Source organism: Thalassotalea sp. Sam97 (assembly GCF_041379765.1).
Lineage (GTDB): Bacteria > Pseudomonadota > Gammaproteobacteria > Enterobacterales > Alteromonadaceae > Thalassotalea_A > Thalassotalea_A maritima.
Window position 1 is genome coordinate 3,113,506 of sequence record NZ_CP166919.1, and the last position, 57,671, is coordinate 3,171,176.

General features: G+C 43.3%; 46 protein-coding genes, 3 tRNA genes and 6 rRNA genes (2 of these 55 only partly in view). 21 read left to right on the forward strand and 34 right to left on the reverse strand.

Annotation, left to right across the window (positions count from 1 at the left end; translation table 11 throughout):
• The 8 genes from prsT to panC all read left to right on the forward strand — a co-directional run.
• Window positions 1–478, forward strand: the final stretch of a protein-coding gene (gene prsT / locus ACAX20_RS13910; RefSeq protein WP_371187146.1) for an XrtA/PEP-CTERM system TPR-repeat protein PrsT. 2,252 nt of this gene lie to the left of the window's left edge; only the last 478 of its 2,730 coding nucleotides appear in the window; its start codon lies off the left edge, out of view; it ends in the stop codon at window positions 476–478.
• Window positions 479–707: 229 nt separating this feature from the next.
• Window positions 708–1,445 (forward strand): DNA/RNA nuclease SfsA, encoded by a 738-nt coding sequence (gene sfsA, locus ACAX20_RS13915; RefSeq protein ID WP_371187148.1) that lies wholly within the window; start codon window positions 708–710, stop codon window positions 1,443–1,445.
• 315 nt (window positions 1,446–1,760) lie between these two features.
• A complete protein-coding gene (gene dksA / locus ACAX20_RS13920; RefSeq protein ID WP_371187150.1) occupies window positions 1,761–2,207 on the forward strand; it encodes an RNA polymerase-binding protein DksA in 447 nt (148 codons plus the stop codon).
• Window positions 2,208–2,209: 2 nt separating this feature from the next.
• A complete protein-coding gene (gene gluQRS, locus ACAX20_RS13925; protein WP_371187152.1) occupies window positions 2,210–3,121 on the forward strand; it encodes a tRNA glutamyl-Q(34) synthetase GluQRS in 912 nt (303 codons plus the stop codon).
• Between the two features lie 198 nt (window positions 3,122–3,319).
• Window positions 3,320–4,651: a polynucleotide adenylyltransferase PcnB gene (gene pcnB, locus ACAX20_RS13930; RefSeq protein ID WP_371187153.1), complete on the forward strand. Its 1,332-nt coding sequence runs from the start codon at window positions 3,320–3,322 to the stop codon at window positions 4,649–4,651.
• Window positions 4,651–5,151 carry a 2-amino-4-hydroxy-6-hydroxymethyldihydropteridine diphosphokinase gene (gene folK, locus ACAX20_RS13935; RefSeq protein ID WP_371187155.1) on the forward strand — a complete coding sequence of 167 codons (501 nt, stop codon included), beginning with the start codon at window positions 4,651–4,653 and terminating at the stop codon, window positions 5,149–5,151. The genes pcnB and folK overlap by 1 nt, the downstream gene beginning before the upstream one ends.
• Window positions 5,152–5,219: 68 nt before the next feature.
• On the forward strand, window positions 5,220–6,014 hold the full coding sequence (gene panB / locus ACAX20_RS13940; protein ID WP_371187157.1) for a 3-methyl-2-oxobutanoate hydroxymethyltransferase: 795 nt from the start codon (window positions 5,220–5,222) through the stop codon (window positions 6,012–6,014).
• Window positions 6,015–6,036: 22 nt separating this feature from the next.
• Entirely contained in the window at window positions 6,037–6,885 is an 849-nt protein-coding gene (gene panC / locus ACAX20_RS13945) for a pantoate--beta-alanine ligase (protein WP_371187159.1), read from the forward strand.
• Between the two features lie 80 nt (window positions 6,886–6,965).
• On the opposite strand, the gene panP is transcribed toward panC, so the two are convergent.
• From panP to ACAX20_RS13965, 4 genes are all read right to left on the reverse strand, one after another.
• Window positions 6,966–8,597 carry a pyridoxal-dependent aspartate 1-decarboxylase PanP gene (panP, locus tag ACAX20_RS13950; RefSeq protein ID WP_371187161.1) on the reverse strand — a complete coding sequence of 544 codons (1,632 nt, stop codon included), beginning with the start codon at window positions 8,595–8,597 and terminating at the stop codon, window positions 6,966–6,968.
• Between the two features lie 116 nt (window positions 8,598–8,713).
• Complete coding sequence (locus ACAX20_RS13955) at window positions 8,714–9,388, reverse strand: tRNA (guanosine(46)-N(7))-methyltransferase TrmB (RefSeq protein WP_371187162.1); 675 nt, start codon at window positions 9,386–9,388, stop codon at window positions 8,714–8,716.
• Window positions 9,388–10,161, reverse strand: a complete 774-nt coding sequence (locus ACAX20_RS13960) for an ABC transporter permease (RefSeq protein WP_371187164.1) — start codon at window positions 10,159–10,161, stop codon at window positions 9,388–9,390. Before ACAX20_RS13960 ends, ACAX20_RS13955 begins: the two co-directional genes overlap by 1 nt.
• A gap of 1 nt (window position 10,162) precedes the next feature.
• Complete coding sequence (locus ACAX20_RS13965) at window positions 10,163–11,086, reverse strand: ABC transporter ATP-binding protein (RefSeq protein WP_371187166.1); 924 nt, start codon at window positions 11,084–11,086, stop codon at window positions 10,163–10,165.
• A gap of 71 nt (window positions 11,087–11,157) precedes the next feature.
• On the opposite strand from ACAX20_RS13965, the gene ACAX20_RS13970 reads away from it, so the two are divergent.
• Window positions 11,158–11,646, forward strand: coding sequence for a hypothetical protein (locus ACAX20_RS13970; RefSeq protein WP_371187168.1), 489 nt, complete (start codon window positions 11,158–11,160; stop codon window positions 11,644–11,646).
• Between the two features lie 33 nt (window positions 11,647–11,679).
• On the opposite strand, the gene ACAX20_RS13975 is transcribed toward ACAX20_RS13970, so the two are convergent.
• Both ACAX20_RS13975 and ACAX20_RS13980 read right to left on the reverse strand, forming a co-directional pair.
• A complete protein-coding gene (locus ACAX20_RS13975; protein ID WP_371187170.1) occupies window positions 11,680–13,041 on the reverse strand; it encodes an MFS transporter in 1,362 nt (453 codons plus the stop codon).
• Window positions 13,042–13,123: 82 nt separating this feature from the next.
• Window positions 13,124–13,516 carry an acyl-CoA thioesterase gene (locus tag ACAX20_RS13980; protein ID WP_371187172.1) on the reverse strand — a complete coding sequence of 131 codons (393 nt, stop codon included), beginning with the start codon at window positions 13,514–13,516 and terminating at the stop codon, window positions 13,124–13,126.
• An 82-nt stretch (window positions 13,517–13,598) separates the two neighbouring features.
• Here ACAX20_RS13980 and ACAX20_RS13985 point away from each other — a divergent pair, with 82 nt between their 5' ends.
• Window positions 13,599–14,294 carry a 2OG-Fe(II) oxygenase gene (locus ACAX20_RS13985; RefSeq protein ID WP_371187174.1) on the forward strand — a complete coding sequence of 232 codons (696 nt, stop codon included), beginning with the start codon at window positions 13,599–13,601 and terminating at the stop codon, window positions 14,292–14,294.
• A 79-nt stretch (window positions 14,295–14,373) separates the two neighbouring features.
• Here the strand turns inward: ACAX20_RS13985 and pssA are convergent, their stop codons facing one another.
• The 5 genes from pssA to ACAX20_RS14010 all read right to left on the reverse strand — a co-directional run bounded on the left by pssA (window position 14,374) and on the right by ACAX20_RS14010 (window position 24,325).
• A complete protein-coding gene (pssA, locus tag ACAX20_RS13990) occupies window positions 14,374–15,693 on the reverse strand; it encodes a CDP-diacylglycerol--serine O-phosphatidyltransferase (protein WP_371187176.1) in 1,320 nt (439 codons plus the stop codon).
• A 391-nt stretch (window positions 15,694–16,084) separates the two neighbouring features.
• Window positions 16,085–16,199, reverse strand: a 5S ribosomal RNA gene (gene rrf, locus ACAX20_RS13995).
• Window positions 16,200–16,314: 115 nt separating this feature from the next.
• A 23S ribosomal RNA gene (locus tag ACAX20_RS14000) occupies window positions 16,315–19,196 on the reverse strand.
• A 312-nt stretch (window positions 19,197–19,508) separates the two neighbouring features.
• Window positions 19,509–21,048 (reverse strand): 16S ribosomal RNA (locus ACAX20_RS14005).
• The 16S, 23S and 5S rRNA genes sit together here, the layout of an rRNA operon.
• Before the next feature lie 1,042 nt (window positions 21,049–22,090).
• Window positions 22,091–24,325, reverse strand: a complete 2,235-nt coding sequence (locus ACAX20_RS14010) for a winged helix-turn-helix domain-containing protein (RefSeq protein WP_371187178.1) — start codon at window positions 24,323–24,325, stop codon at window positions 22,091–22,093.
• 235 nt (window positions 24,326–24,560) lie between these two features.
• Here ACAX20_RS14010 and ACAX20_RS14015 point away from each other — a divergent pair, with 235 nt between their 5' ends.
• Both ACAX20_RS14015 and ACAX20_RS14020 read left to right on the forward strand, forming a co-directional pair.
• Window positions 24,561–26,420 carry a serine hydrolase domain-containing protein gene (locus ACAX20_RS14015; protein WP_371187180.1) on the forward strand — a complete coding sequence of 620 codons (1,860 nt, stop codon included), beginning with the start codon at window positions 24,561–24,563 and terminating at the stop codon, window positions 26,418–26,420.
• Window positions 26,421–26,590: 170 nt separating this feature from the next.
• On the forward strand, window positions 26,591–27,349 hold the full coding sequence (locus ACAX20_RS14020) for a tetratricopeptide repeat protein (RefSeq protein ID WP_371187182.1): 759 nt from the start codon (window positions 26,591–26,593) through the stop codon (window positions 27,347–27,349).
• Window positions 27,350–27,647: 298 nt separating this feature from the next.
• Here the strand turns inward: ACAX20_RS14020 and ACAX20_RS14025 are convergent.
• The 6 genes from ACAX20_RS14025 to ACAX20_RS14050 all read right to left on the reverse strand — a co-directional run bounded on the left by ACAX20_RS14025 (window position 27,648) and on the right by ACAX20_RS14050 (window position 32,936).
• Window positions 27,648–27,732: transfer RNA gene (locus tag ACAX20_RS14025), tRNA-Tyr, on the reverse strand.
• An 11-nt stretch (window positions 27,733–27,743) separates the two neighbouring features.
• Window positions 27,744–27,858 (reverse strand): 5S ribosomal RNA (gene rrf / locus ACAX20_RS14030).
• Window positions 27,859–27,962: 104 nt separating this feature from the next.
• Window positions 27,963–30,844, reverse strand: a 23S ribosomal RNA gene (locus ACAX20_RS14035).
• Window positions 30,845–31,132: 288 nt separating this feature from the next.
• Window positions 31,133–31,209 (reverse strand) — tRNA-Ile (locus ACAX20_RS14040).
• A 34-nt stretch (window positions 31,210–31,243) separates the two neighbouring features.
• Window positions 31,244–31,319: transfer RNA gene (locus tag ACAX20_RS14045), tRNA-Ala, on the reverse strand.
• A 77-nt stretch (window positions 31,320–31,396) separates the two neighbouring features.
• Window positions 31,397–32,936 (reverse strand): 16S ribosomal RNA (locus ACAX20_RS14050).
• Between the two features lie 672 nt (window positions 32,937–33,608).
• Between ACAX20_RS14050 and ACAX20_RS14055 the strand changes: the two genes are divergently transcribed.
• Window positions 33,609–34,070 carry an RNA recognition motif domain-containing protein gene (locus tag ACAX20_RS14055; protein ID WP_371187184.1) on the forward strand — a complete coding sequence of 154 codons (462 nt, stop codon included), beginning with the start codon at window positions 33,609–33,611 and terminating at the stop codon, window positions 34,068–34,070.
• 109 nt (window positions 34,071–34,179) lie between these two features.
• On the opposite strand, the gene purD is transcribed toward ACAX20_RS14055, so the two are convergent.
• The 6 genes from purD to prmA all read right to left on the reverse strand — a co-directional run bounded on the left by purD (window position 34,180) and on the right by prmA (window position 40,806).
• On the reverse strand, window positions 34,180–35,463 hold the full coding sequence (purD, locus tag ACAX20_RS14060; RefSeq protein ID WP_371187186.1) for a phosphoribosylamine--glycine ligase: 1,284 nt from the start codon (window positions 35,461–35,463) through the stop codon (window positions 34,180–34,182).
• A gap of 25 nt (window positions 35,464–35,488) precedes the next feature.
• Entirely contained in the window at window positions 35,489–36,316 is an 828-nt protein-coding gene (locus tag ACAX20_RS14065; RefSeq protein ID WP_371187188.1) for a class I SAM-dependent methyltransferase, read from the reverse strand.
• A 229-nt stretch (window positions 36,317–36,545) separates the two neighbouring features.
• Window positions 36,546–38,132 (reverse strand): bifunctional phosphoribosylaminoimidazolecarboxamide formyltransferase/IMP cyclohydrolase, encoded by a 1,587-nt coding sequence (purH, locus tag ACAX20_RS14070; protein WP_371187190.1) that lies wholly within the window; start codon window positions 38,130–38,132, stop codon window positions 36,546–36,548.
• A gap of 301 nt (window positions 38,133–38,433) precedes the next feature.
• Entirely contained in the window at window positions 38,434–38,721 is a 288-nt protein-coding gene (gene fis, locus ACAX20_RS14075; RefSeq protein WP_135438976.1) for a DNA-binding transcriptional regulator Fis, read from the reverse strand.
• A 16-nt stretch (window positions 38,722–38,737) separates the two neighbouring features.
• The gene (dusB, locus tag ACAX20_RS14080) at window positions 38,738–39,706 is read right to left on the reverse strand and encodes a tRNA dihydrouridine synthase DusB (protein WP_371187192.1); all 969 of its coding nucleotides are present in this window, start codon (window positions 39,704–39,706) and stop codon (window positions 38,738–38,740) included.
• Between the two features lie 215 nt (window positions 39,707–39,921).
• Window positions 39,922–40,806, reverse strand: a complete 885-nt coding sequence (gene prmA, locus ACAX20_RS14085) for a 50S ribosomal protein L11 methyltransferase (protein WP_371187194.1) — start codon at window positions 40,804–40,806, stop codon at window positions 39,922–39,924.
• Between the two features lie 161 nt (window positions 40,807–40,967).
• Here prmA and ACAX20_RS14090 point away from each other — a divergent pair, with 161 nt between their 5' ends.
• A complete protein-coding gene (locus ACAX20_RS14090; protein WP_371187196.1) occupies window positions 40,968–41,927 on the forward strand; it encodes a bifunctional precorrin-2 dehydrogenase/sirohydrochlorin ferrochelatase in 960 nt (319 codons plus the stop codon).
• A 147-nt stretch (window positions 41,928–42,074) separates the two neighbouring features.
• Here the strand turns inward: ACAX20_RS14090 and ACAX20_RS14095 are convergent, their stop codons facing one another.
• Window positions 42,075–43,628: an AbgT family transporter gene (locus tag ACAX20_RS14095; protein WP_371187198.1), complete on the reverse strand. Its 1,554-nt coding sequence runs from the start codon at window positions 43,626–43,628 to the stop codon at window positions 42,075–42,077.
• 142 nt (window positions 43,629–43,770) lie between these two features.
• On the opposite strand from ACAX20_RS14095, the gene ACAX20_RS14100 reads away from it, so the two are divergent.
• Window positions 43,771–44,310 carry a hypothetical protein gene (locus ACAX20_RS14100; protein WP_371187200.1) on the forward strand — a complete coding sequence of 180 codons (540 nt, stop codon included), beginning with the start codon at window positions 43,771–43,773 and terminating at the stop codon, window positions 44,308–44,310.
• 62 nt (window positions 44,311–44,372) lie between these two features.
• Here the strand turns inward: ACAX20_RS14100 and ACAX20_RS14105 are convergent, their stop codons facing one another.
• Window positions 44,373–44,870: a lactoylglutathione lyase family protein gene (locus ACAX20_RS14105; RefSeq protein WP_371187202.1), complete on the reverse strand. Its 498-nt coding sequence runs from the start codon at window positions 44,868–44,870 to the stop codon at window positions 44,373–44,375.
• 182 nt (window positions 44,871–45,052) lie between these two features.
• Here ACAX20_RS14105 and ACAX20_RS14110 point away from each other — a divergent pair, with 182 nt between their 5' ends.
• The gene (locus ACAX20_RS14110) at window positions 45,053–46,627 is read left to right on the forward strand and encodes an ammonia-forming cytochrome c nitrite reductase subunit c552 (protein ID WP_371187204.1); all 1,575 of its coding nucleotides are present in this window, start codon (window positions 45,053–45,055) and stop codon (window positions 46,625–46,627) included.
• 33 nt (window positions 46,628–46,660) lie between these two features.
• Window positions 46,661–47,191, forward strand: coding sequence for a cytochrome b (locus ACAX20_RS14115; RefSeq protein ID WP_371187206.1), 531 nt, complete (start codon window positions 46,661–46,663; stop codon window positions 47,189–47,191).
• A gap of 18 nt (window positions 47,192–47,209) precedes the next feature.
• On the opposite strand, the gene ACAX20_RS14120 is transcribed toward ACAX20_RS14115, so the two are convergent.
• The 3 genes from ACAX20_RS14120 to ACAX20_RS14130 form a co-directional block, all read right to left on the reverse strand.
• Complete coding sequence (locus ACAX20_RS14120; RefSeq protein ID WP_371189664.1) at window positions 47,210–47,590, reverse strand: MmcQ/YjbR family DNA-binding protein; 381 nt, start codon at window positions 47,588–47,590, stop codon at window positions 47,210–47,212.
• Window positions 47,591–47,685: 95 nt separating this feature from the next.
• Complete coding sequence (locus ACAX20_RS14125; protein ID WP_371187208.1) at window positions 47,686–48,096, reverse strand: hypothetical protein; 411 nt, start codon at window positions 48,094–48,096, stop codon at window positions 47,686–47,688.
• A gap of 5 nt (window positions 48,097–48,101) precedes the next feature.
• On the reverse strand, window positions 48,102–48,500 hold the full coding sequence (locus ACAX20_RS14130; protein ID WP_371187210.1) for a hypothetical protein: 399 nt from the start codon (window positions 48,498–48,500) through the stop codon (window positions 48,102–48,104).
• Window positions 48,501–48,829: 329 nt separating this feature from the next.
• Between ACAX20_RS14130 and ACAX20_RS14135 the strand changes: the two genes are divergently transcribed.
• Together ACAX20_RS14135 and ACAX20_RS14140 are read left to right on the forward strand one after the other, a co-directional pair.
• Window positions 48,830–50,083 (forward strand): serine protease, encoded by a 1,254-nt coding sequence (locus ACAX20_RS14135; RefSeq protein WP_371187212.1) that lies wholly within the window; start codon window positions 48,830–48,832, stop codon window positions 50,081–50,083.
• Window positions 50,074–51,057, forward strand: a complete 984-nt coding sequence (locus ACAX20_RS14140) for an FHA domain-containing protein (RefSeq protein ID WP_371187214.1) — start codon at window positions 50,074–50,076, stop codon at window positions 51,055–51,057. The genes ACAX20_RS14135 and ACAX20_RS14140 overlap by 10 nt, the downstream gene beginning before the upstream one ends.
• 112 nt (window positions 51,058–51,169) lie before the next feature.
• On the opposite strand, the gene trpS is transcribed toward ACAX20_RS14140, so the two are convergent.
• Together trpS and rpe are read right to left on the reverse strand one after the other, a co-directional pair.
• On the reverse strand, window positions 51,170–52,174 hold the full coding sequence (trpS, locus tag ACAX20_RS14145) for a tryptophan--tRNA ligase (protein WP_371187216.1): 1,005 nt from the start codon (window positions 52,172–52,174) through the stop codon (window positions 51,170–51,172).
• Between the two features lie 8 nt (window positions 52,175–52,182).
• Window positions 52,183–52,881 carry a ribulose-phosphate 3-epimerase gene (rpe, locus tag ACAX20_RS14150; protein WP_371187218.1) on the reverse strand — a complete coding sequence of 233 codons (699 nt, stop codon included), beginning with the start codon at window positions 52,879–52,881 and terminating at the stop codon, window positions 52,183–52,185.
• A gap of 321 nt (window positions 52,882–53,202) precedes the next feature.
• Here rpe and ACAX20_RS14155 point away from each other — a divergent pair, with 321 nt between their 5' ends.
• Window positions 53,203–53,856: a TorF family putative porin gene (locus tag ACAX20_RS14155; RefSeq protein ID WP_371187220.1), complete on the forward strand. Its 654-nt coding sequence runs from the start codon at window positions 53,203–53,205 to the stop codon at window positions 53,854–53,856.
• Between the two features lie 202 nt (window positions 53,857–54,058).
• Window positions 54,059–54,271 carry a DUF2970 domain-containing protein gene (locus ACAX20_RS14160; RefSeq protein WP_371187222.1) on the forward strand — a complete coding sequence of 71 codons (213 nt, stop codon included), beginning with the start codon at window positions 54,059–54,061 and terminating at the stop codon, window positions 54,269–54,271.
• A 6-nt stretch (window positions 54,272–54,277) separates the two neighbouring features.
• On the opposite strand, the gene ACAX20_RS14165 is transcribed toward ACAX20_RS14160, so the two are convergent.
• The 4 genes from ACAX20_RS14165 to ACAX20_RS14180 all read right to left on the reverse strand — a co-directional run.
• Window positions 54,278–55,099, reverse strand: coding sequence for a Dam family site-specific DNA-(adenine-N6)-methyltransferase (locus tag ACAX20_RS14165; protein ID WP_371187224.1), 822 nt, complete (start codon window positions 55,097–55,099; stop codon window positions 54,278–54,280).
• A 44-nt stretch (window positions 55,100–55,143) separates the two neighbouring features.
• Window positions 55,144–56,214: a 3-dehydroquinate synthase gene (gene aroB, locus ACAX20_RS14170; RefSeq protein WP_371187226.1), complete on the reverse strand. Its 1,071-nt coding sequence runs from the start codon at window positions 56,212–56,214 to the stop codon at window positions 55,144–55,146.
• A 5-nt stretch (window positions 56,215–56,219) separates the two neighbouring features.
• Entirely contained in the window at window positions 56,220–56,738 is a 519-nt protein-coding gene (gene aroK / locus ACAX20_RS14175) for a shikimate kinase AroK (protein WP_371187228.1), read from the reverse strand.
• 195 nt (window positions 56,739–56,933) lie between these two features.
• Window positions 56,934–57,671, reverse strand: partial view of a type IV pilus secretin PilQ gene (locus ACAX20_RS14180; RefSeq protein WP_371187230.1) — the end only. Its footprint extends 1,332 nt past the window's final position; the window shows 738 of its 2,070 coding nt (coding positions 1,333–2,070); its start codon lies beyond the right edge, outside the window; it ends in the stop codon at window positions 56,934–56,936.

Below are 57,671 nucleotides of genomic sequence, written 5' to 3' on the forward strand. Positions count from 1 at the left end.
CATCCTCAGCAAAGCAATAGAACAATATCCCGATAATAAAAAATTAAAATTATTGCTAGCCGAGCTCACGATGAATAAAGAGCCAAGTACAGCGTTCAAAATATATCAAGAACTGGTTAGCAAGATGCCTGATAATGTTTTGATTCATAACAATATGGCTTGGACTGCAATCAACTTAGAAAAATATGATGTTGCCCTTGAAAACGCACAAAAAGCAGCGGATATATCGAATAACGCACCCGAGGTTTTAGATACATTAGGTTTAGCCTATATGCGCCGTGGCGACTATCAACTTGCAGAGTCGCACTTTATTAAAGCCATGGAAGCTTTACCCGATCACCCTGGTATTATATTACACTACGCTGAATTGCTGATTTATTTAAATCGTCCTGACGAATCTCGTCAAGTGATCGCCAAGCTTGATAGCAGTGAAAAAAAGCAAAGAATCGAAGCCATGCTAGAAGATTCTCCAAAATAACCTGATAAGCATTAGCTTCGCTGATCAGACGAGACAATAACTGTACAAGTAAATGTCTCAACAACAGATGTTGTTGAGACATTTTTGTGTTTGTTAGCGTAGCCTTCAAGATTATCAGAAAATGCGAGAGAACTAGGAACATTGGCTCCGCCAAAGCCATAAAGGTTTAACTAGTTTAACTATGTTAGGATAACAACCTAGAATCTAAGCCGATTATTAAAAACAAGTCATGAAGTTTAATCCTAGCCTCAAACCTGCCACCTTAGTTAAACGCTACAAACGATTTTTAGCCGATGTGATCATAGCCAACGGCAGTGAAACTACCATTCATATTGCAAACACAGGTGCTATGACTGGGTGTGCCGAGCCAGGTAATACGGTGTGGTATAGCACGTCAAATAACCCCAAACGCAAATATCCGTTTAGTTGGGAGTTAACTGAAAACAGAGAAAATCATTTAATCTGTGTCAACACGATACGCGCTAACCAATTAGCTGAAGAAGCTATTAACACCGGCGTCATCAAAGAACTTAGCGGATATAACAATTTAACGCGAGAAGTAAAATACGGCAACGAAAATAGCAAAATTGATTTGCTGTTATCTGCAAGCGACCTACCTGATGCATATATTGAAGTAAAAAGTGTTACTTTACTGGACGGTAAGCAGGGCTATTTTCCTGATGCCATAACGACACGAGGGCAAAAACACTTGCGAGAGTTAATCGATATTGCAAGCTCTGGTAAACGTGCTGTATTACTGTTTGCGGTATTGCATACCGGAATCGATTGTGTGCAACCCGCCGCTCATATAGACCCTCAATATAGTAAGTTACTAGCTGACGCCGAACAAGCAGGGGTTGAGATTTTAGCTTACAAGGCGTCAATTTCGCCACAGGAAATCAAGCTCACATCAAGAATTGCGGTTGAAGTCAAAGATAAATTACAGCGCCCCCTCGGCAAAATATGAAATGAACCTTCACAGCAACTGCCTGTCAAAGATTTAAGCTAGCAAAACAGCTATAAAATGAAGGTTTAACGTGATGAATTGGCTGACGTGAGCATAAATCGTCGATATTTACAAAAAATCGCTGTTTATTTCACCTTAAACCTTGATATTGAATTTTTTAGCCTTATATTTCGTGTTTGACAGAATTAACTGTATCTGTAACAAGCTGGCAATAACATAGTCACAAATCCTTTGCCAGTACCCACACATTCTGTTATAGATATTCCATTATTTATTAGCGCTATCAAGAATTGAGTAGTAACTAGGAGAATCGGCATGCCAACTAACAAAACACAAGCGATCGGCATTCTGGCATTGGCTGGCGTTGAACCATACATTGAAAAAGCAGGCGAAGAATACATGAACCCTGCTCAGGAAGAGCACTTCAAGAAAATTCTAGAAGCATGGCGAGCTCAATTACGTGCAGAAGTTGATCGTACCGTAACGCATATGAAAGACGAAGCGGCGAACTTCCCTGATCCGGTAGACCGTGCTGCGCAAGAGGAAGAGTTCAGCCTTGAATTACGTACCCGCGACCGTGAACGTAAGCTTATCAAGAAAATTGAGAAGACCTTGCAACTTATTGAAGAGCGTGATTTCGGTTTCTGTGATTCATGTGGTATCGAAATCGGCATCAAGCGCTTAGAAGCACGCCCGACCGCTGATTTATGTATCGAGTGTAAAACTCTAGCTGAAATTAAAGAGCGTCAGTTAGCAGGTTAGTCTTGTTTGACCCTAGCATTATTTGCAAAAACACTTCACGGCCACGATCACCCTATCGTGGCCGTTTTGCACCATCTCCATCCGGTTTATTACACTTTGGCTCACTGGTCGCTGCGCTTGGCAGTTATTTACAAGCTAAAAGCCTGCAAGGTACATGGCTAGTTCGTATTGAAGACATTGATAAACCAAGAGAGATGCCCGGTGCCGACAAGCATATCTTAAACACGCTAGAAGCCTATGGTCTGCACTGGGATGAATCAGTGTTATACCAAAGTCAACAGCATGCATTATATGACCGAGTTCTCGCTGAATTAAAACAGCAACAACTTAGTTACTTTTGTCAATGCTCGCGAGCGCAAATCAAAAAGCAAGGTGGTATTTATCAAGGACATTGCCGTCACTTAGATTTACCAGCAAAAAACAGTGCGATGCGCCTAGTAAATCAACACCCGATAGAAAGCTTTATTGACGGTTTGCAAGGACATGTGACGGTTCAAAGTAATCTCAGCCATGAAGACTTTATCATTCATCGCCGGGATGGCCTATATGCCTACCAACTTGCTGTGGTTATTGATGATATTTACCAAGGGATAAGCGAAGTGGTACGGGGATGTGACTTACTCGAGCCTACCGCTCGACAATTAACCTTGTTCAAAACCCTCAATTGCCCTGCGCCAGCTTATGTTCACCTGCCACTGGCGGTAACAGAGCAAGGTTATAAGTTAAGTAAACAAAACGCTGCACCCGCCATCGACAATGACTGCCCACAACCAGCGCTGGTTGCCGCATTAGAGTTTTTAGGGCAACAACCTGATCCACAGCTTGAACAGGCAAGTGTCGACGACATCATTGCTTGGGGCATAGAGCACTGGCAACTCGACAAAGTCGCGAAAGTTCGAGAAATCTCACTATAATAGCAATAGCTAGCCGAACTGAATAAAGTGACAACGAGCTAACTAAACAACTGTTTTATCATAAAATTAGCACTAAAACGTTGTCTTTTCGTTCTCTTTTTAAGCAACTTAGAGTATGATCTCGCCTTATTTTAAATATACAGATGTACACAAACACAGATGAAGGTAATCAGTTCATTCATCGGGCTTTTAAAATCCATGACAGGAAAACGGGCAATTAACGAACCACAATACCCTATCGTTCTCGATCGAGACGAACATAATGTTTCCCGCAAAGAGTTAAGCGAGAATGCGCTAAAAGTGCTTTATCGCCTCAATAAAGGCGGCTACGACGCCTACTTAGTCGGTGGCGGCGTACGCGACATATTACTCGGCGAACATCCTAAAGATTTTGATATCGTTACCAATGCAACGCCAGAGCAAATTAAGCAGTTATTTAGAAACTGTCGCCTTATCGGTCGTCGCTTTCGTTTAGCGCATATCGTATTTGGCCGCGATATCATAGAAGTTGCCACTTTTCGTGGTCATCACAAAGAACAAGTAAGCAGCACAGATAAACATGCCAAGCAATCAGAGCATGGCATGCTATTGCGCGACAATATTTACGGCACCATAGACGAAGATGCGGAGCGTCGTGACTTTACCATTAACGCCCTGTATTACAGCATCAATGACTTTAAAGTATATGACTTTGCTAACGGTGTTAAGGACATTAAAAATCGTATTGTTCGCTTAATTGGCGATCCTGAGACGCGTTATCGCGAAGATCCGGTACGCATGTTACGAGCGATTCGCTTTGCAACCAAACTCGATATGACAATCGATGCTGCAACCAAAGCGCCAATAAAAACACTCGCCCCCCTGATGGCAAATATTCCGCCAGCACGCATGTTTGAAGAATATATTAAGCTATTCTTGGGTGGTAAGGCGCATGCAAATGCTCATATGCTAGCTCAATACCAGTTATTAGAGTATTTTTTCCCACACTTTGCAGAAGATCTGCGGAATAAACCCGACGGCACTGCCGTGCAGTTTATTGACAAAGTGCTACACAACACCGATAGCCGAATCAACGATGGCAAACGAGTAACACCTGCATTTTTATTGGCCGCTGTGATTTGGCACCGTATCGAAGCACAAGTTAACGTCTTAGTTAAGCAGCAGATGTCTCATCAAGACGCCTTCTTTAGTGCTATGCACGAAGTGTTTGGTGAACAACAACGTTGTATTGCAATTCCAAAGCGCCTGCAACTGCCGATGAAAGATATTTGGTTTTTACAACAAAAACTTACTCAGCGAGAAGCGAAAAAAGTATATAAGACTTTAGAGCATCCAAGATTCAGAGCTGGCTACGACTTCTTGTTATTACGTGCTGAAGTTGAGGGTGGCGAATTGCAGGAGCTAGCTGATTGGTGGACGCATTTTCAAGCGGCCGCTCCAGATACTCAACAACAAATGCTAAAAAGCTTTCGTCCTTCAAGGCAAAAACGCCGTCGCAGTCCACGAAAACGCAACAAGGTATCTGACTAATGACTGCTCATACGGTTTATATTGGCTTAGGCAGTAATCTTGCAGGGCCCGATCAACAAATAGAACAAGCCCTTGAGGCGATAAAGAACATTGCGAAGACGCAACTCACTCGTGTCTCGTCGCTTTATACAAGCAAGCCTATGGGGCCGCAAGATCAGCCTGATTACATGAATGCGGTCGCCGAGCTTGCGACACAGTTATCGCCTCTGGAGTTACTGGACCAATTGCAAGCGATAGAGTTGAGTTTTGGTCGTGTGCGCAAAGACGAGCGCTGGGGTGCTCGCGTACTTGACTTAGACATACTATTATTTGCCAATAATGTGATTGATAGCGAGCGCCTAACTGTCCCTCACTACGGGATGAAAGTACGCGAATTTGTTATTTATCCATTAGCAGAAATTGCTCCTGAGCTACACTTACCAGACGGAACCAGTGTTGCAAGTTTACAAAAGCAACTTGATGCCAACGGCTTATTTATCGTTCGCCCATTGCACATTTAACATTTCTGTGACACTGTTATCGGCACTTAATTTGGTGCTATTGCACTGTAATATTGTAAAGAAATCATATGAGTAGAATTACCGTAAGTACCCTGCAAAAAATGAAGCAGGAAGGTCAAAAAATTTCCACCATTACTGCTTATGATGCAAGCTTCAGCCATTTATTTGATGAAGCCGGCATTCACGCCATGTTAATTGGTGACTCACTTGGTATGGTGTTACAAGGTCAATCTGACACATTACCTGTTACCATTGACGATATCGCCTACCATACCCGTTGCGTGCGCGCCGGTGCTACCAAAGCGCTGATTATCGGCGATATGCCTTTTATGAGTTACGCCAGCCCTGAGCAAGCCTTCGATAACGCGGCAAAGCTAATGCGTGCTGGTGCTAACATGGTTAAGCTTGAAGGTGGAGAATGGCTAGAAGAGACCATTAAAGGCTTAGTTGATCGCAGTGTACCTGTTTGTGGTCACTTAGGCTTAACGCCACAGTCTGTTAATGTTTTTGGTGGTTTTAAAGTTCAAGGCCGCGACAATGAAAAAGCACTAAAAATGATTGCCGATGCGAAAAAGCTTGAGGCTGCTGGTATCCAATTATTAGTACTTGAGTGTATTCCAACTGAGCTAGCTAAAGCCATCACCGACGCAGTATCTATCCCTGTGATTGGTATTGGCGCGGGTAACGTCACCGATGGTCAAATACTGGTAATGCATGATGCGTTTGGTATTTCGGTAGGCAAGATCCCTAAGTTTTCACGCAACTTCTTAGCCGACGCAGGTGACATTAGAGCTGCGGTTGCGCTGTATAAATCAGAAGTTGAGTCAGGGAATTTTCCCGGCGCAGAGCACAGCTTTAGCTAATGGCTGCTAATTAGGAATCGTAATGAACACCGTTGATAATATTGAGCAGTTGCGCCAACAAATTAGCGAGTGGCGTCAACAAGGGTTAACCGTTGGCTTTGTACCAACCATGGGCAACTTACATGCGGGGCACATTTCCTTAGTTGATGAAGCCCACAAACACGCAGATAAAATTGTCGCCAGTATTTTTGTTAACCCAATGCAGTTTGGCGCTAACGAAGATATTGATAATTACCCTCGTACCTTAGTCGATGATCAGCAAAAGTTGATTGTTGCAGGTTGTGATTTACTGTTTACCCCAACACCAGCAATTATGTACCCCAAAGGTCTCGAAAATCAGACCTTTGTCGAAGTCCCTGATGTCTCGACAGGTTATTGTGGGGAATCACGACCTGGACATTTTCGTGGCGTTGCTACCGTTGTTTGCAAGCTGTTTAATTTAGTGCAACCCGATGTCGCTTGCTTTGGTTTGAAAGACTATCAGCAAGTGCAAGTTATTCAGACCATGGTAGAAGACCTATCAATGCCGGTAAACATTATTCCGGTTGCAACAATGCGCGAACCTTCCGGTTTAGCCATGAGCTCCCGCAATGGTTATTTAACGGATGCTGAACGAGCAATTGCGCCGGCGCTACATCAAACCTTAAATTGGTTAGCAGAACAACTGCCTGATAATGCCGATTATACCGCTTTATGTGATGCTGCTAGAGCACGCATTGATGCGACAGGTATGAAAACCGATTATATTCACATAGCTCATGCTAGAACGCTTAATGTAGCAACTCGTGATGATAAAGAGTTAGTTATTTTAGCGGCGGCTCATTGTGGTAAGGCGCGTCTGATCGACAACCTACAAGTGTCATTAGCTTAATCGTCATTCGTTGTTACAGATAAAAAAGGCTTTGCATCTGCAAAGCCTTTTTTTTTTCAATATCTCAGGATAAAGTATATTTAGCCTATTTTGGCAAATACTTTCGGAAGGAAGTTTAAACTTTGCGCAGCGATTTGCTGCTGCTCTTCTAATATGTCAGCCAAGATTTGCTCGGTAGTAAGAGGGTTAGCTAGTACAACTCTAAACACTAACGTCTTGCGGCCATGGTATTTTGCTACTTCGATTTTGGTTCGAGATACAAATGACTTACCATCTTCACGCTGACGCTTTTGAATAAATTTGGTTAATCTATCGAGCAGACGATTAATCTCTTCGCTTTGTTGCTCTGTTGCCTGTTGTAAAAATGTTTGAACCGCCTGCGGTACATAACGATAGGTTAATAAGCATAACTCTGGCTTAGAAATAAGCTCAAAATCGGGATGCTGTTCTATCAAATCAGCAAAGTACTTGGCCTTTTCAATGCTCTGGTTAATCAGCAATTCATAACCTGGACGTGAGATAATATGCAAGCTGGCGTAAACCATCATCGCCATGCCTGGACGCGAGCCTTCTAAGGTATGTGAGCCTAAATCTTTTGAGCCCTTACGCAAGATATACTCTGCATGATGCTCAATAGATGCCACAGACGCTGGGTTTTTAAATACCACCAAGCCCGCCCCCATTGGCACATACATTTGTTTATGGGCATCAATGGTAACAGAGTCGGCCAACTCAACACCTTCAAGTAAATGGCGATATTTGTTTGATAATAAGGTTGCACCGCCCCATGCAGCGTCAACATGAAAGTGACAGTTAAACTGCTTGGCAACGGCTGCCATATCAACCAATGGATCGACGTTACCTGTTTCGGTGGTTCCTGCAACGCCGACAATACTCATCACCTTGATATTATCATCTTCAAGCTGCTGGCATGTCGCTTTAAGTTGTTCGATGTCCATGCGGTTATTGGCATCGGTTGGTATCGATATTACCGATTCACGACCAATACCTAAGATATCAGCTGCCTTTTTCAAGCTGTAGTGACCACGCGCCGACACTAAAATCGCAACGCTTTCATAACCATAATGTTTTAATGCTTTATGCAAGCCCTGCTGAGCGATACCTTTAAAATCACCATCTGCTTTAAGTAAGTTATTGCGTGCCACCCATAACGCAGTAATGTTGGCTACTGTGCCACCAGAGCAAAATGCACCAAGAGAATGATCAGCGCTGTGCATATACTCTTGGTAAAATGGACTCTGTTGCTGATATACCAGACGGTGTAACATACCCAGCACTTGTCGCTCCAATGGCGTAAATGCTTTCGATGTCTCAATTTTAACCAAGTTCTGATTCAAGCCGGTCATCAATTTTGATAATGGCAACAAGAAATAAGGTAATGCTGAGGTCATATGACCGATAAAGCTCGGTGATGATGTATGTACAGACTGGGCAATAAGTTTATCGAGCAAATGATGAGTATGATCCGAGACATATTGCGGCTGCTCAGGTATCGCAGAATCGGCAAAATCTTTCTCTATTTCACTCAACGCTTTTTCGGTAGCAACAATATGATTCGACAAAAAGCCATTCAAGTTTTGCGATATTTCTCGCTCAATCTTGCTTAGCGTCGAATCTGGCGCCTCAGGTATGGTAAATATCTGATGTAAGGTTTCAGGTGTCGCCTCTGCAACACGTTTTTTGCTTGTCATAACGTTTCGAGCAACCTATGTTGCCATTAATTATAATTTTTATAGCGGTGGACTGTAATAAAAATTAAGCTAAATGTCTTCTATCTTTTGCGAAAAATCACTAACAACCAACTTTGTTAGTTGCTTTCAGCATGCAAATTTATATCTAATCGCCAGCACTTTTGACCACTAGCTTGATACTTTGCCTCAAACGGCGTTAGTGGTTCGCTATCGTTCACATCGGCAATTAAGCCTTGAAAACCAGCAATTTGGGCTGCAAATAAAAACTCTTGCAAATACAACTGCCAATTACTGCGTAAATGCAATGATTTACCAACTTTTAGTATATATGGAAAAACCGCACTGCCATGCCAACGACGACCAATATGTTTTGCTTTTGGCCAAGGGTTGGGATACAAAATATAATGCTGTTCGACTGGCCAGTTGGCTTCCACCACCAAACGATAAAAATCATTGAGATCAGCTCTAAGCAACACAAAGTTGTCCGCTTGCCAATGATCTACTACATTACGATTAATGCGATTATCCGATTTATCGACGCCTATCACCAGCGCCTCAGGGTTGCGCTTGGCTAGAATCCGCGTACTTTGCCCAACACCGCAGCAGGCATCGAGAATAACCGGCCCTTGGTGCTGTTTGACTAACAAATCAACCTGCTCAAATGCTTCTAGCGTATGAGCGGAAATCGGCTTTTTAAACGTGCTCGATAAATGCTTATTGACGATGTCAGCCAAGTTTTCATGAATTCCAGGCTGATTACTTACAATTGCTTTTGAATCACCAAATGACATTAGCTACGAAGTCCTATGCCTTTAGAAATTAATAACATGGCGGCGGTAAATAGCACCACTAAAAAGCCAGTGATGATGGTAAATGACATCATTAAGCTAACATCACTCACGCCTAAGAAACCGTAACGAAACGCATTTACCATGTATACGATTGGGTTGAGTTGTGATACACCCTGCCAAAAATCAGGTAATAAACTAATAGAATAGAACACACCACCAAGATAGGTTAATGGTGTTAACACAAATGTCGGGATTATCGATATATCATCAAAACTACCGGCAAACACCGCATTAATTAAGCCACCTAGCGCAAATACCGCTGAGGTTAGCATGACGGTTATGATGACCACACCAAGGTTATGTATTTGTAAGTCGACAAATAATAATGCGATACAAGTAACAATAAGGCCGACAAGGATACCTCGACACATACCGCCGCCCACGTAACCTGCGACGATAACCCAATTGGGGACCGGTGCTACCAGCATTTCTTCCACATTACGTTGGAACTTAGCACTAAAAAATGAGGATGCAACATTAGAATACGAATTGGTGATCACCGACATCATAATCAAGCCCGGTACGATAAACGACATATAATCAAAACCGCCCATTTCACCAATACGCGAACCGATAAGTGAACCAAAGATAACAAAATATAAGCTAATGGTAATCGCTGGAGGTACTAGAGTTTGTATCCAAATACGCATAAAGCGATGCACTTCTTTATGTAAAATACTGCTTAGTGCAATGCGATAATTAAACTTCACCATATTATTTGCTCTCCGGCTTATTCTTCACTAAATTCACAAACAATTCTTCTAAACGATTAGATTTGTTGCGCATACTTTTCACTTCTATGGCTAAGTCCGACAACTGCGCAAAGACATCGTTTATCGACTGAGATTTATCAACATCAATTTCTAATGTGGTTTCATCAACGAGGTGACAATTATAGCCCTGCAGCGTTGGCGCTTGTGTAACAGGCTCGATATCGAACACAAAGGTTTCCATATGTAAGGTCGCCAATAAACGTTTCATACTGGTATTTTCAACAATACGTCCAGAATCAATAATGGCGATATTACGGCACAGCATTTCCGCTTCTTCAAGATAATGTGTGGTCAGAATTATGGTGATACCTTGCTGATTAAGCTCACGCAGGTAATCCCACATATGACGGCGTAGTTCAATATCAACCCCCGCCGTTGGTTCATCAAGAATTAAAACTTTAGGCTCATGCATCAATGCTCTGGCTATCATTAAGCGACGCTTCATGCCGCCCGACAAATTGCGCGACGGGTTATCTCGTTTATCCCATAGATCGAGCTGCTTTAAATACTTTTCGGCACGCTCAAAGGCAACCTTGCGTGGTACACCGTAATAACCTGCTTGATTGACAAGGATCTTAATTGGTGCTTCAAATTGGTTAAAGTTAAACTCCTGCGGAACTAAACCTAGATAACTTTTTGCTGCATCGAGGTCATGATCAATATCATGGCCAAATACCGAAACTTTGCCGGCAGTCTTATTCACAAGTGAAGTGATTACACCGATAGTTGTCGATTTACCCGCACCATTTGGTCCTAGTAGAGCAAAAAAATCGCCTTCCATAACTTCCAGATCTAGCCCTTTTACCGCCTCGAAGCCGCCTTTATAGACTTTTCGTAAACCGGTAATCTGCAACGCTGGTTTCATATTTTTATCCTCTTTTTATCATCTCTTGCTACTATAGGCGAAAGCCATTCGCTAAATATTTCATAGGGCCCATGCTGAACGACAAAACCATCATTCTTGACGCCATCATTGAGCAACTGCACTCCGAGCTAAACACCGCCATCAGCAGTGCTGATTCCGCTCGACTAGCAGCTACTGATGAGCAAAGTGTCGCTGAAACTCAATACGATACGTTAGGCATCGAAGCATCGTACCTTGCTCACGGTCAAAGTGAACGAGCGGCCGCGTTAATCAATGACATCAATCTCTACAAAAAGCTCAAGTCACGTTGCCAGCAACCACTGACTGAAATTACCATCGGCGCCCTAGTTGAGATAACAGGCGAACAAGCAAATCAGCAAAGGCACTATTTTATTGGACCAAGCAGTGGTGGCATAAAAGTCTGTGTCGACTCATTGACGATCACCGTGATCAGCAGTGAGGCACCACTTGCTCAAGAACTGTTACAACGCCAACTCGATGACGAAATTGTCTGGCCACCAAAGTCAAATAGCTATTGGCTCATTAGCCAAATAAGCTAAATGTTCAATAATGACCAGCTCACCCTAATAGAGTTAACTCAGCAGCGCTTTAACCTTATTCATGTCGACCAGCTTATCATCAACCTTTAAGTAGGCAACCGAGTCACTGTAGACGATGGTAGACTCAAGAACACCCGGTAAATTAGCGAGTTTTTCAGCAAGCAACTGAGCATGGCTCTCATCGTTAAACTCAACTTTGTAACTTAAGCTTTTAGAACGAGCAATTGGCATCATGCCAAGTGCCAATAAATACCATAGTGCTAACATCCCTGCGCTCATCAAGAAAACATTAGCATCGCCATAACGTGATGAAATAAATCCACCTAGCGCACCACCAGCAAACGCACCTAAAAACTGACAAGTGGAAAATATCCCCATCGCCGAGCCCTTTTGCCCAGCAGGAGCGATACGCGATAAGTTGGCTGGCATGGTCGCTTCGAGAAAATTAAAGGCAACAAAAAACAATACGACCATCGCTACGATTAGTGTGAAACTGTCATGTTGCTGCCACAACGTTAATAACGTCAGCATCATTAACAAGATCGCACCACAAAAAACTAACTTTTCTTTGCCAGCCTTAATCGACCAAATCATTACCGGCACCATTAATACAAACGATACAAGCAATGCAGGTAAGTATAATTGCCAATGATCAGCAATGACAAAACCACTTGCCACTAACTTTAATGGCAAAATAACAAACATTGCTGTTAATGCCATATGCAGTACAAACACACCGATGTTAAGACGTAATAGCTGCTTATCGGCCAACATCTGCCCTAACGATGTAGGACTAGCCAGCAAGTCACCTTTAGGTGCGGTGGTTAACGCTTTCGGAACAACGAACAGCACCAGTAACATACCAACAATTGCAAACAATGCCGTTAAATAAAACACCCCAGATAAGCCATAGGAGTCGGCAACTATCGGCCCTAACACCATAGCTAACGCAAATGACATACCGATAAACATCCCGATAGTAGCCATCACCTTAGGGCGCTGCTCTTCACGTGACAAATCGGCAGCTAAAGCTAGCGTAGCACTGGCAATCGCGCCCATGCCTTGCAACGCGCGACCAATAACCACACCGTAAATTGTGTCTGATTGTGCAGCGACGATACTACCAAGACAAAATACCACGAGGCCAGCGACTATAACCGGTTTACGGCCGAACTTATCCGACAACATCCCCATAGGGATCTGCAATAACGCTTGAGTAAACCCGTAAGCACCAATAGCAAGACCTATCCACAACGGACTATAGCCTTGCAACTCAACTCCATAAATGGCAAAAATTGGCAAAATCATAAACAAGCCAATCATGCGCATACCAAACACAGTAGCCAGTGACAGCGATGCTTTCTTTTCAATGCTATTTAAAGCGGTATCATTCATTACAGCAATTCGTTATTGATAAAAACTTAAGAGCTAAAATTTTACCATATCCATTAATACAAAATAAGATAGGCTGGGACCATTAAGTTAATAAGTGTTGCTCTAGTTGCTGTTTTATGACTTCAGGGATAGGACAACTTTTCTGGGTGTGGTAATCAAAATTCACCATCACCGCGGTGCCTTCGGCGCAGAGCGTATCACGCTGCCATGCTTGATGATGGACAACAAAGGAGGAGCGACCTATCGATGCTATCGCCGTCTTTATCTCGATATGATGACCATAGTAGAGCTGAGCTAAAAAATTAACTTCAATCTTTGCGAGTATCAAAGGCCAGTTCAGTAAATCTAAATCAGGTGTAAAAATACGGAAAATGGGTTCACGGGCGTTTTCAAACCAAACAGGTAATTTACTGTTATTAATATGCCCTAAGGCATCGGTATCGTTAAAGCCTGGGGTCAAAGAATAATGGAACATAGAAACACTACCAATTTGTAAAAAAAATGCTTAATCTAGGTGCCAATTTATTCATTTACCCCGAGATTAGCAAATAATAATAATGACAGATTTTATCGAAGTTTATGAAAATGCCCTCAGCCCCGAGTTTTGTCAGGACTTAATCAAGCAAATAAATGCCAGCCCACACAAAGTAGCGGGCACTACTGGCGGTGGCGTCGACCGTAATAAGAAAATCAGCGACGACATTTATTTAAATGAGCATAAAGAATTCCACCCGGCATTACGCACTGTCTGGAACGCAACCAGTGAAGCCATTGCCGATTATGTAAGCAAATATTACTTTAGCCTGATAAGTGGTATTAGCCTGACCTTAAAGCATCCTGTTACGGGTGAACCAACGTTATTAACCGCGGAAAATTTTGATGAGGTTGGCCGCCCTAACGCCAAACACTTATTACATTATTTATACCGCATTGCACCACTCAACGCGCAAAAATATGACAAAGGCATAGGCAACTACAGTTACTGGCACTCTGAGATTTACCCGCAACTAAACGGTAATGAGCCATTACATCGCGTGTTACTGTTTCTCATTTACCTTAATGATGTTGAAGAAGGTGGCGAAACCGACTTTTACTACCAACAAAAAAGCATTAAACCCAAAGCGGGTAGCATTGTTGTAGCGCCATGTGGATTTACCCATACCCACCGTGGCAATGTGCCTAAATCAAACGATAAGTACGTACTCACTTCGTGGGTCATGTTTAATCGAGCTGAACAAATTTATACCGGCTAACTGCCACCGTTTAACATAATGTATAAATAATAAAGGCCAACATATGTTGGCCTTTATTAATTGATGGTTTTGGAAGCATCTACAAGAATCGCTTTAATATACGATCAAATTGCGTGAATTTAATCTTACGCAATAATTCTTTTGGCTTAGTTGGATAATCCGCTAATCGTTCTAATTGATCAACCGACTCGAGTCGTGTGGTATTAGCTAAGATAAGGTCTCGTTCTTTATGCCATTGCGGTATTAACTGTTGCTTTTCATCACTAACCAACAAGCCATTTTCTAGATCTAGACTCCATGCTCTAGGGTTTAAGTTACTGCCTGTAATCAGGTGGAACTTATCGTCAGCAACAACACCTTTAAGGTGATAGCTATTATCGCCATCTTTCCACAGGTGAACATTCAATAAACCTCTATCTATATAGCCCTTATACTTCTTAACAAAGCTACGCAATAGCCTCTCATAGATATAAGGTACTATGCCTATAGTCGAAAATTGCTCTGGTTCAGCAATATAGAAGTCATTGGCCGTCTTGTCGCCAACCACTATAGTGACCTTAACGCCACGACGTAACGCTTTACGCAAATCAGATAGCAACGCTTTAGGTAAGTTAAAGTAAGGCGTAAAGATCAGTAGATCTTCGCTTGCGGCACGAAACACACTGCGAGCGGTAGCATTTAGCTTATTGGCTCGAGGACCTAAACCGACAAGCGGGGTAACACTCAAATCCGTATCAATAGTACTTGTCGTACTGACTTTATAATTAGCTCGCCCTAAGGACACCTTGAGCTTCTTAACCAAGCTTTTAAGCGACTTCTTGCCTGGTACATTAGCAACATTCAACTGAGGTGCCAACTCACTATCGATAAATTGCTGACGCATAAAGTTTACAAAACTGTCCGCAAGCTCAGTACTGCGAAATACGTGGTATCGATCACAGCGATATTTATCACTATAGTGTAAATAAACATTGTTGATACTCGCACCGGTAAACAGCAAAGTATCGTCAATAACAAAACCTTTTAAATGCAATACACCTAAAAATTCACGTTGCTTTACCGGCACGCCATAGATGTTGATGTCGTGTTCGTATTTCGCCGCCATATCGAGATAAAGCTGACGATTGCCCAATGATTCAGCTTCACCAATTAGGCCCCGCTGAGCACGATGAAAATCGACAAAGATATTTACATCTAAGTCAGGGTTTTGCTGCTTTGCCTCATAAATCGCCTGTAAAACCATTCGTCCTGCTTCATCATCTTGTACGTACAAAGCAGTAATATAAATGCGCGACTTGGCTTTGCTTATGAGCTCAAGCAAGGTAGAGAAATATTGTTTGGCCGAGTATAAATATTCAACCTGTTCTAAATGCAAAGGTATTGTATCTTTAACTGACACGCCTTTGTGCTGCGAAAATATCATGTAGATATATAGGTTACTATTTGTTTTTCATGATTATAAACCTATTTAACTTGAATTAAATAGTTAATCAAGGGAATAAACCAATATTGTATAAGAGACAGTGTAGAAGCAAGCGATTAAGAGTGAAGATCACCGCCTAAAACAGATTGGGGTGACATAGTTATTTGCTTTTAATACTGCGCAGAAAGTTAAAAACCTTAGCTAACGCTAAGGGCTTTTCGGAATTGAAAGCCTAGCGATAAGTCACATGGATGTGGTGAATATCGAAAATGCATAGATGCGATCTTTCGATAACTACGACGTAGGCCGAGCCAATACCTTAAACGAAAAAAGCCCGTTCAAAGGAACGGGCTTTTCAGAATTGGAAGCCTGGCGATGACCTACTCTCACATGGGAACTCCCACACTACCATCGGCGCTACTTCGTTTCACTTCTGAGTTCGGCATGGGTTCAGGTGGTTCCAAAGTGCTATTGTCGCCAGACAAAAAACTTTTATAAATTCGGAAATCTGATATTTAACTTTTTTCTTTCAATATGAATGCTTGAACTTTTTTATGTCAGACCATATACACCTGAGGAAAACCTCTTGGGTGTTGTATGGTTAAGCCTCACGGGCAATTAGTACAGGTTAGCTCAACGCCTCACAACGCTTACACACCCTGCCTATCAACGTCGTAGTCTCCGACGACCCTTTAGGGAGCTTAAAGCTCCAGTGAGAACTCATCTCAAAGCCTGCTTCCCGCTTAGATGCTTTCAGCGGTTATCAGTTCCGAACATAGCTACCCGGCAATGCCACTGGCGTGACAACCGGAACACCAGAGGTTCGTCCACTCCGGTCCTCTCGTACTAGGAGCAGCCCTCTTCAATTCTCAAACGCCCACGGCAGATAGGGACCGAACTGTCTCACGACGTTCTAAACCCAGCTCGCGTACCACTTTAAATGGCGAACAGCCATACCCTTGGGACCGACTTCAGCCCCAGGATGTGATGAGCCGACATCGAGGTGCCAAACACCGCCGTCGATATGAACTCTTGGGCGGTATCAGCCTGTTATCCCCGGAGTACCTTTTATCCGTTGAGCGATGGCCCTTCCATACAGAACCACCGGATCACTATGACCTACTTTCGTACCTGCTCGACGTGTCTGTCTCGCAGTTAAGCTGGCTTATGCCATTGCACTAACCGTACGATGTCCGACCGTACTTAGCCAACCTTCGTGCTCCTCCGTTACGCTTTGGGAGGAGACCGCCCCAGTCAAACTACCCACCAGACAGTGTCCCCAGCCAAGATAATTGGCCCAGGTTAGAACATCACGCATACAAGGGTGGTATTTCAAGATTGGCTCCACGAATACTGGCGTACTCGCTTCAAAGCCTCCCACCTATCCTACACATGTAGGAGCAATGTTCACTGTCAAGCTATAGTAAAGGTTCACGGGGTCTTTCCGTCTAGCCGCGGGTATACGGCATCTTAACCGCAAATTCAATTTCACTGAGTCTCGGGTGGAGACAGTGTGGCCATGATTACGCCATTCGTGCAGGTCGGAACTTACCCGACAAGGAATTTCGCTACCTTAGGACCGTTATAGTTACGGCCGCCGTTTACCGGGGCTTCGATCATGAGCTTCGCTTGCGCTAACCCAATCAATTAACCTTCCGGCACCGGGCAGGCGTCACACCGTATACGTCATCTTTCGATTTTGCACAGTGCTGTGTTTTTAATAAACAGTTCCAGCCACCTGGTTACTTCGACCGACCGGTGCTTACTCCGCAAGGGATTCACACTAGCCGGCGTACCTTCTCCCGAAGTTACGGTACTATTTTGCCTAGTTCCTTCACCCGAGTTCTCTCAAGCGCCTTAGTATTCTCTACCTAACCACCTGTGTCGGTTTGGGGTACGGTTCCTTATAATCTGATGCTTAGAAGCTTTTCCTGGAAGTATGGCATCAACAACTTCAACTCCGTAGAGTCTCGTCTCGTATCTCAGTCTTAGGAGTCCGGATTTGCCTAAACTCCCAACCTACATACTTTCACATGGACTACCAACGCCATGCTTGCCTAGCCTGCTCCGTCCCTCCTTCGCAATTATAAGAAGTACAGAAATATTAATCTGTTTCCCATCGACTACGCGTTTCCGCCTCGCCTTAGGGGCCGACTTACCCTGCCCTGATTAACATGGGACAGGAAACCTTGGTCTTTCGGCGTGGGGGTTTTTCACCCCCATTATCGTTACTCATGTCAGCATTCGCACTTCTGATACCTCCAGCATGCTTTACAACACACCTTCAACGGCTTACAGAACGCTCCCCTACCACTTGAACCTAAGTTCAAATCCGCAGCTTCGGTGCTATGTTTAGCCCCGTTACATCTTCCGCGCAGACCGACTCGACTAGTGAGCTATTACGCTTTCTTTAAAGGATGGCTGCTTCTAAGCCAACCTCCTAGCTGTCTGGGCCTTTCCACATCGTTTCCCACTTAACATAGACTTTGGGACCTTAGCTGGCGGTCTGGGTTGTTTCCCTTTCCACGACGGACGTTAGCACCCGCCGTGTGTCTCCCGGATATCACTCACTGGTATTCGGAGTTTGCAAAGGGTTGGTAAGTCGGGATGACCCCCTAGCCTTAACAGTGCTCTACCCCCAGTGGTGTTCGTCCGAGGCTCTACCTAAATAGATTTCGGGGAGAACCAGCTATCTCCCGGCTTGATTAGCCTTTCACTCCGACCCACAGGTCATCACCGCATTTTTCAACATACGTGTGTTCGGTCCTCCAGTTGATGTTACTCAACCTTCAACCTGCCCATGGGTAGATCGCCGGGTTTCGGGTCTACACCTTGCAACTAAACGCGCAGTTAACACTCGCTTTCGCTACGGCTCCCCTAATCGGTTAACCTTGCTACAAAATGTAAGTCGCTGACCCATTATACAAAAGGTACGCAGTCACCCGAAGGCTTCCACTGCTTGTACGTATGCGGTTTCAGGTTCTATTTCACTCCCCTCACAGGGGTTCTTTTCGCCTTTCCCTCACGGTACTGGTTCACTATCGGTCAGTTAGGAGTATTTAGCCTTGGAGGATGGTCCCCCCATATTCAAACAGAATTTCACGTGTTCCGTCCTACTCGATTTCACGGTAAGGTCATTTTCGTGTACGGGACTATCACCCTGTATCGTCAAGCTTTCCAGCTTATTCCACTAATTCACAAACCGCTTAAGGGCTAATTCCCGTTCGCTCGCCGCTACTAAGGAAATCTCGGTTGATTTCTTTTCCTCGGGGTACTTAGATGTTTCAGTTCTCCCGGTTCGCCTCGTTAAGCTATGTATTCACTTAACGATACCTGCCTTATGACAGGTGGGTTTCCCCATTCGGAAATCTGTGCTTATAACGCCTTTTATCGGCTCAACACAGCTTATCGCAGATTAACACGTCCTTCATCGCCTCTAACTGCCAAGGCATCCACCACATACGCTTAGTCACTTAACCATACAACCCCAAAAAGTTTCGAGTGCCTTGGTGACAAAACCAAGACCAAATGTATGTCTGACATGTTCACGCATTCATAAGAATGACTTGAAAGAAATTGATTTATAAAAATCAATTTTTGAAGAATTTCTTCTTCGTTTTGGTATTTCACATTTAATGAAGAACTACGCGACATAGTCTTCTATGAAATACCGGGTTTAATATCAGCTTTCCAAATTTTTAAAGAGCATCATGTCTAAATCTATGACTTAGGCATGCGAATGTTATCATTCAATTTGTGTGAACACTCAACAAGGAATGTTTTACTTAAGGTAAGGAGGTGATCCAACCCCAGGTTCCCCTAGGGTTACCTTGTTACGACTTCACCCCAGTCATGAATCACAAAGTGGTAACCGTCCTCCCGAAGGTTAAACTAGCTACTTCTTTTGCAACCCACTCCCATGGTGTGACGGGCGGTGTGTACAAGGCCCGGGAACGTATTCACCGTGGCATTCTGATCCACGATTACTAGCGATTCCGACTTCATGGAGTCGAGTTGCAGACTCCAATCCGGACTACGACGGACTTTCTGGGATTCGCTCCACCTCGCGGTCTTGCTGCCCTCTGTATCCGCCATTGTAGCACGTGTGTAGCCCATCCCGTAAGGGCCATGATGACTTGACGTCGTCCCCACCTTCCTCCGGTTTATCACCGGCAGTCTCCTTAGAGTTCCCGCCCGAAGCGCTGGCAAATAAGGATAGGGGTTGCGCTCGTTGCGGGACTTAACCCAACATTTCACAACACGAGCTGACGACAGCCATGCAGCACCTGTCTCAGAGTTCCCGAAGGCACCAAACTATCTCTAGTAAGTTCTCTGGATGTCAAGGGATGGTAAGGTTCTTCGCGTTGCATCGAATTAAACCACATGCTCCACCGCTTGTGCGGGCCCCCGTCAATTCATTTGAGTTTTAACCTTGCGGCCGTACTCCCCAGGCGGTCAACTTAGCGCGTTAGCTACGCTACCCACGGATCAAGTCCACAGACAGCTAGTTGACATCGTTTACGGCGTGGACTACCAGGGTATCTAATCCTGTTTGCTCCCCACGCTTTCGTGCCTCAGCGTCAGTATTTGTCCAGGTGGCCGCCTTCGCCACTGATGTTCCTTCCAATCTCTACGCATTTCACCGCTACACTGGAAATTCCACCACCCTCTACAATACTCTAGACAGCCAGTTCGAAATGCAGTTCCAAGGTTGAGCCCTGGGCTTTCACATCTCGCTTAACAATCCGCCTACGCACGCTTTACGCCCAGTAATTCCGATTAACGCTCGCACCCTCCGTATTACCGCGGCTGCTGGCACGGAGTTAGCCGGTGCTTCTTCTGTAGGTAACGTCACAGATAGCCGATATTAGCGACTACCCTTTCCTCCCTACTGAAAGTGCTTTACAACCCGAAGGCCTTCTTCACACACGCGGCATGGCTGCATCAGGCTTTCGCCCATTGTGCAATATTCCCCACTGCTGCCTCCCGTAGGAGTCTGGGCCGTGTCTCAGTCCCAGTGTGGCTGATCATCCTCTCAAACCAGCTAGAGATCGTCGCCATGGTAGGCCATTACCCCACCATCTAGCTAATCTCACTTGGGCTAATCTAAAGGCGAAAGGTCCGAAGATCCCCTCCTTTGGTCCGTAGACATTATGCGGTATTAGCAGTCGTTTCCAACTGTTGTCCCCCACCTAAAGGCATATTCCCAAGCATTACTCACCCGTCCGCCGCTCGACGCCTTCTAGTAAACTAGAATCGTTTCCGCTCGACTTGCATGTGTTAAGCCTGCCGCCAGCGTTCAATCTGAGCCATGATCAAACTCTTCAATTAAAAATTAAATCGTGATTCCGAAGAATCGACTCAATGAATTACGCTTGTTGGTATTGCTACCAACTTGACATATGTCGTTTTGCGTGTCACTCATCAAGTTATGTCTTAAAGACAATATGGTAAAACCATTTTCTTGTGAGTGCTCACACAAATTGCATGATAACTATTTGTTAAAGAATTAAGCAATAATCGCATTCGTTATTACTTGAACTTCATCGGCGCTTGCCGTTGAAGTGGATGCGCATTTTACGCATCTCAGTTTCGATGTCAACCGTTAATTTTGAATTTTTTCAATTTAACGTGTTTTCTAAAACTCCGTACTGAACCCAGTATTAATAAGCCCTAGAGACATAAAACTAACTTCCTGTGAAACCGTGTTTCGCCGTGGAAGTGGATGTGCATTTTAAGGATCCTTGAGATAAGATCAACCCCTTTTTTTAAATATGTGGGATCTTTTGGTTTGATCGCTCAGATAACATACAAATTGGATGTGGTTTGACTGTTCTTTAGTGGTTAAGGAGCCTAATAACGGTGAATTTTCCAATAACCGAATGGAGAAAATTAAACACCTAAAGATAATCGGCAGACAAAAGAACTGAATTTTTTGTATTTAAAGCTTTGTTTTGACCAAAGACTCGAAAATGTAATTTTTAATATCCGTTGTGCCTAACGGATTTAGGCTTTGCATAAGCTTGATTGTATAAACTAAGCTTTTAAACAATGAGTTGTGAGAATAAATCTAATCCCGATATCAATGTTCAATAATATTACTTTGAGTGAAATTCTTTTTCTTGCTGTTTACATTGCCACAATAAGATCCGATTACCTTTTCAGAAAAATAGCTTTGTCTTCTATTAGGCTTTCAAATGGGATCCTTTGATATGTTCCCAATTGAGTCTGTACCGCTCTTGCTTGCCACAACAAACTGTCAGGTTTGCCCTTAACTGCATCTTGACGCTTCTCCACTGAATTTCTCCAGCCAGCAGTGCGCTTTGTCACAGGTGTCAACAACTGCTAACTGTGCTTCAGTGGTCGATACAAACTAGTTTATTCCCCATTTGACTTTCACCAAATCGCTTTCGGCGCTTAATGACTCTACTAACAGCATTTTATTTTTTGTAGGATGCAGATCAAAACTGAGCCTAAATCTGTTATTGCCAATAGTCGAACTGCTAATATTTTGAAAATCCTCTGTCAAATCATAATTTATTTCATCAAACGGCAGGAATTTTAAAATAGCCTGCCGGCCCAACCTGGAAGTGAAATATAATCCATGATTGTTAATCGCCCAGCGGTGTGAATTATCAGATTCAAATTGAGCTAATTTAACATTCTCTTGAGTACTTGCTCCCTGTTCTTTAATTAGCCACGTAATAAGATCATTGTCTACGGCAATGGCATTAAAACCTTGAATACCATCAAAAGGCCGATAAGCAACATAGTGTTCACTTATCTTGCTCCTGTGATTACGTTTAACATTAAGCTTCACTACTACTGGCGTGTTATTTTCAAACACAGTAAGAAAAAGGGAGTTGTTATCTGCATGCCAGTAAGGATTGGACACTTTTTCCAGGGCAGAGGTTATAAAATTCGGCTGGTTGACAGCAACCTTATACGTCGATGTATCGGAATCTGATTGCTGAAAACATTGGTCATTATTTATCGCTTGAACGATAAGCCTGTTATCGGCAACAGCAGCTAAATATGTTTCATTTTCATTAATACGAAGTGATTCCAGTTTGGTTGTTGGTGGCCAGCAGGCCAATATTTGTTTTTCTTCGCCTATTACTATTCTCTCGATTAAGAGCGCCTCATCAATATATGTTGCAAAATATATCGACTTAGCGTTTTTACTATATGTTGGCAAATATTGTGCGCCAGGTAATGCCAGAAATTCACTGGCGATGAGGTTAGGTACCTTATCCTGATTATCAACACTAGCTTCCTGAGAAAATGGATTAGGTTGCTCCTGAATATCCTGGTAATTACCATTATGCTGTCTCATGAAATAGCACTGGTCGCCACATTCTGCGAAGATATCATTGGTATAGGGAGGAAGCTTAGGTATTCGAGATAATGTATTTTTTTCTATATCCAACTTAATCGCTTCGCCCTCAAATGAGCTAATAGTTAACCCTGTATTATCATTATGCCAAATCAGTCGATTAGGAATTATCGGTAATACCCTGTTAGCCAACAAAGAACCCGATTGTATATTTATGACCAATAAAGAAAACTCGCGTTTAGCAACTTCTCTTACAATCGCAAGGTTTTGTCCATTTATCGACTCTGCAACTAAAAAATCCCCCGAACCATTGACCTTGGGAGAAGTAACTTTAGACAGTTGCCCAGTCGGCAAGTGAACTTTGTAAATACTTCTATTTGAATTTGAGTAGCCTTGTTGAGCAAGATACAGCACGTTATCACCAGACCAGCCAACAACATACTTGTCATCGAACATACTGCCGTTTAGTTCACTCTGGCCAAGGATATTTCCTTTTTCGCCAACATCTACGATGATATTTTTAACGTTACCGGCGATCATTCGAGTAAATGCCAATCGCCCACCGTTTTTGGACCAATGAACATCCGTGTAATGAGCCTCATCCCAACTAAGTTTATGAAGTTGATTGTTTTGCAGATTTTTTATGAATATTTGTTGAGGGGCATTACTTTCACCGCGATGAGAGAAGGCTATCTTTGACGTTTTTGGATGATAACTTGCGTATATTTCAGAGCCTGCAAGTTCCGTTAATTTGGTTATTTCAAAATCGGCCGGAACAGCATTATTACCTTTTGCTACGAATGCCTGCTGCCACCACATAAATCCAGCTAACAATGCACAAACACTGATTAAATAAATGATGTTGTGAAAATACTGCGATAAAAACGGCTTATGGGTTGGCGGATTCTCATGTTGAATAGTATTTGTATCACTATTTAGCCAATTAGTCTGGGAAACTAATTTATAGCCTTGCTTAGGAATGGTTTTGATATAATGAGGACTACGTGCGTTATCACCAAGCACAGCGCGAAGTTTTTTAAAGGCCGAGCGAACAGCTTCGTCACTTACATGTCGTCCTGCCCATACCTTATCTTGTATCTCTTCCCGGGTAATTATCTGTGAAGGTCGTGAAATCAATAACGCTAAGCAAGCAAACAATTGAGGTTCGACTTTTATTTCTTCACCATTTTTATAAAGGCGTTCGCTCGATAAATTTAAGAGAAATTCACCGAATGCAACGCACTTATCAATGCTCGATTCCCTGCCATCCATGCTTTAAACCTTGTTGTTATTTTTTATTGTGACTTTTTGTGACCTAATCATTATTGCACAACGTCATGAAAGAAAACAAAAAGTTATTGGTCAAAACCCAGCCACTATTTTAATTCTATTAAGGATGCGGCAAACAAGTCGCCTGACTCTTGTGTTGTAGCAAAACTTTTCGCAGTACCGAGCAAATGTTTATCTCGACAACTTATAAAATTAACCAAACCAAAATGAGCACAATATGACTAACTTGAAAATAATGCAATTTCTAGCTCTGTTTTTGCCACTGATAAACATTGCAATGGCAAAAGAAAATACGAGTCATTCTGATCACATTACCCTTAAAGAATTGGATATAAAAATAGAAGCGATTGCCAGGGAGAATAATCTTCCATCCATTGCCTATGCATTAATCGAAAAAGATACATCACCAACTATTCGTATTCATGGCATGGCGAACATTGAATTAAACCTAAAGGCAAACAACGAAACCTTGTATAGAATTGGTTCAGTGTCAAAAATGTTTTCGTCTTTAGCCATCTTGAAACTAGTAGAGCAACAGCGGTTACACCTGGAAGATGAAGTTTCAACCATAGTACCGAGTGTTAAATTTTATAATAAATGGGAAGACAATAATCCTATTCGTATTGTCCATTTGCTTGAGCATACAACCGGTTGGGATAACCTGGCGTTTAAAGAGTATGCTCGCATAAACTCCCCTGAACAAAACTTGAGTGAAAGCTTAACATTTTATCCAGAATCAAGAACATCTCGCTGGCCCCCAGGTACTCGCTATGCTTATACAAACTCTGGGGCCGCAGTTGCAGCACGAATCGTTGAGAAAATTAGCGGACAAACATTTGAAAACTTCGTAACGGCGGAAATTTTCAATCCACTTAATATGGTCAATTCAACCTATTATCAAACTGAGCAGGTAAAAACCAACGGAGCCACATCCTATATTAATACCATCCCACAGCCGTATAAGCACCTTATCTACCGCCCTGCTGGCGCGGTGAACTCAACCATAGAAGACATGGCTAAATTTACGCAGTTTTTTGTACAAAAAGGCGAGCCGATACTGGCACAGGCATTACTAGAAAGAATGCAACGTTCTGAATCGACAAATGCAGGTGCGATACAAACCGCTCAAGGGCTAAATAACTCGGCAAGGGCATATGGTCCATGGGTATATTATGGACATGATGGCTCTGTAAATGGTGCATTCGCTGAGTTACGGTATCTGCCAGAAGCAAATGTAGGTTTTGTCGTTTTATCAAATAGTAATAATCAAGCGGCGATAAAGAAAGTCGCTAAGGAGATCGTCAATTATCAAACTCAGTACCTACACGCCCCTAGAGTTAATGCAAAAAGCATCATTCACAACAAATCATCAGAGGTTAGCGGTTACTATTATAAATTAAATTCAGATTATGAAGTCGCTCACTTTCTTAACCGGCTGGCTGCGACGTATAAAGTCACCACAAAAGAAAATAATCTGACGATTAACGGTCTATTGTTTTATACCACCGCCAACCTTTTACTCCCTGCAAGCGAAAATAGTTTTAAATCTGCGGAACACGGATTGGTAGAGCTAACCATTGCCGATGACCCCGTAGATGGACAAGTGCTACATTACAAGGATAAAGTCTTAAAGCGGATCAGTTCACTTGCCTTATATAGCCAATTTGTATTTGCGATGCTCTGGTTGCTGGTAATTATTTTAACTTTGCTATTGTTGTTAATTAACGAAATTAGAAGGCTTCTAGGAAGGACGTTTTCCAAATATGTCATAAGGATACGACGCTGGACATGTCTTGCTTCTGTTTCAGGGTTCGTTTTCTTAGCTTCAGTATTTGTTGGCATGCAAGCTCCCCACACACACTTAGGTAACATAACTATCATCTCTGTCGCTATGATGTTATCAACCATCGCTTTTGCAATATTTACACTTATTGCAATTTTTCAGAGCAATAAGATAAGCATCCAATCTGTTCCCCCTGTTACTTATTGGTTTTATAAAACCAGTGCGATCATTCACTTTATCGTTGCATGTTACTTCTTTTATTTTGGCGTGATCGGCATGCAGGTTTGGACTTAAAACCCATTAATACCAACCTTTAAAATTCTAAGCCCCTCTATCCAGGGCCTTGAGTCAGCCGTTTAGAGTAAGAAGTAACATTTTGAAAACTGGCTTCCCAACAAAAGCGATCATGTATTTGTATGGGTAGATCTTTCAGGCGATATTCACAACATGTAATCGGAAAATCCATGTGGCGCAAAGTACTCGTTCAAATTTCAATAACTCTTTCGATAGTCTTTATCGGCGGGGGAGCGTTTTCGTACTATAACTATCAAAAAGCGCAAACACTTAAGTTAATCCAGTCGCCACAAAGAAATGACGTATATATCCTTGAAAAAAAGATAATCAAGGACCATACCCCTTTGCGCGAAAAATACGTGATTGCACAAATTAACTCTGTAACCGAGACAGAATTAATTTTTAGAGTCAGTAATTTTGTATATCTGAGGGTATCGGATGCCGTTAAAGGCATTCGCACGGATAAATTACTCACGAGAAGGTTTTTCTCAAATAAGTTAGTACGGCTAGCAAAATCTGAAATTGAGCAACATTGGCTAAACGGTACCATCAGTAAAGTTGGGCGCTCCGCAAATGGGATACACTTATATGGTGGGATAATTAATCACCTTAACCAACCTACCCAAAAAATAAGGAACATGAGGCAAGGGGGGCAAGCCAATCAGCAGGCTATTTCCTACTATCAAGGAAATATGGGATACGAACAAGATATTGATGAGGCTTTCCGACTGTTTAAGCAAGCCGCACATGATGGTCATCCATATGCTCAAATTAATTTAGCACAAATGTATCGCGACGGTGAATCAGTAGAAGTCAATTACAACCAAGCTCTGTATTGGTTTTCTGAAGCCAGGAAACAAGGTATTGCCTACGCGTCTGAAGAATACTCTGAACTTTGTGCAAAAATAACAAGTTACTCTGAAAAATAGGAAATAGACCATAGGAAGATACAATTAAAGCTGAGCTCAACGTTATTTAGCTGGCAGTTAACAACGCGGTACAGCCCAGCGTTTAAAAGCACTGCAATCATTAACGTTTATTAGAAGGAGCACGCCCTATTAACGATATTAAGAAAAGCGCTTCTAAAACCAATGCTTAGATTTATCGTTAGGGTATATGGAGTTGGTGACAGTGAAATGCGTGAAACGCGAATGGCGTTACACGCATTGGGAAAATATTGAAGGCTTAGAAACCAAAAAAGCCTGCTAGATAGCAGGCTTTTGTATATGGTGGAGGGAGGTGGATTCGAACCACCGAAGGCGGAGCCGTCAGATTTACAGTCTGATCCCTTTGGCCACTCGGGAACCCCTCCAGAAATTGGAAGCCTGGCGATGACCTACTCTCACATGGGAACTCCCACACTACCATCGGCGCTACTTCGTTTCACTTCTGAGTTCGGCATGGGTTCAGGTGGTTCCAAAGTGCTATTGTCGCCAGACAAAAAACTTTTATAAATTCGGAAATCTGATATTTAACTTTTTTCTTTCAATATGAATGCTTGAACTTATTTGTCAGACCATACGAAAACCTCTTGGGTGTTGTATGGTTAAGCCTCACGGGCAATTAGTACAGGTTAGCTCAACGCCTCACAACGCTTACACACCCTGCCTATCAACGTCGTAGTCTCCGACGACCCTTTAGGGGACTTAAAGTCCCAGTGAGAACTCATCTCAAAGCCTGCTTCCCGCTTAGATGCTTTCAGCGGTTATCAGTTCCGAACATAGCTACCCGGCAATGCCACTGGCGTGACAACCGGAACACCAGAGGTTCGTCCACTCCGGTCCTCTCGTACTAGGAGCAGCCCTCTTCAATTCTCAAACGCCCACGGCAGATAGGGACCGAACTGTCTCACGACGTTCTAAACCCAGCTCGCGTACCACTTTAAATGGCGAACAGCCATACCCTTGGGACCGACTTCAGCCCCAGGATGTGATGAGCCGACATCGAGGTGCCAAACACCGCCGTCGATATGAACTCTTGGGCGGTATCAGCCTGTTATCCCCGGAGTACCTTTTATCCGTTGAGCGATGGCCCTTCCATACAGAACCACCGGATCACTATGACCTACTTTCGTACCTGCTCGACGTGTCTGTCTCGCAGTTAAGCTGGCTTATGCCATTGCACTAACCGTACGATGTCCGACCGTACTTAGCCAACCTTCGTGCTCCTCCGTTACGCTTTGGGAGGAGACCGCCCCAGTCAAACTACCCACCAGACAGTGTCCCCAGCCAGGATTACTGGCCCAGGTTAGAACATCACGCATACAAGGGTGGTATTTCAAGATTGGCTCCACGAATACTGGCGTACTCGCTTCAAAGCCTCCCACCTATCCTACACATGTAGGAGCAATGTTCACTGTCAAGCTATAGTAAAGGTTCACGGGGTCTTTCCGTCTAGCCGCGGGTATACGGCATCTTAACCGCAAATTCAATTTCACTGAGTCTCGGGTGGAGACAGTGTGGCCATGATTACGCCATTCGTGCAGGTCGGAACTTACCCGACAAGGAATTTCGCTACCTTAGGACCGTTATAGTTACGGCCGCCGTTTACCGGGGCTTCGATCATGAGCTTCGCTTGCGCTAACCCAATCAATTAACCTTCCGGCACCGGGCAGGCGTCACACCGTATACGTCATCTTTCGATTTTGCACAGTGCTGTGTTTTTAATAAACAGTTCCAGCCACCTGGTTACTTCGACCGACCGGTGCTTACTCCGCAAGGGATTCACACTAGCCGGCGTACCTTCTCCCGAAGTTACGGTACTATTTTGCCTAGTTCCTTCACCCGAGTTCTCTCAAGCGCCTTAGTATTCTCTACCTAACCACCTGTGTCGGTTTGGGGTACGGTTCCTTATAATCTGATGCTTAGAAGCTTTTCCTGGAAGTATGGCATCAACAACTTCAACTCCGTAGAGTCTCGTCTCGTATCTCAGTCTTAGGAGTCCGGATTTGCCTAAACTCCCAACCTACATACTTTCACATGGACTACCAACGCCATGCTTGCCTAGCCTGCTCCGTCCCTCCTTCGCAATTATAAGAAGTACAGAAATATTAATCTGTTTCCCATCGACTACGCGTTTCCGCCTCGCCTTAGGGGCCGACTTACCCTGCCCTGATTAACATGGGACAGGAAACCTTGGTCTTTCGGCGTGGGGGTTTTTCACCCCCATTATCGTTACTCATGTCAGCATTCGCACTTCTGATACCTCCAGCATGCTTTACAACACACCTTCAACGGCTTACAGAACGCTCCCCTACCACTTGAACCTAAGTTCAAATCCGCAGCTTCGGTGCTATGTTTAGCCCCGTTACATCTTCCGCGCAGACCGACTCGACTAGTGAGCTATTACGCTTTCTTTAAAGGATGGCTGCTTCTAAGCCAACCTCCTAGCTGTCTGGGCCTTTCCACATCGTTTCCCACTTAACATAGACTTTGGGACCTTAGCTGGCGGTCTGGGTTGTTTCCCTTTCCACGACGGACGTTAGCACCCGCCGTGTGTCTCCCGGATATCACTCACTGGTATTCGGAGTTTGCAAAGGGTTGGTAAGTCGGGATGACCCCCTAGCCTTAACAGTGCTCTACCCCCAGTGGTGTTCGTCCGAGGCTCTACCTAAATAGATTTCGGGGAGAACCAGCTATCTCCCGGCTTGATTAGCCTTTCACTCCGACCCACAGGTCATCACCGCATTTTTCAACATACGTGTGTTCGGTCCTCCAGTTGATGTTACTCAACCTTCAACCTGCCCATGGGTAGATCGCCGGGTTTCGGGTCTACACCTTGCAACTAAACGCGCAGTTAACACTCGCTTTCGCTACGGCTCCCCTAATCGGTTAACCTTGCTACAAAATGTAAGTCGCTGACCCATTATACAAAAGGTACGCAGTCACCCGAAGGCTTCCACTGCTTGTACGTATGCGGTTTCAGGTTCTATTTCACTCCCCTCACAGGGGTTCTTTTCGCCTTTCCCTCACGGTACTGGTTCACTATCGGTCAGTTAGGAGTATTTAGCCTTGGAGGATGGTCCCCCCATATTCAAACAGAATTTCACGTGTTCCGTCCTACTCGATTTCACGGTAAGGTCATTTTCGTGTACGGGACTATCACCCTGTATCGTCAAGCTTTCCAGCTTATTCCACTAATTCACAAACCGCTTAAGGGCTAATTCCCGTTCGCTCGCCGCTACTAAGGAAATCTCGGTTGATTTCTTTTCCTCGGGGTACTTAGATGTTTCAGTTCTCCCGGTTCGCCTCGTTAAGCTATGTATTCACTTAACGATACCTGCCTTATGACAGGTGGGTTTCCCCATTCGGAAATCTGTGCTTATAACGCCTTTTATCGGCTCAACACAGCTTATCGCAGATTAACACGTCCTTCATCGCCTCTAACTGCCAAGGCATCCACCACATACGCTTAGTCACTTAACCATACAACCCCAAAAAGTTTCGAGTGATTCGGTGACAAAACCGAACCCAAATGTATGTCTGACATGTTCACGCATTCATAAGAATGTCTTGAAAGAAATTGATTTTAAAAATCAATTTTGAAGAATTTCTTCTTCGTTTTGGTATTTCACATTTAATGAAGAACTACGCGACATAGTCTTCTATGAAATACCGGGTTTAATATCAGCTTTCCAAATTTTTAAAGAACAGTGAGTCAAAAACTCAAACATAAACGTCAGCGCTTATGTTTGAGTTCTTTGAGAAGTAAAATGGTAGGTCTGAGTAGACTTGAACTACCGACCTCACCCTTATCAGGGGTGCGCTCTAACCAGCTGAGCTACAGACCTACTACATAGGTATGTCTACCAAAGTTTCAGTAAATGGTGGAGCTAAGCAGGATCGAACTGCTGACCTCCTGCGTGCAAGGCAGGCGCTCTCCCAGCTGAGCTATAGCCCCACTACTGAGATACTTCTCTTACAATCGTTATCTATGCAATTTGTGTGAACACTCGACAAGGAATGTTTTACTTAAGGTAAGGAGGTGATCCAACCCCAGGTTCCCCTAGGGTTACCTTGTTACGACTTCACCCCAGTCATGAATCACAAAGTGGTAACCGTCCTCCCGAAGGTTAAACTAGCTACTTCTTTTGCAACCCACTCCCATGGTGTGACGGGCGGTGTGTACAAGGCCCGGGAACGTATTCACCGTGGCATTCTGATCCACGATTACTAGCGATTCCGACTTCATGGAGTCGAGTTGCAGACTCCAATCCGGACTACGACGGACTTTCTGGGATTCGCTCCACCTCGCGGTCTTGCTGCCCTCTGTATCCGCCATTGTAGCACGTGTGTAGCCCATCCCGTAAGGGCCATGATGACTTGACGTCGTCCCCACCTTCCTCCGGTTTATCACCGGCAGTCTCCTTAGAGTTCCCGCCCGAAGCGCTGGCAAATAAGGATAGGGGTTGCGCTCGTTGCGGGACTTAACCCAACATTTCACAACACGAGCTGACGACAGCCATGCAGCACCTGTCTCAGAGTTCCCGAAGGCACCAAACTATCTCTAGTAAGTTCTCTGGATGTCAAGGGATGGTAAGGTTCTTCGCGTTGCATCGAATTAAACCACATGCTCCACCGCTTGTGCGGGCCCCCGTCAATTCATTTGAGTTTTAACCTTGCGGCCGTACTCCCCAGGCGGTCAACTTAGCGCGTTAGCTACGCTACCCACGGATCAAGTCCACAGACAGCTAGTTGACATCGTTTACGGCGTGGACTACCAGGGTATCTAATCCTGTTTGCTCCCCACGCTTTCGTGCCTCAGCGTCAGTATTTGTCCAGGTGGCCGCCTTCGCCACTGATGTTCCTTCCAATCTCTACGCATTTCACCGCTACACTGGAAATTCCACCACCCTCTACAATACTCTAGACAGCCAGTTCGAAATGCAGTTCCAAGGTTGAGCCCTGGGCTTTCACATCTCGCTTAACAATCCGCCTACGCACGCTTTACGCCCAGTAATTCCGATTAACGCTCGCACCCTCCGTATTACCGCGGCTGCTGGCACGGAGTTAGCCGGTGCTTCTTCTGTAGGTAACGTCACAGATAGCCGATATTAGCGACTACCCTTTCCTCCCTACTGAAAGTGCTTTACAACCCGAAGGCCTTCTTCACACACGCGGCATGGCTGCATCAGGCTTTCGCCCATTGTGCAATATTCCCCACTGCTGCCTCCCGTAGGAGTCTGGGCCGTGTCTCAGTCCCAGTGTGGCTGATCATCCTCTCAAACCAGCTAGAGATCGTCGCCATGGTAGGCCATTACCCCACCATCTAGCTAATCTCACTTGGGCTAATCTAAAGGCGAAAGGTCCGAAGATCCCCTCCTTTGGTCCGTAGACATTATGCGGTATTAGCAGTCGTTTCCAACTGTTGTCCCCCACCTAAAGGCATATTCCCAAGCATTACTCACCCGTCCGCCGCTCGACGCCTTCTAGTAAACTAGAATCGTTTCCGCTCGACTTGCATGTGTTAAGCCTGCCGCCAGCGTTCAATCTGAGCCATGATCAAACTCTTCAATTAAAATTAAATCGTGATTCCGAAGAATCGACTCAATGAATTACGCTTGTTGGTATTGCTACCAACTTGACATATGTCGTTTTGCGTGTCACTCATCAAGTTATGCCTTAAAGGCAATATGGTAAAACCATTTTCTTGTGAGTGCTCACACAAATTGCATGATAACTATTTGTTAAAGAATTTAAGCAACAATCACACTCGTTGTTGCCTGTGCTTTCCGTTGAAAGCGGATGTGCATTTTACGCATCCCAGATTTGAAGTCAACAATTAAATTTGAATTTTTTCAATTTAATTTGTTGGCATCATTAAGTTTGGATAATTCGACCTAAGATGCTTTTCAAATCCGCTTCCGTATTGACTTGCGCCCTGTGGAAGTGGATGCGCATTTTAGAGATTTTCGTGAAGACGTCAACACCTTTTTTGAAAAAAGTGCGCCAAATGGATCGTTTGCTCAAAAAGCGGTCGATTTTAATAATTGATTGCGTTTTAAATACCAAAAGCCGCACCTTTAACTACATTTTGGTCACAAACCTGTGCCCAAGTATTGGGCTTAGTTTGGCTAAGTTTGTTGTTTTATATATGCTTTTTTAAATTTGACCATTGCAGTTTGTTAAAATATCGTTAACATGAGATTTGATAGCTTAAAAAATGTATAGATCAACTCAGGTAATAGTCATGAATTCTCGATTAGTTTTAACTTGGGCCTTAGTTGCAATAGCACTTACCATCATTGGTTACTATGCAGCTTCTGCTACTGGACAATTAGATCAGGCATCTCTTGCCTTAGGCCTTTTCGTCGGTGCCTTGCTTGCACCATGCGTTGTTAACTTCATTTATCGTCGTAATGATTATGAGGTTGAAGAAACCAACCTAAAAACATTATATGTTGGCAATTTACCCTACCGAGCCAACGAAGCGACCGTTCGCAGCCTATTTGCTGAGTATGGTTCTGTGCATTCGGTTAGATTAATGAAGGATAAGCACACAGGTAAGCGTCGCGGATTTGGCTTTGTTGAAATTGCGGCGAATGATATAGACAATATTATCGAAGCGTTAAACGATACCGAATTTCAGCAACGCACATTAAAAGTGCGCGAAGCGAAAGAGCGACCGAATACAGATCAAAGTAGAGCTTAATCGTTTACTGAAGGAACGTTATCACACGGCTCAATTATAGATAATAAAAACGGCAGTATATACTGCCGTTTTTTCTTGCTTTAAGTTAATCCTTAAGTCGGCTTAACGGTTATTGCTCTCTAGCGATAGCTCGGTAAGCAATGTCGGTTCTAAACTCAACACCTTCCCAAGAGATTTGCTGTAGCAACTCATAAGCGGCTTTTTGTGCATCGGTTACACTATTGCCTAAAGCTGTTGCACATAATACACGACCACCAGCGGTTACCACTTGGCCATCTTTAGTTGTCGTGCCAGCATGGAAGGTTTTACGATCAACTAGGGTGTTTAGCTCTAAACCAGAGATAACATCGCCTTTGTTGTAGCTACCAGGATAACCACCCGCGGCCAATACCACACCAACCGCAGCACGAGAGTCAAATTCAATCGTGACTTTATCCAGATCGCCTTTGCACGCCGCAAGGCACAGCTCTACTAAGTCAGATTGTAAGCGCATCATGATTGGTTGTGTTTCAGGATCACCAAAACGACAGTTATATTCAATAACCTTTGGTGTACCATCAGCAGCAATCATCAATCCCGCGTATAAGAAACCTTTATATGGTGCATCTTCTTTAGCCATACCTTCAACCGTTGGCCAGATAACTTCGTTCATAATGCGATCATGAATTTCAGCTGTCACAACTGGCGCAGGCGAGTAAGCCCCCATACCACCGGTGTTTGGTCCCTTATCACCATTGTAAGCACGTTTATGATCTTGGCTAGTTGCCATTGGTAGCACGTTTTTACCGTCAACCATAACAATGAAGCTTGCTTCTTCACCTTCTAGGAATTCTTCAATAACTACTCGGTGACCCGCATCGCCAAATGCGTTTCCAGCTAGCATATCTTTGATTGCATCTTCCGCTTCTTCTAGGGTCATCGCTACAATAACACCTTTACCGGCGGCTAAACCGTCTGCTTTAACAACGATTGGCGCACCTTGCTCACGGACGTAAGCAATTGCTGGCTCAATTTCAGTAAAGTTTTGGTAAGCGGCGGTAGGAATGTTATGACGCGCTAAAAAGTCTTTAGTAAATGATTTTGAGCCTTCAAGCTGAGCTGCTTTGGCACTCGGGCCGAAAATCATTAAGCCTTCGGCTTCAAATGCATCAACAACACCATCAACCAAGGGTTGCTCTGGACCAACAATCGTCAACGCAACCTGGTTGTCTTTGGCAAAAGCAACAAGTTCAGTAATTTGACCAACGTCGATAGCAACATTTTCTAACTTAGACTCGGTTGCTGTGCCCGCATTACCTGGGGCCACAAAAACTTTTTCGACTTGTGCTGATTGTGCGACTTTCCATGCTAGCGCATGTTCACGGCCGCCACTACCAATAACTAAAACGTTCATTTATTACAATGTTCCTATGAGCCTGCTATTTAGCAGCAGGCTTAACAAATTTAAGTGTCATACGGTCACTTTCGCCAATCGCCAGATACTTTTCACGATCTTCATCTTTAAGGCGCATAACCGGTGGTAATGTCCAAACACCACCAGGATGATCGGCAGTATCTTTAGGGTTGGCATTAATCTCGCTACTTGCAGCTAATTCAAAACCTGCTTTTTCAGCAAGTTCGATAGCAAGTGCTTGTGGGAAGTAACCGCTTTTATAATTCTCTTCAAAGTCTTGTGATTCAGGCATGCGATGTTCGACAACACCAAGTACACCACCTGGCTTTAACGCGCGGTAGCTATCTTTAAAGATTTGCTCTACCCCTTCTACACGCCAGTTGTGTAGGTTACGGAACGTTAATACTAAGTCAGCGCTACCTTGTGGGGCGATTTCACTTTCAACGCGCGGGGTAAAGTCCGTTAAGGTAACTTCACTGTAAACTTCATTACTAGCCAGCTTTTTTTCAAGTGCTTTACGCGAGCGACTGTAATAATTGTCTTCACCGGTATCCGGGTAATGTGCACCGTAAAGCTTACCAGTGCCTTTTAATGCTGGCGCCAAAATTTCTGTGTACCAACCACCACCAGGAGCAATCTCAACAACGGTCATGTCTGGACGAAAGCCAAAAAATTCCAGCGTTGCTATTGGGTTACGGTATTGATCGCGTAACTTATTTTTGTCGCTACGGTGCTCAGCATTTACCGCTTGCTGTAATGCAGTCACTGCTGCCTCAGTATTAGTCTCATCAGCAGCAAAGCCTGATGCTGAAACAGAAAGAATAGCCGAAGCAATTAAGGTTTTTAATTTCATAACATTTCCCTGATATTTATTGTTGTTTAACTTTAAGACCTACGAACATGGCGAAATATACTTTGTTGGTAGGTATCTAAGATAGATTATCTATATGCACCCAATTATTACAAAAAAGCTAATTTCTACAGGTAGATAGAACTTAGTTATAACAGATAAACGAGAGATTAAAAAACTTTGTTCACAAGACATTGATTGCCGAGAGTTTGGTCTCGGCAATCTCGATTTACTAGTGGCGGAAGTGACGCATACCAGTAAACACCATGGCAATACCGTGCTCGTCGGCTGCAGCGATAACTTCTTCGTCACGCATTGAACCGCCCGGCTGAATTACCGCAGTAATGCCTGCTTCAGCTGCTGCGTCTAAGCCATCACGGAATGGGAAGAATGCATCAGATGCCATCACAGAACCTTTAACTTCAAGGTTTTCATCAGCTGCTTTAATGCCTGCAATTTTCGCTGAGTAAACACGACTCATTTGACCGGCACCAACGCCAATAGTCATATCACCTTTTGCATACACGATTGCATTTGATTTAACAAACTTCGCTACTTTCCAGCAGAATAATAAATCATTCATCTCTTCAGCAGTAGGCTGACGCTTAGTTACAACTTTCAAGTCGTCCAAGCCAACCATACCTTGGTCACGGTCTTGTACTAATAAACCACCGTTTACGCGCTTAAGCTCATGACCGTTAGTTTGTTGGTTCCACTGACCACACTCTAATAGACGAACATTAGGCTTAGCTGCCACGATTTGCTTAGCCGCTTCTGAAACCACTGGTGCAATAATCACTTCAACGAATTGACGAGATACAATCGCTTCTGCAGTATCAGCGTCTAATTCTTTGTTAAAGGCAATGATGCCACCAAACGCTGACGTTGGATCTGTTTTAAATGCTTTTTCGTAAGCTTCAAGGATATTATCACCTAATGCAACACCACATGGGTTAGCATGCTTAACGATAACACACGCCGGCTTATCAAATTCTTTAACACACTCAAGCGCGGCATCGGTATCAGCGATGTTGTTGTACGATAATGCTTTACCTTGAATTTGCTCTGCAGTTGCCACCGACGCTTCTTGTGGTTCTGCTTCTACGTAAAATGCTGCTTGCTGATGAGAGTTTTCACCGTAGCGCAAGTCTTGCTTTTTGATGAACTGCGTGTTGTAGGTGCGTGGAAAGTCAGAAGCTGACTGTTCTTGCTCACCGTACGCTGGTAGCATTTTACCAAAGTAGTTAGCAATCATGCCGTCATAACTTGCTGTGTGTTCAAATGCAGAAATCGCTAAATCAAAACGCGTTTGTTGAGTTAGTGAGCCATTGTTTTCGGCCATTTCAGCTAACACACGGTCATAGTCATGGGCGTTAACAACAATCGTCACATCTTTGTGGTTTTTCGCTGCCGCACGTACCATAGTTGGGCCACCGATATCGATATTTTCGATTGCGTCTGATAATGTACAACCTTCGTTCGCAACGGTTTTTGCAAATGGGTACAAGTTAACAACAACCATATCGATAGCAGAGATGTTGTTTTCGCTCATCACCGCTTCGTCCATATCGCGACGCGCTAAAATACCACCATGAACTTTTGGGTGTAAGGTTTTTACACGACCGTCCATGATTTCTGGGTGACCGGTGTAATCTGACACTTCAGTCACTTTGATACCATTTTCAGCTAGTAGCTTAGCTGTACCGCCTGTTGATAAAATATCCACACCTTGGCTAGCCAAGGCAGTAGCAAACTCAACAATACCTGTTTTGTCAGATACGCTAAGTAGCGCACGTTTAATTGGACGTGGGGTTTCCATAGTTTTTGTTTACCTTTTCAGTGTAAATTTAAAAATCAAATTTGTTTGAATAAGATGATTGCAGCTGAGCGTTGAGGTAACTGTGCGAGCCAAAATTACCGCGGGTGATTATTACTTGCGCTTAAACTACAACTAAACATTTCTTATTTTTATATAGAGTACGCTACGTAAACAGCTACTCCCTGAGTATTCGTCCCTGAATAAATCTGTTTTTTACCTTCCATGGGGCAACAGAAATAAATTTGCCCTTGAATAAAAAAAGCACCCGAAGGTGCTTTAAGGCAGGCTAACCTGCCCGGAATTAATTCATGCCGTATTTTTTCAGCTTCTTGCGTAAAGTACCGCGGTTGATACCTAGCAAGTTTGCTGCACGAGTTTGGTTACCGCGAGTGTACTGCATTACTTCTTCAAGCATTGGCGCTTCAATTTCTGATAGAACCAATTCGTACATATCATCAACATCGTTACCGTTTAATTGAGATAAGTAGTTTTTAATCGCTACCTTCGCTTGAGTACGTAATGGTGATGCCTTGGTCTGAGTTTGTAGGTCACCGATAACAAATGGAGAAGTAATATTTTGTTCAAACATAAAGTTCAGACTCTTTCTAATTAGTTAAATTTTCAAAAAACATATTTAATGCTGATAATTGTTGCTCGGGCAACTCAAGAGCATTAAATATGGAACGAAACTGTTTACCTTGATCATGCGTTTGCAAGTACCAAGACACGTGCTTACGAGCAATACGAACACCCATAAACTCGCCATAAAATTTGTGTAGCTCAGAAACATGGCCAAGTAAAATATCCCTAACTTCGCTCACGTCTGGATGCGGCAATAACTCACCGCTTTCAAGAAAGTGGTTAATTTCTCGAAAAATCCATGGTCGGCCTTGCGCTGCTCGTCCCACCATGACCGCATCAGCTCCGGTATAATCTAATACCTGCTTTGCTTTTTCTGGGCCAGTGATATCACCATTGGCGATCACTGGTATCGATATCGCCGCTTTAATCGCTTTGATGGTATCGTACTCTGCTTCGCCTTTATAAAAGTCGCTACGAGTACGGCCATGAACCGCGAGTGCTTGGATACCATTAGCCTCGGCAATTTTGGCGATTTTCACACCATTACGAGAATCTTCACACCAACCGGTGCGAATTTTCAAGGTCACAGGAATATCAACCGCAGCCACCACCGCTTTAACAATTTGCTCCACTTGTTGTGGTGCTTTAAGCAACGCCGAGCCTGCAAGTTTTTTATTCACTTTTTTGGCTGGGCAGCCCATGTTAATGTCAATGATTTGTGCGCCATTGTCGGCATTAAACTGCGCAGCAAAAGCCATTTCTTCTGGCTCTGAACCGGCGATTTGTACCGAACGGATTCCCGCTTCATCACTGTGTTGCATACGTCGCTGCGACTTGCCTGACTTCCAAACCTGAGGGTTTGAAGACAGCATTTCACCTACAGCCATACCTGCCCCAAGACGACAACAAAGCTGTCGAAACGGTTTATCGGTAATTCCCGCCATTGGCGCGAGAATGACATTATTGTCTAACTGATATGGACCTATTTTCACGTGATGTTTTTTTGAGCTAAGGCTAAAAAGGGCGCTAAGTTTACGTGTTTTTTTTAGGAAATAAAAGTAGATAAATTGAACAATTCAGCCTTTTTTATATGTTTTTCTGGTTGACTTTTAACAATTCATATTTTCATCAAAAAAATGACGGAAATTGGCTACAGGTTCCCGTCATTTAGATACATAAAGTCGGCTAATTAGTACACAACGGTTAACTATTTGTAGCGAACACCGTTCAAACGTACCCATTCTTCTTGCACGGTGATTGGTGCCATGTCACACCATTGGCCATATACTTTATTAAGCTCTTCGCCCTGCTCTTCTAAAATGCCGGATAACGCTAACAAGCCACCAGGCGCAACATAGTCAGTAATTACCGGGGCAAGCTCACGCAACGGACCCGCAAGGATATTGGCCACCACAATATCGGCTTTTAAGCTAGGTTGATCTTTTGGTAAAAACAGCTCTAAACGATCGGCGACACCGTTACGCTTAGCGTTTTCTTCACTGGCTTGTAATGCTTGTGGGTCAATATCAATACCTATCACTTTCTTAGCACCAAGCTTTAGCGCCGCCAATGATAAAATACCCGAACCACAACCAAAATCGACCACAGTTTTACCTTCCAGATCGAGTGAGTCTAGCCAGGTTAAGCACAGTGCCGTTGTTGGGTGCGTACCGGTACCAAAAGCAAGACCCGGATCCAGCATAACGTTGACCGCGTCAGGATCTGGTACTTCGCGCCAACTTGGGCAAATCCAAAGGCGAGTTCCAAACTTCATTGGATGGAAGTTGTCCATCCATTCGCGTTCCCAATCTTTGTCTTCGAGTAGCTCTTGCTTGTACTGCATGTTTTTGCCATCAGGATGGATGCTTTGTAAGTAGCTAATGACTTTTTCCATATCGTGGCTTGCATCAAATAAGCCCATGACAACTGTGTTATGCCAGTAAACAACTTCATCACCAGGTAATGGCTCATAAATAGGCGTATCTTTCGCGTCAATAAAAGTCACAGCTTGTGAGCCACAGGCCATTAGCCAATCACTGTATTTTTCTGCCGTTTCTTCATTTGCTTGTAAACGTAACTGTATCCAAGGCATGTTTTCATCTCTAAATCACAAATTACTGATAATTTTACCACTGTCACCCTAAAAGGGATAAGGCTTATATGAAATTATAAAAAAATATTGTTATCAACAAAGATAAGTCGATAAAGTGAACAACCATAATGGCAACAGCAATCGTCAGGTAATGAGTTGATATGGATTATTTTCCGATATTTTTAGATGCGAAAAAGATGCACTGCGTAGTGATTGGTGCCGGACAGGTGGCTGCTCGCAAAATTGAATTGCTATTAAAAAGCCAAGCAGGCATTACTGTACTAAGCTCTGCCACTTCAGTGACCGTTGACAGACTTATTAGTCATCACAAGCTTAAGCTGATAAAAGCCGATTATGATATCAGTTTACTGCCCAAGCAGACGAATTTAGTCATCGCCGCAACCAATAACAATGTCGTCAACTCACAAATTGCCCAGCAATGTCAGCAACGTAATATCTTAGTTAATGTGGTCGATAGTCCAGAGTTATGCAGCTATATCACCCCCGCCATAATTGACCGAGAGCCAATGCTGATTGCCTTATCTAGCAGTGGTCAAGCGCCCATGATGTTGCAGCTATTAAAGCAACAAATAGATCAACTACTGCCTGCAAGCTATGGTGTATTAGCTACGTTTCTTGGTGACAAGCGTAAAAAAGTTCAACAACAAATCCCGTCATTTGCACAGCGCCGACAATTTTGGCAAAACGTTATTAACTCTGACCTTAACGAGTACCTAACCAAAGGTGACATTGAAAAGGCTGAGCTTCAGTTTAGTCAATTACTCGGTTGTTGCGAACAAAGTGATACAGCGACAGTCACATTGATAACAGTGTTCAGTGATAATCCAGACACATTAACTCTACAAGCATACCGACAGCTGCAAAGCAGTGACCAAGTATTTATTAGCGCCGAATTACAGCAATACTTCAACGATTATTGTCGTCGTGATGCAGAGAAAGTAAGTGATTGGCAAATAGCCGATGTCATGAGTGCACGCCAGAGAGTGAACACAATCAGTGTATTAGTACATAGCGATTCAAAAATGGCCGATAAGCTTACTCTACATATCGCTCAGCAACATGAGCATCAGCCCATCCGGCACATCGTCTGTGGCCGTTAAATATGCATTTTGTGGGTTACCTCTCTTTACTTAAATACACGTGACTACAATACCAGACTGAAATACTCACGAAAGCCCAAAACGATAAGAGGGCTCAAAGAGCCCCCTAAGTATTGAATGGCCTGCTGACCAATGTGTCTGCCACCGTTATTGAGGCATTTGATACTCATAAGGTGCTTGAATACCTAATGGAATACCGATTGACCAATAAATAAGTAAAAATGCCGTCCAAATAACTAGCAAGACTAAGGTGTAAGGCATCATCATGGATGCTAAAGAGCCAATACCCGTGGTTCTTACATACCGCTGACAATAAACAACAACAAGTGGGAAATACACCATCAATGGCGAGATGATATTGGATACAGAGTCACCGACACGGTAGGCGGCTTGTGATAGCTCTGGCGAAATGCCGACAACCATCAGCATAGGTACCAGAATTGGGCCAATAAGCGCCCACTTAGCCGATGCCGAGCCAACCAATAAGTTGACTGTCGCAGTGAGTAAGATCATACCAACAATGGTCGCCTCGCCTGGTAAGTTCATCGCCTTAAGCCCTTCCGCACCATAAAGCGCCAGCATGGTACCAATGTTGGAATTACCAAATGCCGCTAGGAATTGCGCACAAAAGAATGCCATAACAATATAAGCAGCCATGGTTGTCATGCTATGACTCATAGCATTGACGATATCATTAGATGTTTTAAATTTCCCAGAGACCTTACCGTAGATAATGCCCGGAATAATAAACAAAACAAAAATGAGCGGTACGATCATCTTCATTAATGGTGCATTAAAGGCGGTGATTTGTCCATCAGGTGAGCGTAGTGGCGAGTCGACAGGGTAAACCGCTAATGCCAATAGGATTAAACCGACGATCATTGACCAACCAGCAATACTAAACGCTTTCGATTCTTGCTCAGTAAACTCACCTAAGTTTTGCGCTTCTTCAACATCGTCATTAAGCTCAACGCCAGCAAGGCGTGGCTCAATCCACTTTTCGGTAACCCACCAACCGGCCAGAATCACAGGAATAGACGATAAGCCAGTAAAAAAGATATTTGCCAGAGGGTTAACCAAATAATCGCCATCAAGCACTTGTGCTGATGTTTGAGTAAAGCCAGCGAGTAATGGATCAATTCCAGACGGAATAAAGTTCGCCGAGAAGCCACCAGAAACACCAGCAAAGGCTGCGGCGATACCAGCTAATGGATGGCGACCGGCTGCATGGAAGATAATACCACCGAGCGGTATCACTAACACATAACCCGCATCTGCTGCGGTATGAGATACGATAGCAACTAAAATCACCATAGGTGTTAGAAGTTTTGCTGGCGTAAATGCCAACATTTTTTTAAGGCCCGTGGTAATAAAACCTGACGAATCGGCAACCCCGACACCAAGTACCGCCACCAAAACTAAGCCAAGAGGTGCAAACGAGGTGAACACCGGTACCATATTGGCCATAAAGTTGGCCATGGCGTCACCGGTGAGCTGGTTATTGATAGCTAATGCTTCACCCGTGCGCGGATTAATAACATCAAAATTCACATTAGCTAATAGGGCCGATAATACCCAAACAAGCAATAATGCCCAAAAGAATAACACTGTTGGATCAGGGATTTTATTACCAACCACCTCAATACCATTGAGGAAACGATTCATCATCCCATTTTTATTATCTATCTGTTTTGTTTGCATAATTCGCCCTTAATTCTGTTTAAAAATTAGCATACCCGACAAATTAAAGCTTGTTAAGTCCAGCTTCTATGAAATTTTTCAATCTGAAACTATGGTGAACTCGTACTGATAAATAACTGGCCATTGAGGTAAGGGGATGAGTATGTCTTCGGCGCTAAATAAACTGAATATCACCATTGGCAAAGATATGTTTGCCTTATCGCCACTTCCGATGCTGACTGTCTATGACGATAATTTTTTCCTTGCTAATGACTACGACATATTATCGCTTGGTCAGCGACGCCACGTACAAAGACACTTAACAGAACAAGGCTACAAACAAGCTACGGGAAAAACAATGCACAATAAAGGCGCTACCGCTGTGTTCCCAAAGCCCAACCATATACTAGCGCAATCAAATTTTCGCCCCGAGTTTATTACGCCACAAGATCATACCATTTATATCGTCACACCAACTTGCTTTGCTGAGGGCTTGTTTTATTACTTCAATAACCAACGGCAAACATTGTTACTAAAAGCACTGCAACAACTTATTGATCGCTGCCCGTTCAATATTGAATATTTACGATGCGTGACGTTAAACAGCAACATTGAAGGCCAAGTAAAGTCGCTAACTCCACAACTTAGCGAATACCAGCAACAAGTCATCGCCCGCAAATTTAAGCAAAAACGCGCCTACTGAACGTTCGCTATGACGCTCATGTATCACGCAATGTTTATTTAAATCATGTTGTTATAGAAGACTTAGTAAGCACCTGCAGAATAGGTCAACTCATAACTATGACTGTAAATTTCCAAGATATTGCCAAACGGATCTTCCATGTAAATCATGCGGTAAGGCTTTTCACCAGGATAGTAATAGCGCGGACGCTCCATGCGACGTTTACCGCCGGCTGCGACAATTTTGTCAGCTAACTCCTCAACGTTTGGATCTTGTACACAAAAATGGAAGATACCCGTCTTCCAGTATTCAAAGTTATTTTCTGGGTTTTGCTGATTAACAAACTGGAATATCTCTACACCAATGCGGTCGCCTGTCGACAAATGGGCTATTTTAAATCGCTCCCAACCAGCACCAAAGACGTCGGTACACATTTCACCAATGGCGCTATCATCTTCAACGATTTCGGTTGGCTTCATGATTAAATACCAACCTAAAACTTCAGTATAAAACTTAACGGCTTTTTCTAAATCGGGTACCGAAATACCAATGTGCGAAAACGTACGAGGAAAAGTGGACATAATATGGTCTCCAATAAAAAGATGGCTAAAGTATAGCCAAGCCCCATAAATTGACACGTTGCGGATACGCTGATTACCGAAAAAGACGATAAAATTGGCCTAGAGCGCCTATGGCACTGGCATTTTGCTATTTTCGGACTAGTCTTGAACTACCCAATATAGGTTTGCCATAGGGTATTGTTATGATCCTTCCTACACCAATTTCTATGTTGTGCAAGCAGTTAACTTGCTGTCTGCTCGCTATAGTCATTGCCGTTATCTCTACCAACACAGCTAAAGCAGAGGCAGAAGATGGCGAAGTAATGCGCACCGATGCCGATCCCACGCTACGCGCTTGGGGTAAGGAATACCCTTTGTATGTTGACATGTATATGCAAATGCAAGATACCAGCAAACCAACCGAATATGGTGGCAATACGCCCTACAGTAAGCTTATTCGCTACCCCCAATTAGTAGAGCTTTGGGCTGGATATGCCTTTGCACATGATTTCAATGAAGAGCGTGGCCATTACTATAGTCAAATCGATCAATATGAAACCAAGCGTAACGACAAACAATTTTTAAATGAGCGGGGGTTAACCAAATTTAAAGGTCAGCCAGGCGCCTGTATGAATTGCCATAGTGGTTGGGTACCTGAGCTTATAAGAGAACTGGGCTGGGCCAACTTCAATCGCACCCCTTATTGGGATATCGTCAGCAAACTTAAGAAAGATCATGGCGAAGGCATTCATGGTTCAGAGCTCGGTAGTACATGCGCCGACTGTCATAACGCCGATGATATGAGTTTACGAGTTACCCGCCCTGCATATATCAATGCGATGGCAGGTAGAGGCTACGAGACCGATCCTCGCTTTGGCTTAAAAGCGACTCAGCAGGAAATGCGAGATCATGTATGCAAGCAATGTCATGTTGAATACTATTTTTTAGGTGAAGATAAAATACTGACCTTCCCTTGGGCCAATTGGCCGAAAGATAAGCCACTGAAAATCGAAATGATTGAAGCCTATTATGACAATGCCTATGAAACCGGTGCTTTTAAAGCCGATTGGACACACGCGACAACCAAAGCACCGATGTTAAAAATGCAACATCCCGAAGCAGAAATGACTTCAAGCGGTCGTCATACCCGTGATGGCGTAAGTTGCGTCGATTGTCACATGCCAGTCATTGAACGTGGTGGCGAAAAAGTCACCGACCACACCATTGACTCACCATTAAATGACCTAATTGCGTGTAAGAGTTGTCATGCGCATGAGTCTCAATCTGAAAAAGACATTCGTAAAATGGTATCCGATGTTCAGCGCCATACAGCAAGCGAGCTGAAAAATGCTGAACTGGCGATTTTGGCATTGATTAATGATATTAAAGAAGTACGCTCAGAACTTGCACAGCACTCGCAATTTAAAAACATTAACAAAGAAGATGAAAAGCAAGCGGCTATTTCAACCGCGATTGAACCGGCACTGATGATGCATCGTCGCGCCAGTATGCGTTGGGACTATGTTAGTGCTGAAAACTCTACCGGTGTACATAGCCCTCGAGAAGCATGGCGAGTACTCGATGATGCCGAAGATTTAGCCCGCCAAGGCCAGTTATTGCTCAATGAAGCAGCAGCCAAATACGATGTACAGTTTCGCATGACATCGCAAGGGCCGATACCTGCGCCACCACCAGTGCTTCATCCTGGTAATATCGTTGGCTCTATGCCTCCAGAGATCACCGTCAGCGCCGACGATCAATGTGCAGTCCCTGAATAAAACGATGCCCGACAACATACAAAGGTTACTCATATGAAAACTTGGATCCCAGTCAAAGAATTTAGTCCGACCAATCGTGTCGTGCATCATATTTCGGCTGTTATGTTTATTGGTGCGTTACTGCTAATGGCCTATGATCAGCTGTTTGGTTCCTCTGACGCCATGTTACTTCATCAGTCGTTTGGGGTGATTGTTTTTATTTTATATTTCGGGCGAATCGTACTGATGGCTTGGTTTGGCAAGCCTGAGGCACTTGGTACGCAAATGGAGCAATTTCTTGCTCATATGGCCCACTTGGCACTTTACGGTATTCTACTGCTCATGCCCTTGTCTGGTTTACTGATTAATGTGGCTCGGGCTCGGGACACGTCCGTTTTTGGCTTATTTTCTATTCCTGGTTTAGCTGAACGAAATATGGACTTGTACCTGATCGCTCTAGATGTTCATTCTTTTTTGCAGTGGGTGTGTTACTTATTATTATTTGCCCATGTTGGTGCATCATTATTCCACCATTTCGTATTAAAAGATGACACCTTAAAACGCATGTGGGGGAAAATCGATTAGTTGGGGCAATAGATAACCTTACAGGTGTACTAGCACGCTTGCTCGATCCGTTTTTTTGAGGGTGTTAACCACAAGCAGAAATGAATTATCAATCATTCTCTCTATTTCTCCTTGTGCTATTGAGCCATCGATTATAACGGTATTCCATAGTCGCTTATTCATATGGTAGCCAGGAATGACTGCAGGAAATATATCACGCAGCATGATGGCTTCACTGGGCTCACATTTCAAGTTAAGCCACCAGCCACCTACTTGGTATGGTGACAAAGCCGTGATTTTGGTGCACGAGAGGAGCGCATAAACTTTACCTTTAACTTTATAAACTTCAACATCATTACCAAATGGAAAATCAATATAAGACATTGGCCTAGCCGATAAATATTGACGAATACTGTCTATATTTAATTCACAACGTATGTCAGCCAAAGTCGACCTCCTTGGATCTAACTATTCGTCATTAAAAAGAAATACAGCGCTAGTGCAGGTATCATTGGTTAATCACGATAGTACGGCTCTGAAATCAGTTCCAATTGAGAATCGAGCCATGTAAAAGCTTGCTGATAACCTTGTTGTAAGCCATCGAATTGACGCACGTTTAAATTATCCGCTCGTCGTGAAGCAATAAATTTGTTGGCATCATTGGCTCCTTGACAATGATAAATGACAATAGCTGTTGCAACTTGCTGTTCAAGCGAGGCTATGCTCAGTTTTGCCTCATAGGTTAACGAGTAATGGTTAATGCGGTTTATCAGCAAGGCAAACGGCTTATCAAAGGTCTCAACCCATAATTGATCCAAACGTTCACACATTTCAAGAGTAACTAACACGTTGTGATCTACAATGACTTCCGCCAAATGATCACTGTGAATAATCACTTGGGCAAAACTTAATCGGATTTTCATCATGTACGTTATACTCGGTAATCGCTATTCACTAACTGCAACTCTATCCAATTAAGCGCATTTTGCCGACCTAGTTGGTATGCGTTAAATATACGGACTGGAATATTGAGTTTGTTACTGAGCTCTGTAAAACGTTGCACTTGCACACTGGTGTGGGGCCAAAAGTGAACCAAAGCGATACCAACCACTCTTTTGGATAATGAAATTTTTTGTAAGATCTCATCATCAAAATCAGGGGTATTCACTAAATTGATGACAACACCATAAGGGCCGCTAAAGTGCTGCTTTATGCACTCGCGATATTCGTCATACTTGGCTGCAGTGATTAAAGTGTTGTTATCGGGAATAAGTTCCGCGATATCAGCAGATGTTTGATACACAAAACCAAAACTTAAAGTGTATTTCATAAAATGCCTCAGTGAGATAGTTTTAAAAATACACGCTAATCGATGTTATTTATGCGGAAATAACATCTACAAAAAACGTCACAGACAGCATACTACATGAGGCAGACAATTAAATACCATGTAAGGCAGACAGTGAAATGTTAGCGCAGTTTTTTTATTTATTTACGCTAAGCGTAGAGTATAGAAATCAAAAAATCGAGAAAAAAATGATGATTTTTTGTTAAAAATTGGTAGCGCTTACATTGCGTGCTGACTCGAACGATTGCTTGTTCTACTTTAATTGCCTGTTACATCGTGGCAGAATGAAAAAAAATCAAATGGACGGTTTCATGAGAGCATTCGCAGTATTGCTATGCCTACTAAGCATTAATATGGTTAATGCCAACGATAAAGCACAGCAAATATTTCAAGATTTAGCTCCTGCGCTATTTCAAATTCGCTTAATCGATAAAGCCACGTCGGAAAAATCGAGTATCGGCTCTGGCTTTCAAATTAATAGCTACGGCCACATTGCTACCAACTATCACGTTATCTCTGGTTACGCACAACATCCGGAAAAATATCTCATTGAGTATGAAGATCACCTCGGTAACAAAGGCCAGTTACACTTGAAAACCGTTGATGTGATTAACGACCTTGCTATTGTTGTTAAGCAAGATAACATTGGTGAACAACACTTCACCCTTGCCGAGCATATTCCAGAAAAAGGAGAGGAATTATACTCATTAGGCAACCCTCATGATCTCGGTATGATCGTTGTCCCGGGAACTTACAATGGCCTGAAAAAAGAATCATTTAATGAGCGGATTCATTTTACCGGTTCCGTTAACCCTGGAATGAGTGGTGGCCCGGTCGTTAATAAAGCCGGTGAAGTTATCGGCATTAATGTTGCTACGTCTGGAAATCAAATTGGTTTTCTTATTCCCCATAGTAAACTGATCAACTTAATCGCTAAGTTTGATGAGCAGGTGAGCCTATCGTATACCCAGCAAATTAACCAACAACTACATCAATATCAGAGTCACTTATTCAGTACGTTATTAAGTCATGACTGGCCGTTAAAGAAGTTTGCCAACGCGTTGATCCCTGATACCGGTGTCAACTTTATCCGCTGCTGGGGTAACTCTAATGCAGATCGCCCAGACGAATTAATATTTAAAGCCGTTACCAATTGCCAAATGGAAGAGTACGTTTATTTATCTGATACCTTAACAACGGGCAATATTGATATGGAGTTTCACTATTTTGATGCGGATCAACTCGGTGCCAATCGCTTTTATCAATTGTACCAAGGCTATATTAGCGGCGCAGGTCCTGGAAACAGCGCCAGCAAAGAGGATGTAACTGAGTTTGCATGCCAACATGACATAGTCGAGTCGGCATCTGTAGCCATTCGTAACAAAGCGATTCTATGTGTGCGCGCATACAAAAAGTACCAAGGCTTATACGACATTATGTACTTGTCGGCTTCGGTGGATAAAACCAACTCGGCAATAGTAGGCCATTACACACTTGCAGGCGTAAACAAGGACTTCGCGCAAGCCTTCAATCAACGCTTTATGGAGGCTGTAAAATGGAACTAATTATTGAAGAAATCAGCCGAGGTAAAAAAATCAAAAACCGTCATAAGTTTGCCACGGACGAGGTGCACATTGGTCGTGGTTTTCAAAATGATATTATCTTATCCGACCCACACGTTTGCTCTGAGCACTTAAATTTAAGATTTGAGCACGGTCAGTGGTTAATGCAAGATATGCAATCGGTTAATGGCACGCAGCTAGATAACAAGCAGCCAGTTGTCGGTTGGCAGCCAGTGCAATCTGGTGACATAGTTCACCTTGGCAAAACCCGCCTACGACTATTTTTTGCCAATCACCCTGTCGCGAAAAGCGTGGCATTTACCAAAGTCGAACGCTTCGTTGAGCGCCTCGGTAGCCTATCTTGGGTGATCGCCATGGTTGCAATCTTTGCGCTGATCACTTTTGCCCTAAATTATTTACAAATCGCTGTACGAGATGTCAATTATGGGCAACTGACAGAGACTACAATTTACACAACCTTAGCTTATGCGATGTGGCCACTGTTATGTTCATTAATGGCATTTATGAACAAAAATGAAGCCCGGGTAGGTAGCCAACTAGGAGTGAGCTTTTTTATTCTCAATTTATTTTGGCTGATCGATTTTGCCGATCGCTTTTTAGCATTTAACAGCTCTAGTCTGTGGCAATGGGGCTGGCTCACCAATTCACTCTATATTGTCACCACCTTTATGTTGTTTTGGTTTAACCTTTATATCGCTTTTTCACAATCAAACAAGCGACGAAGCAAGGTTGCGGCATTATTAACACTGCTTATTTACGGTGGTTTATACCTTAATGACTTAACTCAACAACCAGAATTTAATGCCTATCCAAGCTACGATAGCACGATTATGATGCCATCGCTGTCGATAAAGCCCGCGGCTGATAGTGCGCAATTTAATAACAATACTGACCAGTTGTTCGAACAAGTTAGTAAAGCAAGCCAGCAACCAAAAGCTGACGCTAATAAGCAATAGCGCTGTAATCCTGGCGTGTTTTGATACGAAAAACGTATTTCAAGACGGGGTAGCTAATAACGAAAAAGCCCGAACTATGTTGTTCGGGCTTTTGTAAAAATATAGCTGATGCTTAAGGTTTGGGGATAAAACCAACAGCCTCATTAACAGATGCCAATACCTTGCTGGCACGAGCCGATGCTTTTTCAGCACCTTCACGCATAACTTGATCTAAGAATCCTTGATCTTGGCGGTATTCATGGAATTTTTGTTGAATCGGCTGCAACATTGCTACCACAGCTTCTGCTACATCGCCTTTTAAGTGACCATACATTTTATCTTCGTACTTAGGCACTAAAGACTCAATGCTTTCACCAGTAGCACACGACAATAAGCTCAGTAGGTTCGATACGCCTGGTTTTTCTTCTACGTTATAGTAAATACGAGCTAATTCATCAGAGTCGGTTACCGCGCGTTTGATTTTCTTAGTGATCTTCTTCGGATCTTCCAATAAACCAATAAAATTACCTGGATTATCATCTGACTTAGACATCTTTTTCTGTGGGTCAAGTAAACTCATCACTCGAGCACCTGTTTCCGGGATGTACGGATCTGGTACTTGGAAGGTATCGCCGTAAATGTTATTAAAACGGGTTGCAATATCACGAGCTAATTCAAGATGTTGCTTTTGATCTTCGCCTACCGGCACGCGATTGGCGTTGTATAATAAGATGTCTGCAGCCATTAATACTGGGTAGGTAAATAGACCTGCATTGATATCTGCACCCGCCCTGCTCGACTTATCTTTAAATTGAGTCATGCGGTTAAGCTCGCCCATTTGCGTGTAACAATTAAGGACCCAAGCAAGTTGGCTATGCTCTGGTACATGTGACTGAACAAAAATGGTACTTTTATTGTGATCAACGCCACAGGCCAAATATAGTGCTAAGCCATCTAAAACGGCTTTGCGCAACGCGACAGGATCTTGACGCACTGTGATGGCGTGTAGGTCAACCAATGAATAATAACACTGGTGATCATCCTGCATTCCAACCCATTGACGCAATGCGCCTAGATAATTACCAATAGTCAGCTCACCCGATGGCTGACAACCACTTAAAACAACTGGCTTAGTCATGCGATTCCTTAGTTATTGAAATTACCATTATCAATGCTGGCGAGTTGCTCGCGCATCGCATCAATAACAGCCTTATAATCTGGTTGAGAAAAAATAGCTGAGCCAGCAACAAACATATCGGCGCCCGCCTCGGCTATCTGTTTTATATTATCGACCTTCACACCACCGTCTATTTCAAGACGAATGTTGTATCCGCTGGCATCAATCTTAGCTCGAACTTGGCGAAGTTTATCAAATGTCGTCTCGATAAAGCTTTGCCCACCAAAGCCAGGATTCACAGACATCAATAAAATAACATCCAGCTTATCCATAACATAATCAAGCACGTGTAATGGTGTTGCTGGGTTCAGTACCAATCCAGCCTTGCAACCATACGATTTGATTAGCTGTAACGTTCGGTCGACATGTTCGCTGGCCTCTGGATGGAAAGTAATGATACTCGCCCCGGCTTCAGCAAACATTGGAATTAAACTATCAACGGGCTTCACCATTAAATGCACGTCGATTGGCGCTTGAATACCATAATCACGTAATGCTTTACATACCATAGGGCCGATCGTTAAATTCGGAACATAATGATTATCCATTACATCAAAATGAACGATATCAGCACCTGCCGCCAAGACCTTAGCGACATCCTCACCGAGCCGAGCAAAATCTGCCGACAGTATTGAGGGAGCAATTAAAAACGATGATTTTTCAGACATGACTGGCGTGCCTCGGAGTCAACTCTTATAAGCTCCATACTTTAGCAAATTTGTCGCCATAAGTAGAACTCACAATCAATAAAATGGCTAAATTTTATCATTAGTTGCTTAATATCTCTGGCCGTTAGTGCACAAAAAAAGACCATCCCGCACCAAAAGCGAGCAAGATTTAACCAGAGGTAAGAATTTTATTGTTTCCAATATTTAGAAACCCCGTTACGAAAAGGGCTAGAAGCCGGTTATCACTTTTTGGCATCACCTTTGCAATCAACCCTTAGTAGGTGAATAACATTAATAAACTATTAAGACAGGTGGGAAAATATGAAAATTGCTTTTAAGAAAACTTTACTGGCAACCAGTTTGGCACTAACCAGCTTTGTTAGCATCGCAGACGATCTTGGTGAGAACTGGAGCGCTAATGTCGGCTTAGTATCACAATATTTCTTCCGTGGTATCGCGCAAACAGAAACCGCTTCAGCAAGCGCTGGTTTAGATTATGAGTATGACGGTATCTATGTTGGCACTTGGGTTGCTGATGTACAAGATGGTTTGGAAATAGATATTTACGCTGGTTATGGTTATGAGACCGAAGGGGGCTTAGGTTTGAGTATTGGTGCTACGACCTACCAATATACTGGCTTATTTGACTCAGCTTACAATGAACTAAATTTAGGGGCGAGCTACAGCTTTCTTTCTCTTGAGTACAGTGTTGGTACTCACGAAGACGATGAAGAAATAGGTATTGAAGAGTCAGACTATGACTTTATCGCGCTTACTGCCGAATATGAAGGTTTCTACGCAACCGTGGGTAGCTGGGGTAAAGACTTTGACGGTGATTACTTTGAAGTCGGCTACGGTACCGAGGTTGGAGGTTTTGATGTTGGCGTATCACTCATTAAAAACTCAGAAGAGCTTGATGTTGAAACATTCGATGGTGAAGATTCATTAGTGTTTAGTATCGGCAAAACTTTTTAATCTCGGTTATCGCCGATAACAAAAATGATAACACATTAACGACTGCATTCCTCCATTCATTAGGCAGCACTGCGCTGCCTTTTTCATGTCTTTACTTTACAAATCATTTGCCGTTAACTAAAACAAGTCTATTCATAAAATACACATGCACATAAGCCAAACGGTAAACATCAACACCGAGGTAATGATTAGGAGTAGGAACATGCCAGCGAATGCTAAAAACACATTAACGCTCAAACAACTGTTGGCAAGCATTTTAGCGGCACTAATAGGCGTACAAAGTGATGCTTACCGACAACGAGACTTTCGCCAAGGAAAATTAAGCCACTTTATCATCGCTGGAATTATTGCGGTGACGGTATTTGTATTAGCGCTAGTTTTCGTTGTTAATGTGGTATTGAGGGTTAGCCAATAATCAGGGCTATTGTGGTTTATATAAAGCTAGTAGTTCAGCCACTTTATTGCGTTTACTGCCCTTTTGGCTGATGGTGCGAGCCACATCCACCGTTTTTAATATATCGGCATGCTCGTAAATCTTGCGCGTCCAAATGGTATCGTGATTTGATATCAACACGGTTACGTTTTTTTCACGGGTTACTTCTTCGGCAGCATTGGCTAAGTCAGCCTGCTCATCTAAGCCAAAGCCATTGCCGGCATAACTAGTGAAGCTTGCAGTTTTACTTAAAGGTACATAAGGTGGATCACAATAAATGACATCGCCATCTTCAGCGCGAGCAAATGTTTGTCGATAGCCTTCACAGACAAAATCCGTAACTTGGGCTTTCGCAGCAAACGCGTTTAACTCCTTCTCTGGAAAATATGGTCGTTTGTATTTACCAAAAGGAACGTTATAGCCACCTTTGCTGTTATAACGGCACAATCCATTATAGCCATGGCGATTCATATATAAAAACAATAAGCTACGCTGGTACGGATCTTGGCTAGCGTTAAATTGAGCACGGAGCTGATAATAACAGTCAGCATCATTATATTCTGCATTGAACAATGCTCTTGCGTCGCTAATAAATTTCTCAGGGGTTTGCTGTAATGTTTTATACAGATTAATTAAATCTTTATTAATGTCATTAAGTAGATAACGCTGATACTTGGTATTAAGAAATACCGACCCTGCTCCAGCAAATGGCTCGATTAGACGTTTACCTCGGGGGAGCATATTGGCAATGGTATCACTTAATGTATATTTACCACCGGCCCATTTTAGGAAGGCGCGTTGCTTTTGCATTATGTTATCGTTCTTGTGTTGCTATGCCCGGTGGCGAAAAAGGATTAAGGCGCAATCGCTTGCTGTAACTGCTGTTCAGTTATGTTATCAAAAATTTCAGCTTTGCCAATAGCCGTCGGTACAATGAAACGAAGTTTACCAGCGAGATTTTTTTTATCGCGTGCCATGTGCTGTAAATACGCAGCTAACGTCATATCCTCAGGGCCAGCTGTTGGCAAATCGAAAAAGCTAATTAGCGATGTCACTCGGTCAACATCTGCTTGCGTTAGAAAGCCCAAATACCGAGCTAAGCGCGCAGCCTGAACCATACCTACAGAAACCGCTTCACCGTGCAGCCAAACACCATAACCTTGCTCTGCTTCAATCGCATGCCCAAAGGTGTGGCCTAAATTCAATAACGCACGTACGCCTGATTCTTTTTCATCAGCGGCAACAATATCGGCTTTCGCTTGGCAACAGCGTTGGACCATTTCAATCATCACATCTGAGCGTTGTTGCTTAATTGCCTGCTTATTTTCTTCTAACCAAGAAAAAAACTCTACATCACCCAAAATACCGTATTTGATGACCTCAGCCATGCCTGCAGCAAACTCTCTGTTGGGTAGCGTTTTCAAGGTATCGATATCAATGACTACCGCCTGAGGTTGATAAAATGCACCAATCATATTCTTACCCAGAGGATGATTGACAGCAGTTTTACCACCAACTGAAGAATCGACTTGCGACAGTAACGTTGTTGGCACTTGAATAAAATTAATACCGCGTTGATAACAAGCTGCTACGAATCCAGTTAAATCTCCGATAACACCACCACCGAGCGCAATCAATGTTGTATCTCGGCCATGCTGGTGCTTAAGCATATGAGCAATGACATACTCAAAGTTAGCGAGATTTTTTTCAGATTCACCATCGGCAAGCACAACAACATCAATTTCTAAACCAGGCAATTGATGTTGCAGAGACTGTAAATAGAGTGTGTTAACGACATCATTGGTAATAATAACAACACGCTTACCATTGATGTGGGAAAGGATTGGGCTACTATCGCTTAGCAGCCCTGAGTCGATATAGATAGGGTAACTTCTAGAGTCAAGTTGTACTATCAAATCGGGCATTGAATTTAGAAATCCAATTTTTCAATGATTTTATTGGCGACAACCTTCGCACTTTGATCATCAGTTTGCACAACAATGTCAGCGATCTCTTCATATAAAGGATTACGCTCTTGTGCAAGTCTCTCTAAAACCGAGCGAGAGTCTTCATCAGTTTGCAGTAGTGGACGACGGCGATCACGCTGAGTGCGGGCTACTTGTTTGTCGATTGTGGTCTCTAAATACACCACAATACCGCGCGCTGATAGACGATTACGGATTAGGTCGCTGATTACTGAACCACCACCCGTTGCTAATACGATACCTTGTAATTCGGTAAGGTCATCGATGACGGTTTCTTCGCGCTTTCTAAACCCTTCTTCGCCTTCCAAATCAAAAACCCATGAAATATCAGCACCGGTACGGCGCTCTATTTCCTGGTCTGAATCATAAAATTCCAGGTGTAGTTTGTCAGCGATTTCTCTGCCAATTGTGCTTTTACCTGCCCCCATAGGGCCGATCAGGAAGATGTTACGTTTTTCTGCCATGAGCTTATTACTACTCGAAATATTGATAAGTTAACGATTTTGAGGACGCTCCTCGACGAAATTAAGGGCGCAATTATCGCAGTAATATTAGATAAAATGCAAGCACCTGTTTTAAAAAAACGCAACTCAACCTACAACAAGGCAAGCTTGTTGCAGGTGACAGCCATTGCATTTACATGCCGTTAACCTAATAGGTTAAAGGTTTTCTGTTACAATTCGCGGTGTAACAAAGATAAGCAATTCTTTTTTCTCGTTAAATTCATTAGCTGTGCGGAACAACCAACCAATATATGGAATATCCCCTAGTACCGGTACCTTAGAAACGGCATTGATAATCTGTTGCTGGTAAATACCACCTAGTACAATCGTTTCACCATTGTTCACCAATACTTGGGTACCGATTTCTTGGGTATCAATTGCTGTCGCCAAACCGGTTCCTGTAGAAACCGTATCACCACGGGTATCTTGGGTAATAACCAAATCAAGAATAATGCGGTTATCTGGAGTGATTTGCGGTGTCACTCGTAACCCTAAAATTGCCTTTTTAAAAGTTACCGATGTTGCTCCACTCGATGCAGCTTGAACAAAAGGAATTTCCGTACCTTGTTCAATATACGCTTCTTTTTGATTCGATGTGGTAATACGCGGGCTGGCAATGATTTCCCCCTTATTCTCTTGCTCCATTGCCGATAGCTCAAGATCTAAGATCGTACCATCGGCAAGGCGAGCTACCTGAAAGGCAATACTGCCGGCAGGATCCGCAACAGGTAAATTAACATTTAGGCGCTCATCAATCGATGGGATTATACCGCCATTAGCAAGGTCTGCACCTTCTAAGCTACCTGCTGATGCGGTATCGCTACCATTGGATGTCATGCCCCAACGAATACCTAAATCTTCACTGATATTATCTTTCACCGTTACCATTCGAGA

Excerpts from the sequence above, each read along its gene's own strand:
- panP (WP_371187161.1), bottom strand. The coding sequence starts at position 8,597 with ATGACAAGCAAAAAACGTGTTGCAGAGGCGACACCTGAAACCTTACAT.
- prmA (WP_371187194.1), bottom strand. The coding sequence starts at position 40,806 with ATGCCTTGGATACAGTTACGTTTACAAGCAAATGAAGAAACGGCAGAA.
- ACAX20_RS14110 (WP_371187204.1), top strand. The coding sequence starts at position 45,053 with ATGATCCTTCCTACACCAATTTCTATGTTGTGCAAGCAGTTAACTTGC.
- ACAX20_RS14125 (WP_371187208.1), bottom strand. The coding sequence starts at position 48,096 with ATGATGAAAATCCGATTAAGTTTTGCCCAAGTGATTATTCACAGTGAT.
- ACAX20_RS14140 (WP_371187214.1), top strand. The coding sequence starts at position 50,074 with ATGGAACTAATTATTGAAGAAATCAGCCGAGGTAAAAAAATCAAAAAC.
- ACAX20_RS14115 (WP_371187206.1), top strand. The coding sequence starts at position 46,661 with ATGAAAACTTGGATCCCAGTCAAAGAATTTAGTCCGACCAATCGTGTC.
- ACAX20_RS13985 (WP_371187174.1), top strand. The coding sequence starts at position 13,599 with ATGACAGATTTTATCGAAGTTTATGAAAATGCCCTCAGCCCCGAGTTT.
- folK (WP_371187155.1), top strand. The coding sequence starts at position 4,651 with ATGACTGCTCATACGGTTTATATTGGCTTAGGCAGTAATCTTGCAGGG.
- fis (WP_135438976.1), bottom strand. The coding sequence starts at position 38,721 with ATGTTTGAACAAAATATTACTTCTCCATTTGTTATCGGTGACCTACAA.
- ACAX20_RS14130 (WP_371187210.1), bottom strand. The coding sequence starts at position 48,500 with ATGAAATACACTTTAAGTTTTGGTTTTGTGTATCAAACATCTGCTGAT.
- panB (WP_371187157.1), top strand. The coding sequence starts at position 5,220 with ATGAGTAGAATTACCGTAAGTACCCTGCAAAAAATGAAGCAGGAAGGT.
- ACAX20_RS14100 (WP_371187200.1), top strand. The coding sequence starts at position 43,771 with ATGTCTTCGGCGCTAAATAAACTGAATATCACCATTGGCAAAGATATG.
- ACAX20_RS14165 (WP_371187224.1), bottom strand. The coding sequence starts at position 55,099 with ATGCAAAAGCAACGCGCCTTCCTAAAATGGGCCGGTGGTAAATATACA.
- pcnB (WP_371187153.1), top strand. The coding sequence starts at position 3,320 with ATGACAGGAAAACGGGCAATTAACGAACCACAATACCCTATCGTTCTC.
- purD (WP_371187186.1), bottom strand. The coding sequence starts at position 35,463 with ATGAACGTTTTAGTTATTGGTAGTGGCGGCCGTGAACATGCGCTAGCA.
- ACAX20_RS14135 (WP_371187212.1), top strand. The coding sequence starts at position 48,830 with ATGAGAGCATTCGCAGTATTGCTATGCCTACTAAGCATTAATATGGTT.
- ACAX20_RS13980 (WP_371187172.1), bottom strand. The coding sequence starts at position 13,516 with ATGTTCCATTATTCTTTGACCCCAGGCTTTAACGATACCGATGCCTTA.
- ACAX20_RS13975 (WP_371187170.1), bottom strand. The coding sequence starts at position 13,041 with ATGAATGATACCGCTTTAAATAGCATTGAAAAGAAAGCATCGCTGTCA.
- rpe (WP_371187218.1), bottom strand. The coding sequence starts at position 52,881 with ATGTCTGAAAAATCATCGTTTTTAATTGCTCCCTCAATACTGTCGGCA.
- trpS (WP_371187216.1), bottom strand. The coding sequence starts at position 52,174 with ATGACTAAGCCAGTTGTTTTAAGTGGTTGTCAGCCATCGGGTGAGCTG.
- aroB (WP_371187226.1), bottom strand. The coding sequence starts at position 56,214 with ATGCCCGATTTGATAGTACAACTTGACTCTAGAAGTTACCCTATCTAT.
- ACAX20_RS13965 (WP_371187166.1), bottom strand. The coding sequence starts at position 11,086 with ATGAAACCAGCGTTGCAGATTACCGGTTTACGAAAAGTCTATAAAGGC.
- ACAX20_RS14090 (WP_371187196.1), top strand. The coding sequence starts at position 40,968 with ATGGATTATTTTCCGATATTTTTAGATGCGAAAAAGATGCACTGCGTA.
- ACAX20_RS14160 (WP_371187222.1), top strand. The coding sequence starts at position 54,059 with ATGCCAGCGAATGCTAAAAACACATTAACGCTCAAACAACTGTTGGCA.
- ACAX20_RS14015 (WP_371187180.1), top strand. The coding sequence starts at position 24,561 with ATGACTAACTTGAAAATAATGCAATTTCTAGCTCTGTTTTTGCCACTG.
- dksA (WP_371187150.1), top strand. The coding sequence starts at position 1,761 with ATGCCAACTAACAAAACACAAGCGATCGGCATTCTGGCATTGGCTGGC.
- purH (WP_371187190.1), bottom strand. The coding sequence starts at position 38,132 with ATGGAAACCCCACGTCCAATTAAACGTGCGCTACTTAGCGTATCTGAC.
- ACAX20_RS14095 (WP_371187198.1), bottom strand. The coding sequence starts at position 43,628 with ATGCAAACAAAACAGATAGATAATAAAAATGGGATGATGAATCGTTTC.
- sfsA (WP_371187148.1), top strand. The coding sequence starts at position 708 with ATGAAGTTTAATCCTAGCCTCAAACCTGCCACCTTAGTTAAACGCTAC.
- ACAX20_RS14065 (WP_371187188.1), bottom strand. The coding sequence starts at position 36,316 with ATGAAATTAAAAACCTTAATTGCTTCGGCTATTCTTTCTGTTTCAGCA.
- ACAX20_RS13960 (WP_371187164.1), bottom strand. The coding sequence starts at position 10,161 with ATGGTGAAGTTTAATTATCGCATTGCACTAAGCAGTATTTTACATAAA.
- ACAX20_RS13970 (WP_371187168.1), top strand. The coding sequence starts at position 11,158 with ATGCTGAACGACAAAACCATCATTCTTGACGCCATCATTGAGCAACTG.
- ACAX20_RS13955 (WP_371187162.1), bottom strand. The coding sequence starts at position 9,388 with ATGTCATTTGGTGATTCAAAAGCAATTGTAAGTAATCAGCCTGGAATT.
- aroK (WP_371187228.1), bottom strand. The coding sequence starts at position 56,738 with ATGGCAGAAAAACGTAACATCTTCCTGATCGGCCCTATGGGGGCAGGT.
- ACAX20_RS14010 (WP_371187178.1), bottom strand. The coding sequence starts at position 24,325 with ATGGATGGCAGGGAATCGAGCATTGATAAGTGCGTTGCATTCGGTGAA.
- ACAX20_RS14020 (WP_371187182.1), top strand. The coding sequence starts at position 26,591 with ATGTGGCGCAAAGTACTCGTTCAAATTTCAATAACTCTTTCGATAGTC.
- panC (WP_371187159.1), top strand. The coding sequence starts at position 6,037 with ATGAACACCGTTGATAATATTGAGCAGTTGCGCCAACAAATTAGCGAG.
- ACAX20_RS14105 (WP_371187202.1), bottom strand. The coding sequence starts at position 44,870 with ATGTCCACTTTTCCTCGTACGTTTTCGCACATTGGTATTTCGGTACCC.
- ACAX20_RS14155 (WP_371187220.1), top strand. The coding sequence starts at position 53,203 with ATGAAAATTGCTTTTAAGAAAACTTTACTGGCAACCAGTTTGGCACTA.
- ACAX20_RS14055 (WP_371187184.1), top strand. The coding sequence starts at position 33,609 with ATGAATTCTCGATTAGTTTTAACTTGGGCCTTAGTTGCAATAGCACTT.